At 50.9% G+C, this 57,671-nt stretch carries 50 protein-coding genes (1 of these 50 running past the window's edge); 30 read left to right on the top strand and 20 right to left on the bottom strand.

Features of this window, described 5'->3' with window-relative positions:
- On the bottom strand, window positions 1-566 hold the 5' portion of the coding sequence (gene bufB, locus AC4IE8_RS08035; protein WP_490790755.1) for an MNIO family bufferin maturase. It extends 250 nt beyond the left edge of the window; the window shows 566 of its 816 coding nt (coding positions 1-566); its start codon is at window positions 564-566; its stop codon lies beyond the left edge, outside the window.
- Between the two features lie 40 nt (window positions 567-606).
- A complete protein-coding gene (locus AC4IE8_RS08030) occupies window positions 607-894 on the bottom strand; it encodes a BufA1 family periplasmic bufferin-type metallophore (protein ID WP_068988191.1) in 288 nt (95 codons plus the stop codon).
- Between the two features lie 713 nt (window positions 895-1,607).
- Here AC4IE8_RS08030 and AC4IE8_RS08025 point away from each other — a divergent pair.
- Window positions 1,608-2,000 (top strand): DUF4345 domain-containing protein, encoded by a 393-nt coding sequence (locus tag AC4IE8_RS08025; RefSeq protein WP_068988194.1) that lies wholly within the window; start codon window positions 1,608-1,610, stop codon window positions 1,998-2,000.
- Between the two features lie 384 nt (window positions 2,001-2,384).
- Here AC4IE8_RS08025 and AC4IE8_RS08020 read toward each other — a convergent pair whose 3' ends face one another.
- The 7 genes from AC4IE8_RS08020 to AC4IE8_RS07990 are packed head-to-tail and all read right to left on the bottom strand — an operon-like array spanning window position 2,385 to window position 9,891.
- Window positions 2,385-4,052 carry a BatD family protein gene (locus tag AC4IE8_RS08020; RefSeq protein WP_068988195.1) on the bottom strand — a complete coding sequence of 556 codons (1,668 nt, stop codon included), beginning with the start codon at window positions 4,050-4,052 and terminating at the stop codon, window positions 2,385-2,387.
- A gap of 50 nt (window positions 4,053-4,102) precedes the next feature.
- Window positions 4,103-5,476 carry a tetratricopeptide repeat protein gene (locus AC4IE8_RS08015; RefSeq protein ID WP_490790754.1) on the bottom strand — a complete coding sequence of 458 codons (1,374 nt, stop codon included), beginning with the start codon at window positions 5,474-5,476 and terminating at the stop codon, window positions 4,103-4,105.
- Window positions 5,473-6,498, bottom strand: coding sequence for a vWA domain-containing protein (locus AC4IE8_RS08010; RefSeq protein WP_068988199.1), 1,026 nt, complete (start codon window positions 6,496-6,498; stop codon window positions 5,473-5,475). The genes AC4IE8_RS08015 and AC4IE8_RS08010 overlap by 4 nt, the downstream gene beginning before the upstream one ends.
- Window positions 6,491-7,531: a VWA domain-containing protein gene (locus AC4IE8_RS08005; RefSeq protein WP_068988201.1), complete on the bottom strand. Its 1,041-nt coding sequence runs from the start codon at window positions 7,529-7,531 to the stop codon at window positions 6,491-6,493. Before AC4IE8_RS08005 ends, AC4IE8_RS08010 begins: the two co-directional genes overlap by 8 nt.
- A complete protein-coding gene (locus AC4IE8_RS08000; protein ID WP_068988204.1) occupies window positions 7,524-8,003 on the bottom strand; it encodes a DUF4381 domain-containing protein in 480 nt (159 codons plus the stop codon). Before AC4IE8_RS08000 ends, AC4IE8_RS08005 begins: the two co-directional genes overlap by 8 nt.
- Window positions 8,003-8,914: a DUF58 domain-containing protein gene (locus AC4IE8_RS07995; RefSeq protein ID WP_068988205.1), complete on the bottom strand. Its 912-nt coding sequence runs from the start codon at window positions 8,912-8,914 to the stop codon at window positions 8,003-8,005. The genes AC4IE8_RS08000 and AC4IE8_RS07995 overlap by 1 nt, the downstream gene beginning before the upstream one ends.
- A gap of 20 nt (window positions 8,915-8,934) precedes the next feature.
- Window positions 8,935-9,891 carry an AAA family ATPase gene (locus tag AC4IE8_RS07990; RefSeq protein WP_068988208.1) on the bottom strand — a complete coding sequence of 319 codons (957 nt, stop codon included), beginning with the start codon at window positions 9,889-9,891 and terminating at the stop codon, window positions 8,935-8,937.
- Window positions 9,892-10,596: 705 nt separating this feature from the next.
- Here AC4IE8_RS07990 and typA point away from each other — a divergent pair.
- The 13 genes from typA to tatC all read left to right on the top strand — a co-directional run bounded on the left by typA (window position 10,597) and on the right by tatC (window position 21,832).
- Entirely contained in the window at window positions 10,597-12,408 is a 1,812-nt protein-coding gene (typA, locus tag AC4IE8_RS07985; RefSeq protein ID WP_490790753.1) for a translational GTPase TypA, read from the top strand.
- Window positions 12,409-13,753: 1,345 nt separating this feature from the next.
- Window positions 13,754-14,701 (top strand): prolyl aminopeptidase, encoded by a 948-nt coding sequence (gene pip, locus AC4IE8_RS07980; RefSeq protein ID WP_490790752.1) that lies wholly within the window; start codon window positions 13,754-13,756, stop codon window positions 14,699-14,701.
- Complete coding sequence (gene dtd, locus AC4IE8_RS07975; protein ID WP_068988212.1) at window positions 14,698-15,135, top strand: D-aminoacyl-tRNA deacylase; 438 nt, start codon at window positions 14,698-14,700, stop codon at window positions 15,133-15,135. Before pip ends, dtd begins: the two co-directional genes overlap by 4 nt.
- Window positions 15,136-15,270: 135 nt before the next feature.
- Entirely contained in the window at window positions 15,271-16,227 is a 957-nt protein-coding gene (locus AC4IE8_RS07970; protein WP_068988214.1) for an MBL fold metallo-hydrolase, read from the top strand.
- 137 nt (window positions 16,228-16,364) lie between these two features.
- Window positions 16,365-16,955: an imidazoleglycerol-phosphate dehydratase HisB gene (gene hisB, locus AC4IE8_RS07965; protein ID WP_490790751.1), complete on the top strand. Its 591-nt coding sequence runs from the start codon at window positions 16,365-16,367 to the stop codon at window positions 16,953-16,955.
- A 22-nt stretch (window positions 16,956-16,977) separates the two neighbouring features.
- A complete protein-coding gene (hisH, locus tag AC4IE8_RS07960; RefSeq protein WP_490790750.1) occupies window positions 16,978-17,619 on the top strand; it encodes an imidazole glycerol phosphate synthase subunit HisH in 642 nt (213 codons plus the stop codon).
- Between the two features lie 65 nt (window positions 17,620-17,684).
- Complete coding sequence (gene hisA / locus AC4IE8_RS07955; RefSeq protein WP_068988221.1) at window positions 17,685-18,425, top strand: 1-(5-phosphoribosyl)-5-[(5-phosphoribosylamino)methylideneamino]imidazole-4-carboxamide isomerase; 741 nt, start codon at window positions 17,685-17,687, stop codon at window positions 18,423-18,425.
- Window positions 18,426-18,440: 15 nt separating this feature from the next.
- The gene (hisF, locus tag AC4IE8_RS07950; RefSeq protein WP_068988224.1) at window positions 18,441-19,211 is read left to right on the top strand and encodes an imidazole glycerol phosphate synthase subunit HisF; all 771 of its coding nucleotides are present in this window, start codon (window positions 18,441-18,443) and stop codon (window positions 19,209-19,211) included.
- Complete coding sequence (hisI, locus tag AC4IE8_RS07945) at window positions 19,208-19,588, top strand: phosphoribosyl-AMP cyclohydrolase (RefSeq protein WP_068988226.1); 381 nt, start codon at window positions 19,208-19,210, stop codon at window positions 19,586-19,588. Before hisF ends, hisI begins: the two co-directional genes overlap by 4 nt.
- Before the next feature lie 8 nt (window positions 19,589-19,596).
- Window positions 19,597-19,923: a phosphoribosyl-ATP diphosphatase gene (locus AC4IE8_RS07940; protein ID WP_068988228.1), complete on the top strand. Its 327-nt coding sequence runs from the start codon at window positions 19,597-19,599 to the stop codon at window positions 19,921-19,923.
- A gap of 153 nt (window positions 19,924-20,076) precedes the next feature.
- A complete protein-coding gene (tatA, locus tag AC4IE8_RS07935; RefSeq protein WP_068988630.1) occupies window positions 20,077-20,319 on the top strand; it encodes a Sec-independent protein translocase subunit TatA in 243 nt (80 codons plus the stop codon).
- A 37-nt stretch (window positions 20,320-20,356) separates the two neighbouring features.
- On the top strand, window positions 20,357-20,710 hold the full coding sequence (tatB, locus tag AC4IE8_RS07930; RefSeq protein WP_068988231.1) for a Sec-independent protein translocase protein TatB: 354 nt from the start codon (window positions 20,357-20,359) through the stop codon (window positions 20,708-20,710).
- Window positions 20,711-21,832 (top strand): twin-arginine translocase subunit TatC, encoded by a 1,122-nt coding sequence (tatC, locus tag AC4IE8_RS07925; protein ID WP_068988232.1) that lies wholly within the window; start codon window positions 20,711-20,713, stop codon window positions 21,830-21,832.
- A 1-nt stretch (window position 21,833) separates the two neighbouring features.
- Here the strand turns inward: tatC and AC4IE8_RS07920 are convergent, their stop codons facing one another.
- On the bottom strand, window positions 21,834-22,190 hold the full coding sequence (locus AC4IE8_RS07920; protein WP_490790749.1) for a pentapeptide repeat-containing protein: 357 nt from the start codon (window positions 22,188-22,190) through the stop codon (window positions 21,834-21,836).
- Between the two features lie 147 nt (window positions 22,191-22,337).
- On the opposite strand from AC4IE8_RS07920, the gene AC4IE8_RS07915 reads away from it, so the two are divergent.
- Window positions 22,338-23,249 carry a LysR family transcriptional regulator gene (locus AC4IE8_RS07915; protein WP_068988235.1) on the top strand — a complete coding sequence of 304 codons (912 nt, stop codon included), beginning with the start codon at window positions 22,338-22,340 and terminating at the stop codon, window positions 23,247-23,249.
- A 143-nt stretch (window positions 23,250-23,392) separates the two neighbouring features.
- Window positions 23,393-24,340 carry a sigma-54 interaction domain-containing protein gene (locus AC4IE8_RS07910; protein WP_068988237.1) on the top strand — a complete coding sequence of 316 codons (948 nt, stop codon included), beginning with the start codon at window positions 23,393-23,395 and terminating at the stop codon, window positions 24,338-24,340.
- A 13-nt stretch (window positions 24,341-24,353) separates the two neighbouring features.
- Here the strand turns inward: AC4IE8_RS07910 and AC4IE8_RS07905 are convergent, their stop codons facing one another.
- Window positions 24,354-24,977 carry a TIGR04211 family SH3 domain-containing protein gene (locus tag AC4IE8_RS07905; protein WP_083225929.1) on the bottom strand — a complete coding sequence of 208 codons (624 nt, stop codon included), beginning with the start codon at window positions 24,975-24,977 and terminating at the stop codon, window positions 24,354-24,356.
- Between the two features lie 222 nt (window positions 24,978-25,199).
- Between AC4IE8_RS07905 and AC4IE8_RS07900 the strand changes: the two genes are divergently transcribed.
- Entirely contained in the window at window positions 25,200-25,598 is a 399-nt protein-coding gene (locus tag AC4IE8_RS07900; RefSeq protein WP_068988241.1) for a hypothetical protein, read from the top strand.
- A 125-nt stretch (window positions 25,599-25,723) separates the two neighbouring features.
- On the opposite strand, the gene AC4IE8_RS07895 is transcribed toward AC4IE8_RS07900, so the two are convergent.
- The 4 genes from AC4IE8_RS07895 to AC4IE8_RS07880 all read right to left on the bottom strand — a co-directional run bounded on the left by AC4IE8_RS07895 (window position 25,724) and on the right by AC4IE8_RS07880 (window position 32,533).
- The gene (locus AC4IE8_RS07895; protein ID WP_490790748.1) at window positions 25,724-28,051 is read right to left on the bottom strand and encodes an ATP-binding protein; all 2,328 of its coding nucleotides are present in this window, start codon (window positions 28,049-28,051) and stop codon (window positions 25,724-25,726) included.
- A complete protein-coding gene (locus AC4IE8_RS07890) occupies window positions 28,051-28,602 on the bottom strand; it encodes a YfiR family protein (protein ID WP_490790747.1) in 552 nt (183 codons plus the stop codon). The genes AC4IE8_RS07895 and AC4IE8_RS07890 overlap by 1 nt, the downstream gene beginning before the upstream one ends.
- Window positions 28,603-28,934: 332 nt before the next feature.
- Window positions 28,935-30,989 carry a TonB-dependent receptor plug domain-containing protein gene (locus tag AC4IE8_RS07885; protein ID WP_490790746.1) on the bottom strand — a complete coding sequence of 685 codons (2,055 nt, stop codon included), beginning with the start codon at window positions 30,987-30,989 and terminating at the stop codon, window positions 28,935-28,937.
- Window positions 30,990-31,363: 374 nt separating this feature from the next.
- On the bottom strand, window positions 31,364-32,533 hold the full coding sequence (locus AC4IE8_RS07880) for a YbfB/YjiJ family MFS transporter (protein WP_068988249.1): 1,170 nt from the start codon (window positions 32,531-32,533) through the stop codon (window positions 31,364-31,366).
- 97 nt (window positions 32,534-32,630) lie between these two features.
- Between AC4IE8_RS07880 and AC4IE8_RS07875 the strand changes: the two genes are divergently transcribed.
- The 10 genes from AC4IE8_RS07875 to AC4IE8_RS07830 all read left to right on the top strand — a co-directional run bounded on the left by AC4IE8_RS07875 (window position 32,631) and on the right by AC4IE8_RS07830 (window position 46,632).
- Entirely contained in the window at window positions 32,631-33,509 is an 879-nt protein-coding gene (locus AC4IE8_RS07875; protein ID WP_490790745.1) for a LysR family transcriptional regulator, read from the top strand.
- Window positions 33,510-33,650: 141 nt separating this feature from the next.
- Entirely contained in the window at window positions 33,651-34,799 is a 1,149-nt protein-coding gene (locus AC4IE8_RS07870; protein ID WP_490790744.1) for a DUF3754 domain-containing protein, read from the top strand.
- Between the two features lie 236 nt (window positions 34,800-35,035).
- A complete protein-coding gene (locus AC4IE8_RS07865) occupies window positions 35,036-35,623 on the top strand; it encodes a rhodanese-like domain-containing protein (RefSeq protein WP_490790743.1) in 588 nt (195 codons plus the stop codon).
- Between the two features lie 195 nt (window positions 35,624-35,818).
- Entirely contained in the window at window positions 35,819-36,445 is a 627-nt protein-coding gene (locus AC4IE8_RS07860; RefSeq protein WP_490790742.1) for a TetR/AcrR family transcriptional regulator, read from the top strand.
- Window positions 36,446-36,507: 62 nt separating this feature from the next.
- Window positions 36,508-37,563 (top strand): efflux RND transporter periplasmic adaptor subunit, encoded by a 1,056-nt coding sequence (locus AC4IE8_RS07855; RefSeq protein ID WP_490790741.1) that lies wholly within the window; start codon window positions 36,508-36,510, stop codon window positions 37,561-37,563.
- Window positions 37,563-40,682 carry an efflux RND transporter permease subunit gene (locus AC4IE8_RS07850; RefSeq protein WP_490790740.1) on the top strand — a complete coding sequence of 1,040 codons (3,120 nt, stop codon included), beginning with the start codon at window positions 37,563-37,565 and terminating at the stop codon, window positions 40,680-40,682. The genes AC4IE8_RS07855 and AC4IE8_RS07850 overlap by 1 nt, the downstream gene beginning before the upstream one ends.
- A gap of 400 nt (window positions 40,683-41,082) precedes the next feature.
- Window positions 41,083-42,939, top strand: a complete 1,857-nt coding sequence (locus AC4IE8_RS07845) for a glycoside hydrolase family 18 protein (RefSeq protein WP_490790739.1) — start codon at window positions 41,083-41,085, stop codon at window positions 42,937-42,939.
- Window positions 42,940-43,926, top strand: a complete 987-nt coding sequence (locus AC4IE8_RS07840; RefSeq protein ID WP_490790738.1) for an HlyD family secretion protein — start codon at window positions 42,940-42,942, stop codon at window positions 43,924-43,926.
- Window positions 43,923-45,338 carry a TackOD1 domain-containing metal-binding protein gene (locus tag AC4IE8_RS07835; protein ID WP_490790737.1) on the top strand — a complete coding sequence of 472 codons (1,416 nt, stop codon included), beginning with the start codon at window positions 43,923-43,925 and terminating at the stop codon, window positions 45,336-45,338. The genes AC4IE8_RS07840 and AC4IE8_RS07835 overlap by 4 nt, the downstream gene beginning before the upstream one ends.
- Window positions 45,328-46,632, top strand: coding sequence for a glycosyltransferase family 2 protein (locus AC4IE8_RS07830; RefSeq protein ID WP_490790736.1), 1,305 nt, complete (start codon window positions 45,328-45,330; stop codon window positions 46,630-46,632). Before AC4IE8_RS07835 ends, AC4IE8_RS07830 begins: the two co-directional genes overlap by 11 nt.
- A 46-nt stretch (window positions 46,633-46,678) precedes the next feature.
- Here the strand turns inward: AC4IE8_RS07830 and AC4IE8_RS07825 are convergent, their stop codons facing one another.
- Together AC4IE8_RS07825 and AC4IE8_RS07820 are read right to left on the bottom strand one after the other, a co-directional pair.
- Window positions 46,679-47,614, bottom strand: a complete 936-nt coding sequence (locus AC4IE8_RS07825) for an aldo/keto reductase (RefSeq protein ID WP_490790735.1) — start codon at window positions 47,612-47,614, stop codon at window positions 46,679-46,681.
- A gap of 1 nt (window position 47,615) precedes the next feature.
- Window positions 47,616-48,938, bottom strand: coding sequence for an NTP/NDP exchange transporter (locus tag AC4IE8_RS07820; RefSeq protein WP_490790734.1), 1,323 nt, complete (start codon window positions 48,936-48,938; stop codon window positions 47,616-47,618).
- Window positions 48,939-49,980: 1,042 nt separating this feature from the next.
- On the opposite strand from AC4IE8_RS07820, the gene AC4IE8_RS07815 reads away from it, so the two are divergent.
- A complete protein-coding gene (locus AC4IE8_RS07815) occupies window positions 49,981-52,629 on the top strand; it encodes a PKD domain-containing protein (RefSeq protein WP_490790733.1) in 2,649 nt (882 codons plus the stop codon).
- Between the two features lie 453 nt (window positions 52,630-53,082).
- On the opposite strand, the gene AC4IE8_RS07810 is transcribed toward AC4IE8_RS07815, so the two are convergent.
- The 3 genes from AC4IE8_RS07810 to AC4IE8_RS07800 all read right to left on the bottom strand — a co-directional run bounded on the left by AC4IE8_RS07810 (window position 53,083) and on the right by AC4IE8_RS07800 (window position 56,445).
- The gene (locus AC4IE8_RS07810; RefSeq protein WP_490790732.1) at window positions 53,083-53,559 is read right to left on the bottom strand and encodes a DsrE family protein; all 477 of its coding nucleotides are present in this window, start codon (window positions 53,557-53,559) and stop codon (window positions 53,083-53,085) included.
- Between the two features lie 394 nt (window positions 53,560-53,953).
- The gene (locus AC4IE8_RS07805) at window positions 53,954-55,270 is read right to left on the bottom strand and encodes a hypothetical protein (RefSeq protein ID WP_490790731.1); all 1,317 of its coding nucleotides are present in this window, start codon (window positions 55,268-55,270) and stop codon (window positions 53,954-53,956) included.
- A gap of 338 nt (window positions 55,271-55,608) precedes the next feature.
- Window positions 55,609-56,445 carry a dienelactone hydrolase family protein gene (locus AC4IE8_RS07800; RefSeq protein WP_490790730.1) on the bottom strand — a complete coding sequence of 279 codons (837 nt, stop codon included), beginning with the start codon at window positions 56,443-56,445 and terminating at the stop codon, window positions 55,609-55,611.
- Between the two features lie 372 nt (window positions 56,446-56,817).
- Here AC4IE8_RS07800 and AC4IE8_RS07795 point away from each other — a divergent pair, with 372 nt between their 5' ends.
- Together AC4IE8_RS07795 and AC4IE8_RS07790 are read left to right on the top strand one after the other, a co-directional pair.
- The gene (locus tag AC4IE8_RS07795; RefSeq protein WP_068988639.1) at window positions 56,818-57,186 is read left to right on the top strand and encodes a YajD family HNH nuclease; all 369 of its coding nucleotides are present in this window, start codon (window positions 56,818-56,820) and stop codon (window positions 57,184-57,186) included.
- A gap of 3 nt (window positions 57,187-57,189) precedes the next feature.
- Window positions 57,190-57,444, top strand: a complete 255-nt coding sequence (locus AC4IE8_RS07790; RefSeq protein ID WP_068988277.1) for a DUF2164 domain-containing protein — start codon at window positions 57,190-57,192, stop codon at window positions 57,442-57,444.
- Window positions 57,445-57,671 lie beyond the last annotated feature (227 nt).

The following is a 57,671-nucleotide window of genomic DNA, read 5'->3' as shown; positions in this document are numbered from 1 at the left end:
TGGGCGATCGCCGTGGCCGCATCAAGGCCGAGGTTGACTTGGTTGACGTACAGGTTATTGACGTCGAGCAGCAGCTCGCAGTCGGCTTCGTCGCACACAGCGGCGACAAATTCAGTCTCACTCAGCGGTGCATCCGCACACAGATAGGCGGATACGTTTTCGACTACGAGGCGGCGGCCGAGAAAATCCTGGACCTGGTGGATGCGCGCGGCGATATGTTGAACCGACTCTTCGCTGTACGGCAACGGCAAAAGGTCGTGGTAGTGGTGGCCGTGACAACGGGTGAAACAAAGATGATCGGAGACCCACGCCGGCGCTGTGCGTTCGGCGATCGCACGGATGCCGCCGAGGTAGCCGAGATCGAGCGGCTCGCTGCCACCGAGGTTCATGCCGACGCAATGCAGCGTCAGCGCATACCGATCGGCGATACGTTCGAGCTGTCGTGGCGCGAGACCACCGCGGGCGAGGAAGTTGTCGGCCAGCAGCTCGACCCACGGCACGCCATGCTCGGCCGCCATCAACTGTTCGAAATGCGGGTCACGCAGGCCAATGCCGACACCCGACACCGACCCGCGCCCCCGAAGGGGAGGCACGGTATCCAACGCCTTACTTCGCCGGTATAACTTTGGCGACCACCCCACCGGTGATCTTCTCGCACGTGCCCTGGGGCACATACACCCACTCCTGGTCGGAGTTGTCGAGCGTCGACTGGGTGGCGCAGACGTGTTTGCCGTCGAGCGCGCCGCAGTCGTTCTTGCCGGCCTTGGCGATGCCGGCGCACTTCTCCCACGCCTTAGGTGTGTCTGGCAGAGCCACAGCGTTCTGGGCGGCGAGCATCGTGCCCGCTGCCAGCATGCTGGCAATCACGGTTCGGATTCGATCATTGGTATTCATTTGGCTTATTTTCTCCTGATTGAACTATGGCTGAGCGCCGGGGGCATGTATGTCCTGCACTCATCTCTGTATGACGAATCACGTGCCGGTTTGATTGCACCGCTGATCGTATTCCCGGAGAAACTGCGGGTTCTTTACGCTCCGATACATTGGGTAAGACAGGGATAGCGGCGTTTTGTATCCATGCCATGGTGCGGGGATTTAGCGTGCTGTACAGAATGCCGTCTGGCAACCCCATATCCTTGACAATGCTACCGTTGGGCCGCAACTACTCAATCGCAGACGGGTGAGCAAACGAAACAGATTTGCAGGTGTTCATGTTGCAGATCATCCCACGCTGGGAAATTGATAAGCGTTTAGCCCAGGTGGCGAATGTGGCTGGGTTCAGCTTTCATGCCAGGGTTGCGGAGCAAGCCTGGGAGCGGTAGAAGCTGGAAAGGCTGTGCCGATATCAGTAAGCAGCAGTAAACTGGGACGTTCATCATTTCATATTAATTCAAAATGATTGTTATTCAGGGAGTTATTAAGCGCCTACTTACTGCTTTCATTGAAAATAGGCCCATGGTTGTTCTGGAGTTATTTATCTGGGCATCACGCCGAACGTACTCAGCCGCATATCAATCACCAGAGTGACAAGTCTGTAAGTAGTAGAAAACGCAACCAGGGGTTTAACCTGGTCTTTTTAAGATGCTTCCATGAGGTGGGGATTAACCATGCAGAAAAGTCACAAACGATTACTGGTGGCACTATTAATGTTCTTTGGTTTGAGTCTCCTGGTTCCCGGTGTCTTAGCCATGTTTCACCCGGAACATGCCGGCCTGAATACGCAACTTGCTGATCAGGCAAATCAGTTTCGGGCATTACACGGCATGATGGCAGGCTTGGGAGTGATGGCCTGTTTAGCCTGTTATCGCATTGAAAGAGAACGCACGCTTGTGATGGGGATTGGGCTTACTCTGGCGTTGGTGGTGGCTGCGCGCGTCTACTCCTTGCTCAGTGACGGTTTGCCTGACTGGCTGACACTCTTCTATCTTGTGATTGAATCGATTTTGGCTCTGATATTTCTCAGATATCCACCTCCTGTCGATAACACTAGGGCCTGCTAACAGGCCTTGGAGTATTGAAAATAATAACACCACTATTTTTTAAACCCTTTAGTCAGTACCCGCAAATGATCCAGGAGGTTGCTGACAGATCGATATAACAATCTTTGTTGTTGGCCTGGTGCTTGTTAGAGTGGGTGTCTTGTCAGGCAGTGAATAGACCAAAGTTCTTTCGACTCAAAGTTGCGCATACGTGAGGACAATAAGTGCTTGTTTTAGACACAAGTGCGATTGGAATCGAATCGACGGTCTCTCGCATTCTTAATGGTTGTTTTACGCTGATATTCAGCCTCTTAGAGAGCTAATTTACTGCGTTAATAGTTGTTTCCGCATTTGCCTGTGTGCAGGAACAAGTGACTGATCTTCTTGAACTAGGTTTTTCAAACCTCAAATGACAGACTGCTCGGAAACAACCTCCGGATTGAGGTTGGGTAGAATGTTATTCTGGCCTTTCTGATTTTGCTGATCTTTTCTATCCATTCTCCAGATCTTCAGGCTGGGACGGATTTCGTGTTTGAAGGCCTCTTTCCACTGATCGAAATCGAGATCATTGTGGCCATAGATCGCCTCTTCAAGTTGGTGGATCAACTGTTTTATTTTGCCCGGTTCAGCTTTCGGGTGGAAATCGAGAATGTGATCTGCAATCACGCTATAGGGTGCATTGGTCGGCAAGCTGAGATGTTTGTTGGCTAGAAAGCGCAGGGTGTATCCCCAGACCTCCGGATCGCTCTCCTCGTCAACAAAGCGCACGCAAAAATAGAAACGCACTGACAGGGGCAGGGCACCGACAAGTCGACGGCGCCAGTTATGCCAGCGTGCTACCGGATTCAGAATCGCTGTGGTGTTTCTCAATTTATCCTTGAGGGGTGAGAAGGCGGGCGCCATACGCAGCATCGGGTTTTTAAAGAAAACGATCAGTGGTTCCAATGGAGAGCTCTGCTCGCCGCCTGCTTTTCGATGCGAGAGCCAGAGTGCCATCCAGTAACCAAAGATGATGCCGAACACCACTGCCAGTGGTATCCAGAAGGCGGCTGAGGTTCCAGAGGGGAATAGGGAGGTCTCTGCTTCGAAAAATCCGCTCTCTTTACGGGTGCCACTGACCGCGATGGGCTGGAGTGGTACCGAGGCCCGCTGCGCCATATCGGTTCGGGTATTCCACCATTTGATACTCAACTGCGGAAGTTTCAGGTCTCCGCCAAACTGGGGCACCAGGGTAAAGGTCTCTACCCGACGCCCAACGATACGGTTGGACTTCTTGTCGAGATAGGTGTGGGTCTGATTTCGGTCCCGATAGACTCTGAATGCTTCGCTGTTTAGCTGACTCTCCAGGCTGGGGAGTTTATTGCCTGAAATTCCGAGCGCGGAGATCTCCGTTGTGAATGGCAGGGGCTTGCCGGCAGCCGCTTTGAAGTTTTCGGGCAGTTTTACTTTCAGGTTCAACTGTTCAACCGGTAACCAGGGTTTGCTGGTTGGATTGGCCTCTCTGACATTGAATGTGATGGCGCTGCTCATGCTGGCTTTAAAAGCGTTGTTACCACGCTGGTAACCGACCGACTGCTCTTCGCCGGTGACATTGATCGCCGGGATTTCAAACTGACCGGGTTTCAGCGGCGTGACCTGGTAGTAGAAATCGTTGACGATCTGCCGCTTGCCTTTGATGGTGCGGGAGTAGGTGACTGGGCCCTCCTGCAGATTGAGCAGGAAATTGCCGATTTGTGGTAAGTGAGGTGTAACGGTTGACAGGTTGTTTTGACTGACAACGCTCAGCTTGAGAATGACATTTTGTTGTACGTAGGGGTTTTCGCTAGAGATTTTTGTCTCTATGAAGGGTTTGGTTGTCTGGGTGCCGTAGTAGTTGGAGGATGGATAACCTGGTCTCTGCTGGGAGGGCCACGCAGTGCCGTATGGGGTGTTCGATCTTTGTCCCCCGGTGACTGGCGCCGGTTGTCTCTGATTGGTGGCCGGATAGTTCCATTGACCAGGCGCCGGGTTGTACCAATAGTTTTGACCCGGATACTGATTGGCCGTTGCACTGGTCGACAGGACCATGAGCATGATGGCGCTTAAAGCGAGCTTGACGATGTCGATAGTGCCTCCCCCTTGTTCTACCAGGGTCTGGTTTCTCTGTCCCTGCCTCCACGGCTGCGCAGATAGTTGTACTCTTCCAGTTTGAATTGTTGTTGCATCAACTGGGTTGGATCCCCTTCAACCTGATCCAGCCACTGTTCCATGAGTGGATTGAGTTTGCTTTGGGGGCCGCTTTTCTCTTCACCTCCCTCGGCTTCATCCTGCCCCTCTTCTGATTGGGGGGTGTCTTGCTGGTCTACCTGATCGACGGCCTCGGAATTTTGTGGGTCGTCAGGATTCAACTCGGGATCTTTCTGTTGCTGGCCGAGACTCTCCTGTGATCGGCTTCTGTTTTGATCGTTCTCCGGTCTATTCAGGTTAGCAGACCTTTCACTGTTTTGTTCTTCTTCATCGCCTTCCAGGCTCTCCTCCTTGTCCTTGGCTCCGCTCTCTTGGGAATCGGTTTCCTGCTCCTCACCTTGATCGGACTCTTGTTCCTGGGAATCATCCGGTTCACCGGTCTCCTGCTGCTCGTCCGATGACTCACTTTGCTGTTCCTGTTGCTCTTCCTCGCCCGACTGGGAATCACTCTGCTCATCCTGGTCGCCACTCTGTTTTTGTTCCTGCTCTTGTTCTCCTGAGGATGACTGCTCTTCTTCCTGCTCTTGTTCTCCTGAGGATGACTGCTCTTCTTCCTGCTCTTGTTCTCCTGAGGATGATTGCTCTTCTTCCTGCTCTTGTTCTCCTGAGGATGATTGCTCTTCTTCCTGCTCTTCCGATTCACCTGAAGACTGCTGTTCCTGCTCCTGCTGTTCCTCCTGTTCCTGCTCTTGTTGCTCCTGCTCTTGTTGCTCCTGCTCTTGTTGCTCCTGCTCTTGTTGCTCCTGCTCTTGTTGCTCCTGCTCTTGTTGCTCCTGCTCCTGTTGCTCCTGCTCTTGTTGCTCCTGCTCCTGTTGCTCCTGCTCCTGTTGCTCCTGCTCCTCCTGCTCCTCCTGCTCCTGTTGCTCTTCCCCTTCCTCTTCTTCCTGCGCTTGATCCAGCTTATCTTTGGCGAGCGCTAGATTATGTCTGGCATCTTCATGCTCCGGATCTTCCTGGAGAACGGATTCATAAGCTTGAACGGCCTGCTCAAACTCCTCCATCTGGTAGTGGCTGTTCCCCAGGTTGTATTGGGCATTGAGCTTTGCATCTTCCCGTTCAACCTGTTTGAAGTTTTCGATCGCGCTTTCGTAGTCACCGGTCCGGTAGTTGGCCACGCCCCGGCGATAGGGGTCCTGAAAGCCCTCCGCCGCATCTTCGTAGAGGCCTTGTTGATAGCTTTCTGCGGCCTGCTGCTCCTGGTTCAGGAACCAGTCCGCGTCCACCAGTGTGGCATAGCAGAGCAGGAGTAAAACCGAGTAGCGCCTGATCATGTTGATGGTTTCCCCGACGCAACACGAAAGTAGGGGAGCAGCAGGAGCAGCAGAGGCAACAGCAACCAGTAGAAGCGTTCATTCCATATTCTCGTCTTCTCCTGGGTCTGGGTTGGCGTGCCTGAGCCAATGCTGGAAAGGTCGAGTATCCGACGGCTGTCCTGGTCACGAAAATCGGCCTCCAGGTATTGTCCGCCGCCGGCTTCTGCAAGACGCTGCAGCAGGGGCTGGTTGAGCTTCGATTCGATCACTTTCCCTTTGTTGTCCCGCATCAGGTCACTCTGTCCAATGCGGGCCGGGACAGGGCCACCACCGCCGGTGCCGATACCCAGGGTATGCAGGGTGATCCCTTGACCCTTCATGGCTTCCACTTGTTTTATGAGCCCAGGTTCGACGAAATCCCCGTCACTGATGAGTAGAATTGTGCGGCTGTTCTGCAGGGAGTCACTGCTGAATAGCTGTTCGGCCCGCTCCATGGCCGCAACCAGGCGGCTGCCCTGCAGGTTGGCCAGCTCTGAGGTCACGGCAGGCAGGGCAGCCAGAATACTCTGGCTGTCTTCCGTGATCGGCGAAATCACATGGGGGACGGTGGCAAAGGCGATCATTCCAATGCGTAACTGATCATTCAGCATCACCAGATCCTGTACTTCCTGGCGCGCTCTGGCAAGTCGTGAAGGTGGGGTGTCAGCGACGTTCATCGAGCGGGAGATATCCATCAATACAACCAGATCATTGGTCGGTGAAAACGCCTGGATGTCTTTGAAATCCCAACGGGGGCCTGCCAGCGCCACAATCAGAAACAGCCACAGCAGCGCCCAACGGATGAAGCGGCTCCAGCGTTCATTCACGCTCAGTTCCCGGATACCGACCAGATGGGGGAGCAGGTGCTCATCGGCATAGCGGTGAAACGGGCCTCGACGGGGACGAACCACACTGAAAATCAGCCAGGCCAGAACCGGGATGACGCCAAGCAGGGCGAACAGCCATTCAGGTCTGGCAAAATGGAATACACCCTCAGACATAGCCGCCTCCCTTGAGCTGCCGTTGTCTGCCCTCCGGGTAGATTCCCAGGATCAGCAACAGCAGCAGGGCTGCCGTCAGCGGCCAGTGGTAGAGAGGCTGGGGGACATAGATGGTGCGGGATTCCGCCTCGGTCTTCTCCAGCTCATCGATCTTCTGATAGATCTTCTCAAGGGCTTCCGTGTCGGTGGCCCGGAAGTAGGCGCCACCCCCGGCTTCGGCAATATCCCGCATCGCCTGCTCATTAAAATTCAGGTCTGTGCGGGTGACGATGCGGCCATTCTCTTTGATGGGAATACGTTTTTTGTTACTGCCCACACCAATACTGTAGATTCGGATCTGTTCCTCGCCGGCCAGTTCAGCCGCACGCAGAGGGGGGATGGTGCCGGCTGTGTTTTCCCCATCCGCAATCAGGACCAGCACTCGCGAGCCGGCCGGGCGCTCCCGCAGTTTTTTCACCCCCAGTCCCAGGGCGTCGCCAATGGCCGTGCCATCGCCGGCAATGCGTGGCACCACATTCTGAAGCAGACTGTTTACCGCTTTCCGGTCATAGGTGAGGGGGGAGAGGACATAGGCGCGGCTGCCGAAAATCACCAGACCGACTCGGTCGCCCTGGCGTCCTTCAATAAATTTGGAGACCACGCCTTTAACCACCTGCATTCGGCTGACCTGTTTCTTGTCGAGGGTGAAGTCCAGGGCATTCATTGAGTGGGAGGCATCCACCAACAACATCAGGTCGTAGCCTGCTGTGCGGTTCTCGGTATAGGGCTCAAGCCATTGCGGGCGCATCATGGCCAACACCAGAGATAACCAGATCAGGGAGAGGAGGCCGAGATAGAGCCGTTTGCTGAGCGGCACCTTCGGGCGTTTGGTCTGAAAGGCGGCTTCCAGATGGGGCAGGCTTGGGTGCAGCAGGGTGGCCTGCAGACCCTCCACCGTTTCAAACTGTTCTGCAGCAGGTCGTCTCCAGAAGAGCCTGACCAGTAGCGGCAATACCAAAAGAAGCGCCATCCAGGGCCAGTGAAACTCAAACATGGCAGGCGTCCTCACTGACCCAGTGGATCGCGGCATCGATCAGCTGCCCCAGAGTCTCTTTGTCGGCTGAGTGGTCGGGTGGGGCATAGGGCAGTTCGAGCAGCAGCCGACCCTTTTCCTGCCAGGGGAATCCACTTGAGTCATTGCGCTGCAGCCACGCCAGCCAGGCTTCGTCGGTGAGCGACGCAGTCATGCTTCGACCGCAGCGTGCGATCGCGATACGTCTGAGCAGTTCGGAGAGATCGCTGGCAACCGGTTTTGCCGGTTCCCGCTTGATGCGATGTTTCAGGCCGATCAGGTGGCGCCGGGCATCCTGTTGCCAGCGGCCCAGAGGGTAGAGTCTGCGTCTTCGGATGATCCACCAGACCAATAGCATCATCAGCGCAATACCGATCAGAAGCAGCCACCAGCCCGGAGCGATGGGCCACCAGGAGACCGTATCTATGCCTCGAATATCGCGTAGTGGATCCATCAATGCCGACCGAAGTGTTGCGCTAACCCACGGGTCAATGTGAGGTGTATCTCTTCATTGGTGGTGATCGGCATCAGGGTGATACCCAGACTGCTGGCCATGGCGCTTAATTCATTGCGATGTTTCTGCCAGGTCTCTGCATAGCGCGATCTGGCTCCCCGGTCTCGAGTGTCGATCTCGATGGCATGCCCATCCGGGCCGACGAAGGTGACACGGCCCAACTCCGGCAGTTCCCGGTCGGCCGGATCATCCACCGGTATCAGTACCACGGTATGGTGCTGGCATATCCGTCCCAGGGTCTGCTGCAGTCCCATGACCTCACGGTTCAGATCGGCGATGACAAAGATCAGCGAACCGGTCGAGGTGCCTTTGTCGGCCCGCTGCAAGGCTTCCGACAGGCAGTCCTGATTAGGCTGATTGGGAGTGCCTTCATGGGTGAGGGCGTGCAACAGTCGCCATAAGGCACGCCGATCCTTGGTTGGTTGAAAATACTGCATGCCCTGCTGCAGGTCACCGAACAGCATGCCGCCGACCCGATCATGCAACCGTGATGCCGCCCAGCCCAACAGGGCCGCTGCTTTGGCGGCCTGTACTGACTTGAAGGTACCGCGGGTGCCAAAGCTCATGTGTGGACCCCGATCGATACACAGCACCACACTGCGTTCCCGCTCCTCGCGGAAGATCTTCATGTGTGGCACGTTGGTACGGGCAGTGACATTCCACTCCATGTTGCGGATATCATCTCCCTCCCGATACTCCCGTACCTCTTCGAAATCGAGACCGGTACCCCGAAATACAGAGGCATAGAGTCCGCTGAAACTGGTGTTCACCAGATGGTGCGAGGCCAGGCCCAGGGTATGGGCCTGGTGGCGCAGTTCGAGCAGGTCATCAATATGCGGATGAAGACTCATAGAGGTTGCCGAGACGGCCGTTATGGGATGGCGACCATATCCAGCAGACGGGATAGGAAATCATCGGTGGTAATGCCTTCCGCTTCAGCCTCAAAGGTCAGCAGGATACGATGCCGGAGAATTGCCGGTGCAACCGCCTGAATATGGTGTGGCGCTACGAACTCCTCATCGTCCAGCCAGGCACGTGCACGGGCGCATCGGGCCATCGCGATACTGGCGCGGGGCGAGGCGCCGAAGCGACACCAGCGGGTCAGATCCTTGTCGTAGGCTTGCGGGTTTCTGCTCGCCTGCACCAGATCGACGATGTAACTGTTCAGCTTTGGATCCAGGTAGAGTTTGTTCACCTCCTGACGGATGGCGAAAAGCTCCTTCTGGCTGAGCGGGTTACTTGGCGGTGTCGGTTTCTGCTGTTGCTGGGCATTGTCCAGCTCAAGGATCTGCAGCTCTTCATTGCGGTCCGGGTACTCCACATTCGCCTGCATCAGGAAACGATCGAGCTGGGCCTCCGGCAGGTGGTAGGTGCCCTCCTGCTCGACCGGGTTCTGGGTCGCCAGCACCATAAAGAACTCCGGCAGCTGGTAGGTTGTCTGTCCAACGGTGATCTGATGTTCACCCATCGCTTCCAGCAGCGCGGATTGAACCTTGGCGGGTGCCCGGTTGACCTCGTCCGCCAGCAGAATGTTGTGGAACAGAGGGCCCTGACGAAACTCGAACTCGCCTTTTTCGTGGCGATAGATATCGGTGCCGATCAGGTCGGCAGGCAACAGGTCTGGGGTGAACTGAATACGGTGGAAGTCGCCTTCGATCGCTTCTGCCAGGGCTTTCACCGCGGTGGTTTTAGCCAGTCCGGGGAGGCCTTCGATAAGCAGATGACCATCGCTCAACAGACAGATCAGCATGCTATCGATAAAGCTGGTCTGACCGATGACTCGCGTAGCCAAGTGCTCGCGTAACGGAGCAAGGACGGATGAGTTCATTAACTTCTACTACTTTAGGCTGTGTTGGTTGTTATTCAGCACTTTGGTATCCGAGGACTCAGTCATCGATCCAGGCTTTATCTCTGCCTGTGCTGTTGTGTGTCTGCCTATCCTGGCTATTATTTTGTTTAAGTGCAAGCTCTAGAAGCAGTCCAAACTATTAGATTATTCTCATCTCTTAATTCACATTTCCATTTACACTGATCCCTGCAAATCCCCATTCAGGTTGAACTCACCCCCATTATGGCGTTGGGGTGGTAATTCAAAAACAATAATTTAACTAGGGGCATTGAAATCCGAGTCAATATCTTGACGGGCTGAAATCGAATCTGTTCACAATCCCCCTAAGCCCCCGGATCCAGACACTGATCGACTTCGGCAGGCAGTTTTATTATACACTGTGTAGAATCTAACTGATTGATTATTAACGTATATAAACAACTGTTCATTTTTTTTACGATTTAATGTCTGGTCCCGAATTTACTGGCCTTGGTAGCTATTTTCAGCGTTTATCAACAATGTTATCCACAGGAGCTGTGGGTAAATCTGAAAGTTTCGTAATCAAAAGAAGTTGACAATAGTTTCTATCTATTGTTTTTAATAGTGTTGGTAACTCTCTGTAATTTGTAAAAAAATTAAATAAAGAGAACCAATCCCATAATCATGGGTATAATCCGCCCTCATTTTTGTTTGCGGACCACCCTGATGATCGAGAATCTTAGAAATATCGCCATAATCGCTCACGTTGACCATGGCAAGACCACCCTTGTGGATGAACTGCTGAAACAGTCCGGCACTCTCGGCGAGCGATTCGGCAAGGTCGAGCGGGTGATGGATTCCAATGATCAGGAGCGGGAGCGGGGTATCACCATCCTCTCCAAAAACACCGCAATTCGCTGGAACGACTATCGTATCAACATCGTCGACACCCCCGGGCATGCGGATTTCGGTGGTGAAGTGGAGCGAGTGCTCTCGATGGTGGATTCGGTACTGCTGCTGGTGGATGCCCAGGAAGGCCCGATGCCGCAGACCCGGTTTGTAACCCAGAAGGCTTTTCAGCACGGCCTGCGGCCGATTGTGGTGGTGAATAAGATCGATAAACCCGGATCCCGTCCGGACTGGGTAATCGATCAGGTGTTTGAGCTCTTCGATCGATTGGGCGCCAGTGATGATCAGCTCGATTTTCCGATTGTCTACACCTCGGCGGTTGGAGGCTATGCGGGACTTGAAAGCAACATAACCGAAGGTGACATGACCGCGCTGTTCAAAGCCATTGTCAGCTACTGTCCTGCGCCTGAGGTGGATCCGGAAGCACCTTTCCAGATGCAGATCTCCAATCTGGATTACAACAGCTACGTCGGCGCTATCGCGGTTGGTCGGGTGACCAGGGGAAGCATCAAACCCAATCAGCAAGTGATGGTGGTGAAGTACGATGGTGAGCAGCATCGGGCCAAGATCGGTGTGGTCTATGGTTATCTGGGGCTTGAGCGATTTGAAGTCAATGAGGCGACCGCTGGAGATATCATCGCGATCAGTGGTATGGAGGCGCCGAACGTTTCAGATACCCTGTGTGATCCTGAACATGTGGAGAGCATGCCCCCGCTGACGGTGGATGAGCCAACCGTCTCTATGACATTCCAGGTCAATACCTCGCCTTTTGCCGGTAAAGAGGGTAAATACCTGACCTCGAGACAGCTTAAGGAGCGGCTTGAGCGGGAGTTGATCCACAATGTGGCGTTGCGTGTCGAGGAGGGGACCGACCCTGAGAAATTCAAAGTCTCCGGACGGGGTGAGCTGCATCTCTCGGTACTGATCGAAAGTATGCGACGGGAGGGATTCGAATTGGCTGTCTCCCGCCCCGAGGTGATTTTCCGTGAGGTCGACGGTGAGATCTGTGAACCCTATGAGCAGTTGACCGTGGATGTGGAGGAGGACAACCAGGGAACGATCATGGAGGCCCTGGGGACCCGCAAAGGTGACCTTAAGGATATGGTGCCGGATGGGAAGGGAAGAGTACGGCTCGACTACATCATACCCTCCCGTGGACTGATCGGTTTTCAGACAGAGTTCATGACCAGCACCTCAGGTACCGGCCTGATCTACCATGTTTTCGATCATTACGGTCCAGCCCAGCATGGGGGTATCGCACCACGTAAAAACGGTGTGCTGATCTCCAACAGCCAGGGCAAATCCCTGGGCTTCGCCCTCTATAACCTGCAGGAACGGGGCAGACTATTCAGCTCGCCGGGTGATGAGGTCTATGAGGGACAGATTGTGGGGATTCATGCCAGGGACAATGATCTGGTGGTCAATCCGCTGAAGGGTAAGCAGCTGACAAATATACGCGCAGCCGGCAAGGATGACGCCATTATTCTGACACCACCACTGCAATACAGCCTGGAGCAGGCGCTGGAATTCATCGAAGATGATGAACTGGTGGAGGTCACGCCCCGGGAGGTTCGTATTCGTAAGAAGTACCTCAAGGAGCATGAACGAAAACGGGCTTCCCGGGAGTAGCAGGGTCGATTGGCGAGATTCACATCAATGTGGATGATCGTCCTGCCATAGATCTGATATCCGGTCTGTACAGAAAGAAAAAGCCCAACCGCAATCCTTGCGGCTGGGCTTACAGTCGTCGGCTTGGTTGGCTAAGCATTTCTTCCCTGTGCAATCCTTTGCTCTAAATCCCTGAAGTAACTTCCTTGATGACGACAATTACAGTCTGACACAAAAATTTACATTTACTGTGGGAATTCGCACCATAAGCATGTGAGATTTTTCGCAATTGAATGTAAGAATTTTCCTACACTGCAACCTATTGATTTATAAGGTTAATAATTGTGGTGAATTTGTGGAAATTGACCAATTTCAGTCATGATAGGAATACTTGGCAGATTTCAGCGCTTCTTATTGGTTTTAGAAAGATGTCCCATGCCTTCCAAGCGTTTTTATTTCAGGTTTGCGGGCCAAGCTCATACTTTGGATGCAACTTCCGAATATGACGATCCATCGTAGTGAAGAGAATTTGTTCGGCCTGAAAAGATAAAAGCCCAACTGCGATCCTTGCAGTTGGGCTTACAGTCGTCGGCTTGGTTGGCTAAGCTTCCCTTCCCTGCAAAATCCTTTACGAAGTTTTCCCTTTAGAGACGTCCTTGATGACGACAACTGAATTTTGACACAATTACTTACAGCAAACATGGGAATATTCACAATTTAAGTGTGAGATTTTTCTCTTATGGCTGTAAGAAAATTCTTACTTTAAAAGAACGGTGTCTGACAACATGTCGCCAGGATCTTTAAAGTAGAAGGGCCCGGCTCAGTTTTTCCGGAGAATGAGGTGGGGGAAATGAAAAAGCCCAACCGCAATCCATGCAGCTGGGCTCGATTGTCATCGGCTTGGTTGGCAAAGCTCCTCGTCCATCTACCATCCGTTGTGGCTTGTCCTGTAAAACGTCCTTGATTGACGACAACTAAATAATCGCACGTAATCTCTCGAATTGAATTGGGAAAAGTTACCTTTGTTGTGTAAGAATCATCCTGTTGTCGTGTAGGAATTTTCCTACAAGGGTTCTATCCACGGGTTTACAAACTACAAGCAGTGGCGATCAAGATGGCCATTTTCACCCATTTGAAAAAGTGAAAGCCCAACTGCAGTCCCTGCGTTGGGCTTTCTGTCATCAGCTTGTTTTGCTAAGCAACCTATCCATGGTTTACTTTGTGCGCTACAAGCCAGTTCTTCCTTGATGATGACGGGATTATCTTGGCATAAAGCTCTGCCCATTGAAGTGGGAAAACATACCGGCAACACGTAAGAATTGTCTTGTCAGCACATAGGGTGATTCTTACACTTAACAGATCGATTATGAATGACCTCTATCCAGCCATAGAACCCTATAAGTCACAGCGGATTGCTGTTGATCACCACCATCTCTACATTGAAGAGGTGGGCAATCCTGCCGGGATCCCAGCGCTTTTTCTGCACGGCGGGCCGGGTGCCGGTTGTGAACCTTACCATCGGCAGTTCTTTGACCCGGAGCTTTACCGGGTCGTACTCTTTGATCAGCGGGGCAGCGGACGCTCAACGCCACATGCCTCATTGCAGGACAATACGACCTGGGATCTGGTTGAAGATATTGAACGAATTCGTGAGGCGCTGAAGATTGATAAATGGTTGCTGTTTGGCGGATCCTGGGGTTCAACCCTTGCATTAGCCTATGCTCAGACCCACCCTGAGCGGGTGTCCGCGCTGATCTTGAGAGGTATTTTTCTCTGTCGTGATCAGGAGATCGAGTGGTTTTATCAGCAGGGTGCAAGTTGGGTCTTTCCCGATTATTGGGAGGATTTTGTCGCCCCGATACCTCAGCATGAGAGAGAAAATCTGCTGCATGCCTATTACCGGCGATTGACCGGTGACGATGAGATCTCCCGTATGGCAACAGCCAAAGCCTGGTCCGTCTGGGAGGGTAGAACCTCCAGCCTGCTGACCAATCCGTCTGTGGTCGGTTTTTTTTCAGACCCCCATACGGCGCTCAGTCTGGCGCGTATCGAAGCGCACTATTTTGTCAATCATGCCTTTCTGCGCCCTGATCAGCTACTGAAGGAGGCGGCACAACTGGCCGGCATCCCCGGGACGATCGTGCAGGGGCGCTATGATCTGATCTGTCCAATGAAGTCTGCCTGGGAGTTGCACCAGGCCTGGCCCGACAGTGAATTGAAAGTTGTTGCGGACGCGGGTCACTCAGCGACAGAATCCGGTATCCGTAGTGCACTGGTGGAAGCCACTCAACACTACGCGAGATTGCTGGGATGATCGGACTGCTGCAGAGGGCCAAACAGGGACGGGTGTTGATCGATGGAGAGTCGGTAGCCGAGATTGGCACGGGATTGGTGGTGCTGGTTGGTGTCGAGAAGGGAGATGACCGGAGCAGGGCGGATCGCTTGCTGCAACGGCTGCTCGGTTACCGGGTGTTTCCTGATCAGCAGGGTCGGATGAATCTGAGCCTGAGTGAGATTGCCGGTGGTTTACTGTTGGTTCCCCAGTTCACACTCGCGGCCGATACCCGCAAAGGGATGCGCCCCGGTTTTTCCACTGCTGCGGAGCCGCAGCTTGGCAAGGAACTGTTCAGTTATCTGTCAGAGCAGGCGGCAGACCATCACCATCAGGTTGCCTGTGGGGTGTTCGGTGCGGACATGCAGGTGGCGCTGATCAATGATGGTCCGGTGACCTTCTGGTTGAACAGCTGATAACCATAACAAATCCGATGTTTTAATAGATGCCGGGCCCGGTCACAATCCAGTCCGTTGTCTGATACCAATGTAGACCTCACCTGAGAGCGAGGCACGACATAACAATATTCTATAACAGAGCATTTGATTACCATGAACCAACTGATTTCGAAAAGCCTCTTTCTGATTATTCTGTTCCATTCCATTTCTGTATTCGCTGAGCGGGGCGCTGCCGTAGAGGACTATGCGGCCGATGAGATCACCAAGGGGGTTTATGTCATACACGGTCCGTTGGGTGTGCCCTCAGTGGAGAATCAGGGCTTTATCAACAATCCTGCCTTTATCGTCGGTGAGCAGGGTATTCTGGTGGTTGATCCGGGATCCAGCGTTCAGATCGGTGAAATGGTGCAGCGTCAGATTGCCAAGGTCAGTGATCTGCCGGTGGTGGCGGTGTTCAATACGCACATTCATGGGGATCACTGGTTCGCCAATCAGGCGTTCAAGGAAGCCAATCCAGACGTACTGATATTCGGCCATGAGACGATGCGTAAACTGGTGGAGAAGGGAGAGGGCAGGAGCTTCATGCAAACTCTGATGAGAATGACAGAGGGTGCCGTCAAGGGAACAGTGGAGGTACCGCCCAATCGGTCCGCCGACCATGGTGAAGAGATCAAACTGGCCGGTGTCAGCATCAGGATTCACTATCAGGCCAAAGCGCACAGTCACTCGGATATCATGCTCGAACTGCCGCAGCAGAAAGTGATCTTCCTCGGCGACAATGTGATGAACAAACGCCTGGGCCAGATGGACAGTGCGACTTTCCGGGGCAACATCGACGCCATCGACATGGCACTGGCAACCTCTGCTGAGTTCTTTGTTCCTGGCCACGGTCTGACCGGTGGCAGAGAGGTTCCGTTGCGCTATCGCGAATACCTCTCGCGGCTCAAATCCGAGGTGGCGAAATATTATGAAGAGGGAATGAGCGATTTTGAGATGAGTGAAGCGGTGAGCCAAAGTCTGGCCGGGTTTCACGACTGGATCGATTTCGATCGCAATGTGGGACGCCATATCAGTCTTGCCTACCTGGAGGTTGAGGCGGAATTATTCTGACGTGCCGAGCCGATCGGCGGCTGAATCAGCTTCAATACTGTCATTTTCTCCGATTTTCTCTAGAATAAGCGGTTTGGTCGGGGGGATGGAAACATCGCCCTGTTGACCATGGCATTCATTGATCGGAGTCTTTAGTTATGCAGCGTACCGCGCAGGTTGAGCGCAATACCCTGGAAACCCAGATCAGCGTAACGCTGGATCTGGATGGTCGTGGGGAATCGGATTTTGATACCGGTGTGCCCTTTCTCGATCACATGCTGGATCAGATAGCGCGCCACGGACTGATCGATCTGAAGGTGGTTGCCAAGGGCGATCTGCACATCGATGCCCACCACACGGTGGAGGATATCGGTATCACTCTGGGGCAGACACTGTCCAAAGCCGTCGGTGATAAAAAGGGCATTCGTCGCTATGGCCACGCCTATGTGCCGCTTGATGAGGCGCTGTCGCGGGTGGTCGTGGACTTTTCCGGACGACCGGGGCTGGTCTATGAAGTGGCGTTCACTCGTGCCCGAATCGGCGAGTTCGATGTGGACCTGTTTCAGGAGTTTTTTCAGGCGCTGGTCAACCACGCGGGTATCACCCTGCACATCGACAACCTGCGTGGCACCAATGCGCACCACCAGGCCGAGACGATCTTCAAGGCGTTAGGTCGGGCATTGCGCTTTGCGCTGGAGCCAGATCCACGCATGGCTGAGCAAATACCCTCGACCAAGGGTTCTCTGTAAGAAACGCTTCACAGGTATCAAGATGTCACAGCGTATCACCGTTATCGACTACGGTATGGGAAATCTACGCTCAGTCGCAAAAGCGGTTGAGCATGTCGCTTCTGCTCAAGATGAGGTATTGGTTACCGATGATCCTGAGTTGATTCTGAATTCCGACCGGGTGGTTTTTCCCGGGCAGGGTGCTGCCAGGGACTGTATGGCGGCAATCTCCGATCACCACCTCAATCGGGCGGTTCTGGAAGCAGCCAACAGTAAGCCATTTCTTGGTATCTGTATGGGGCAGCAGGTGCTGCTTGAAAAGAGTGAGGAGAATGGCGGCACCGAACTGCTGGGACTGTTTGCCGGCCAGGTAAGGCACTTTCCCGGTGGGGTGGCCCCGGATGGCGAGGCGTTGAAGATCCCGCACATGGGTTGGAACAAAGTCAACCGACAGACCGACCACCCTCTCTGGCAGGGTATCGACCAGGATAGCCGTTTCTATTTTGTACACAGCTATTATGTCGATCCTCGGCAGCAGGATTTGATTGCAGCGACCACCGACTACGGTGTCAGTTTTGCCAGTGCCATTGCCCGGGAGAATCTGTTTGCCGTGCAATTTCATCCGGAAAAGAGTGCGGATGACGGCTTGCGCCTGCTGAAGAATTTCGTCAACTGGAATCATTGAGACCTACTCACCCGGCTGGGTTGGAATAGGCTGAATTTTGTAACCAATCAATCAGGATACCGCTTGTGCTGTTAATACCTGCAATAGACCTTAAAGATGGCCAATGTGTGCGCTTACGCCAGGGCCGCATGGAAGACGATACCGTGTTTTCCGACAACCCCTTGCAGATGGCAAGTCAGTGGGTTGAGGCTGGGGGGCGAAGACTCCATCTGGTGGATCTGAACGGCGCCTTTGCCGGCGAGCCGGTCAATGGTGGTGCGATTCGTGAGATTGCCAATGCTTATCCGGATCTGCCAATACAGGTGGGAGGCGGGATACGCGACGAAGCTACCATCGAGGCCTATCTTAAGGCTGGGGTGGAGTTCTGCATCATCGGAACCCAGGCGGTCAAAGAGCCGGATTTCGTCACCAGGGCCTGCCGGGAGTTTCCCGGTCATGTGATTGTCGGCCTGGATGCCAAAGAGGGTATGGTGGCAGTCAACGGTTGGGCGGAAGTGACCGATCAGGAGGTGACCGAACTCTCCCGGCGCTTTCAGGATGATGGGGTCTCTGCCATTGTCTATACCGATATCGGGCGGGATGGCATGATGAGCGGGCCCAATGTGGCAGCGACAAGGGACCTGGCCAACGCGATCACGATTCCGGTCATCGCTTCGGGCGGTATCACCGATATTGGTGACATCGAGGCCCTTTGCCAGGCGCAAACTGACAACATCATGGGTGCGATCACCGGCAGGGCGATCTATGAGGGTACACTGGATCTGGCAGAAGGACAGCGCCTGGCCGATCAACTGACAGGTTCATAACAAAGGTCTACCGGAATGCTAGCGAAACGAATTATTCCATGTCTCGACGTCGATGCAGGTCGTGTGGTGAAAGGGGTAAAGTTTGTTGAAATACGGGATGCCGGTGATCCGGTAGAGGTGGCGCGGCGCTATAACGAGGAGGGGGCGGATGAGATCACTTTCCTCGACATCACCGCCAGTTCCGATGACCGGGAGACCATCGTTCATGTGGTTGAACAGGTGGCCAGTGAAGTCTTCATTCCCCTGACGGTTGGGGGCGGGATTCGCACCGAGGACGATATCCGCAGGATGCTCAACGCAGGCGCGGATAAAGTCGCCATCAACACCGCAGCGGTATTTAACCCGGAATTTGTCAAGCAGGCTACCGATCGATTCGGCTCCCAGTGTATTGTGGTGGCGATCGACGCGAAAAAGGTCAGTGACGAAGGTGAACCCCTGAAATGGGAGATATTTACCCATGGCGGACGCAAGCCCACCGGCCTGGATGCCATCGAATGGGCGCAGCGGATGAGTGATTATGGCGCCGGAGAGATTCTGCTGACCAGTATGGATCGTGACGGTACCAAAATCGGCTTCGATAATGAGCTGACCCGGGCGATCGTTGAGGCTGTGCCGATCCCTGTAATTGCTTCCGGGGGTGTCGGAGAGCTGCAGCATCTGGTGGATGGGGTCAAAAAAGGTGGTGCTGATGCGGTATTGGCCGCGAGTATCTTTCACTTTGCTGAGTACTCCATCGGTGAGGCAAAACAGTTTATGGATCAACAGGGAGTCGAGGTAAGACAATGACTTGGCTCGAACAGATAAAGTGGGATCTGGATGGCCTGGTGCCGGCGATTGCCCAGGAGCGGGGCAGCGGCAAGATTCTAATGATGGCCTGGATGAACTCTGAAGCACTCACTCTGACCAGGCAGACCGGCCATGCAGTCTATTGGTCAAGATCGCGAAAAAAACTCTGGCACAAAGGGGAAGAATCTGGAAATCAACAGGTTGTTCATGCAATACGCCTCGATTGTGACGGCGATGTTGTTTTGCTGGAGGTTGAGCAAAAGGGTGGCATTGCCTGTCATACTGGAAGACACAACTGTTTTTACCGGGAATTGCAGGACGATCAGTGGCGGGAGATACTGCCGGTACTGAAAGATCCCAAGCAGATTTATAAGTGAGTTGAGGCATGAGTGATTTACTGCAACAACTGGCACAGGTACTCGAAGAGCGAAAGCTGGCGGCGCCGGATAGCTCCTACGTGGCCAAGCTCTATGACAAAGGGCTCGACGGGATCCTGAAAAAGATTGGCGAAGAGGCGACCGAGACCGTGATGGCGGCTAAGGACGGGGATGCAGACAAAATTGTCTATGAAACCGCGGATCTGTGGTTTCATACCCTGGTACTGCTGGCGCATCAGGGGCTGGGGCCCGATCTGGTGCTGAAGGAGTTGCAGCGGCGCTTTGGACTTTCCGGGCTGGAAGAGAAGGCCCAGCGGGGCAAATCGGCCTCATGAAAGGAAATGTTAGTTGTCTCAATAGTATGAGAGAGCACTCTTAGGTATCATTCCGGGGCTGTTCCTGAGTACAAAAGGCGCGTAGAGACTGAACAGGTCTAGTAATCGCGCTACATTCAAATGAAACCGGCTAGTCCGGAGGTGGAGAAAATTATGGGTTTTGGTGGTATCAGTATCTGGCAGCTGTTGATTATCCTGGCGATTGTCCTGCTGCTGTTCGGAACCAAACGGCTGAAAAACATCGGCTCTGACCTGGGTGGTGCGATCAAAGGCTTCAAGGGCGCCATGAAAGATGGTGAGAAAGAGTCGGCAAAGGCCAAAGAGCAGATCGAGCAGTCCGAGTCCGGAACGGTTGTGGATGGCGAAGTTACCTCGAAAGAGCGTGAGAAACACTGAGCCCGGATTGCAACCCAAGCATTGACTAGAGAACAGCATGTTTGATGTCGGTTTCTGGGAGTTGTCGATTATTGCACTGGTTGCATTGATCGTCATCGGTCCCGAACGTTTACCAAAAGTGGCCCGTACCGCCGGTCATTGGCTCGGCCGTGGCCGACGTTTCGTCGCCAATGTAAAGGCTGATATCGATCAGGAGATCAAAGCGGAAGAGCTGAAGGAGATCCTCGATAAGCAGGCCAAAATGGCCAATCCCGTGCATGAGATACTGGAAGAGACAAAACAGGATCTAAACCAGTTCAAGCAGCGGACTGAGAACCAGATTGAAGCGGCCCGGGATGAAATGGACTCCACACAGGCTCCGGAAAATAAAAAACCGAATCAAGCAGAATAGATGTCGGCACCCAATTCACCAGAAACCACTAATAAAGAGCAACCGCTGGTCTCGCACCTGATCGAACTCCGCGATCGGGTACTGCGCATGGTTTTGGCTGTGTTGGTGGTTTTCGCAGTACTGTTTCCCTTCGCCAACGACCTCTATAGTGCGATTGCCGGGCCGATGCGTGCCGCCCTGCCGGAAGGCAGCACCATGATCTCCACCAAGCCCATCGATCCGTTTCTGATCCCTTTCAAACTGAGCCTTCAGCTGGCCATATTCATCGCCATACCTTTCATCCTTTCCCAGTTCTGGGCGTTTGTGGCGCCTGGACTCTACCGCCATGAAAAACGGATGGTGGTACCGCTGTTGGTCTCAAGTACGCTGCTGTTCTATTTGGGTATGGCGTTTGCCTATTTTGCGGTGTTTCCCCTGGTCTTCACCTTTCTCGCGGGAACTGCCCCGGAAGGGGTTGAAGTGGCCACCGACATGGGCAGTTATCTCGATTTTGTGATGACCCTGTTTTTTGCCTTCGGTGTGGCTTTCGAAGTCCCTATTGCCACCATCATTCTGGTATGGCTTGGCATCACCACACCGGAAAAACTGCGCCACAAACGCCCCTATGTGATTGTTGGCGCCTTTGTTGTGGGAATGTTCCTCACACCACCCGATGTGATCTCTCAAACCCTGCTGGCACTGCCGATGTGGGTGCTGTTCGAGCTGGGTGTGATCTTCTCCAAAGGATTTATGAAGAAGCCGGATGAGGAATCCGAAACAGCGGCCGTCGAAACCACGCCAGAGGTTGTGGAAGAGGGGCAACTGGAGACAGCCGAAGCACCTGTGGGAAGTGATATCGATCCGGCCCAGGACTATATCGATCCCGATCGATTCGTCCCGATGACCGATGATGAAATGGAAGCGGAACTGGATGCCATCGAAGCTGATGACGAGAGCGCCCCGGCTGAGTCGGCGCAGAGTCAGGACTCGGTAGAGGCTAAGCTCGAGCAGGTGCAGCAGCATCGGGCATCTGGAGAGGTGGAACAGGCCAGGGAGCTGCTCTATGAGATTCTTCAGGATGGCAATTCAGATCAGCGCATGGTGGCCAGAAATATCCTGGCCCAGCTTGATTCCGAGGATTGAATCATCCCCTGACCCTGAGCCGGGTACCGTGAACCAGTGACAGGGTAATCTCTTCAGCCGATATGGATGCCGGGAAGTAGGTTCCTGAGATCTTTGCACTATTGATACTGGCGCCTTCAAGTATCGTCTGTCTCAAGTCTACCCCCCGTAGATCAGCATGACGCAGATAGGCGTCGGCCATGTTCAACCCTCTTGCATCCAGGGCTCTTAAGTCCACACCGCGCAGGTCGGCACCCTCCAGACTGCACTCTTCACCTGCTGACCGCCGTTCATTGAACTCCTCGACCTGTCCATGTTTCAGCAGCTGGTACATGGGATTCTGACTAAGCTCTCGGTGTGCCATGGTGACCTCGTTCATACATCTCGCTTCGGGTTATTTGAATTCTTATAGTGATAATTTAGTTCATAGAGTCGGTGAGCAGGTATTAACAATATATGTATTTATTGTTGATATTAACGCACTCTCCATCTAGTATTGGAAATATTAATGCTTCGAGTGACGAAAATGGCTGGCACCCCACAAATTCATTATAAACAAAACCGACTCAAGCAATTGAGGGCCTTTTGCCATGCGGCACAAACAGGATCCATCAGCGAAGCTGCAGAACGGCTCTATTTGAGTCAGCCCACCGTTTCACTTCAGATACAAGCCCTGGAGAGGGAGCTGGAGACGGTACTGTTTGAGCGGCGGGGGCCGAAGATCAAACTCACACCGGAAGGTGAGACTCTCTACAAACTCTCTCAGCCCCTGGTCGAGGGTATGGACAAACTGCAGGAGACCTTCTCCGCCTCCTGTGGAAAACTGGAGAGTGGTGAATTGAATATTGCCGCCGGGGAGTCCACCATTCTCTATATCCTGCCCGAGCCGATTCGCCGCTTTGCTGAACGATATCCCGGCATTCGGGTGAAGTTGCACAATGTTACCGGACGCGATGGAATGGCCATGCTCAGGGCGGATGAGACCGATCTCGCGATTGGCTCGATGCTCGAGATTCCGGATGATGTAACCTATCAACCGGTCGTCAACTATGCACCGGTACTGATCACTCCCAAGGATCATCCTTTAGCCAAGAAAGAACAGATTCGACTGCACGATATCAGCCCCTATGGGCTGATCCTGCCACCTCACCACCTGAGCACCTGGAGGATGGTCGACCTGGTGTTCAAGCAGCACAACGCCAGTTATAACGTGACCCTTGAAGCCGGGGGTTGGGAAGTGATCAAAAAATATGTGGAGATCGGTCTTGGCATCTCGATTGTCACCGATGTCTGTCTGACCGGGGAGGAGCAAGTGGCAACCATCCCGCTGGGTGACTATTTCCCCGACCGGAGCTACGGCATCGTGCTCAGACGGGGTAAGTTTCTATCGCCCCAGGCCAAGCGATTTCTGGAGATTGTCCGCGAACTCTATAATTAACCGCTATAAAACAACTCTTTTTCCCATTATTGGGGGTAAAAAAGAACTATTTTCAGCTGGTTAGCGATATTTCTACCTGTTTTGGTCATTGTTATTTTCCTCATGCAGAAAAGTGTTTTAGAATAGACCCGCTTGTAGAGGAGATGGATATGATCGGAAAGGCCCCGGAATTTCAAACCCTGCTTCGCGCCATGCGAATTGTGTCTGCAACAGATGCAACGGTATTGCTAACTGGTGAAAGTGGCACTGGCAAGGAGTTGCTTGCTCAGGCACTGCACGAAAACAGTCGTCGCTCCAACATGCCTTTTATTACGGTGAATTGTGCTGCACTGCCCACCCAGCTGGCAGAGAGCGAGCTGTTTGGACATCGTAAAGGCGCCTATACCGGTGCAACCTCTGACAGTATGGGTAAGGTTCAGGCCGCACAGGGTGGCACCCTGTTACTGGATGAGATCGGTGAATTGCCACTCAGCGTTCAGGCAAAGCTGCTGCGCTTTCTTGAGACTGGCGAATGTCAGATGGTTGGCCGGGCCAACAACAAACGGGTCGATGTGCGAATCATTGCAGCAACCAATCGTGACCTCTCCAAATCCCTTGATGAGGGAACATTCCGAAGTGACCTCTACTATCGTCTGAATGTAGTTCCTTTGGAGCTGCCACCTCTGCGTGAGCGTGCCGGGGATATGGAATTGTTGCTCAACGGACTGACCTTTGAACTATCCAAAAGCTACAATCTGCGTGCACCGGTCTATAGCAGGCAGGTGTTGAAGACTTTGAACTCCTATCCTTGGCCTGGAAATGTTCGTGAATTGAAGAATTTTGCTGAACGTATGCTGATTCTCTTCTCTGGCAGAAAAGTCGAAGTTGAAAATCTGCCGATTGAGTTCCGCAGTCAGGTTAAGCGGAGTGCGGTCAAGGAAGGCAGTTTTGTCCTGCCGGAACAGGGGTTGAGCATGGATCGGCTGGAGGCCGACCTGATTGAACAGGCACTCTCCAAAGCACTGGGTAACCGCAGTAAGGCAGCTCGCCTGCTTGGTCTTACCCGGGATACCCTGCTCTACAGGATGAAGAAATACGCGATCGATTGTTAACGGTCCCTGGGTCTCAGTAGATTCTGAAACCACCATGGCGTCTGCGGCTGCGATAGTCGAACAGGGCAATTCCGGCGAATATGCCTAATAGGAAAGTGATCGCAGTTGCAATCAGCCCCCATTTCAGAGGGAGCATCGTTCCAAAATCCCCCTGTTGCGCTCTGAGACTTTCGTTCTCCTGCTGAATACGATCCAGTGCCGCGACGATTCCCTCGGTATTTTCCAACTGATCCTGTAACTCGGTGTTGGTTTGCTGTTCCTGGCTTTTCAGATTATTGAGCAACTTTTCCGTCTCACTCAGCTGTTGCCCTTTAACCCGCAAACTCTCCTTCAACTCACTGTTTTCAGCTGTCAGCTCGATCACAAGCGTACGGGCAGGTTTGGATTTGATTAAAAAACCGGCTTTGGTCCAACCGACCGTGCCGTCCTTTGTACGTACTTCGGCGAAAAAACCCTCTTCACTGAGTAATTCCAGCTCAGTTCCGCTTTTGAGACGTTTTAATAACTTGCCTTTGGAGTTGATCAGCTCGTGGAGAGATAGATTCAGTTCATCAGTGACATAACGGGTCTCGGAATGGGCAGACATACTGACACAGAGTAGACAGCTACAAAGCAGTGAAACGATATAGAACTTCATTAGAGTTAAGGGCCTTAACCTATCTCGCGGAAATCCCGCATCAAATCAAACAATCAGTCAGAAAAAAGCATATCGAATAGGAGACCGGCATACTAGTCCCAATCTTGCCAGTGAGGCGTGGTTCACTGAAACCACAGCATCCCCGGTCTGTTCAGTTTCCGTTCAGTAAGCCCCGATTATGCTGAACTCGAAACATAGCAAAAAGATCACAGGAGACATCTGATGAACGCAATCCACAAACTGGTTGTAGCCACGACATTGAGTCTGATCGTTACCGGACCAGCCTTGGCTGGCCATGCGGATCAACAGAGAGTTTGCGATCATGAGTGGGCGGATAGAATTGATCAGCGTTTGGATCGTCAGTATCGACGCATACAGCGGGGTGTTGATCAACACAGCCTTACCTACAAGGAGCGTAAGCAATTAAAGAAAAAACACAGAAAAATTAGAAGATTGTCTCGGGAGTATCAAGAAGATGGATATCTCTCCCGAAAAGAGTTCAAACGCCTGACCCGAAAACTCGACAGACTCAGTGATCGAATCTGGGAGTACAAACATAATGATCTGGAGCGTTATGTGATCTATCACGATCGATATGCACATCAGAACGAGCGTCGGTAATTGCTGAACAGGTAGCTATTTCGTTCGCAGCTTGATGTGGATTCGTGTAAACAGGCCCTAAGCCGATCTCCTTCTCCTTCCGGGAGAAGGAGTTTGCTATGAGAGGGGTTTGGATCCGTTATCGCTCAGGCTTTAAAATGATTGGAAAAACTCTCCAGGTGAGCCAATAGCTCAGAGAGCTCATCATCAATCAGTGCTTGCGGTTGATTTTCACGTTTCATGATCGACTTCAGGTACATCGCTTTGGCATGGATTGACGTGGCTCCGCTATTGCTAGCCGATCCAGCTAATTTGTGTACCGCCTGATAGAGAGAGGACTTATCCTTTTTCAGCGAAGCCTGTTGGATGTTACTCGATATTTCCGGCAGCATGGCTAAAAACTCTTTCAGGATCAAACGAGCGGCCTGTTCGTTCCCCGCCACACTTGCCAGGGCGGTATCACGGTCATAGATTTTATTGCCCGCTTGCAGACTATGGTTCCGTTGGCCGGTTGGGTTTTGGTAGTTAATGTTTTTGCACCATTTTGCGATGATGCCGTATAGCTGCTCAGGCAGGTAGGGTTTTGGCAGAAGGTCATTCATTCCCGCGTCGGCCACCTCCTTACGTTTTTCCGGCAATACATGGGCAGTAACTGCAATGATCGGTATGTTTTCCGTGGCCGAGTTAGGTTGCCTCAACTGTATGGCCGCGTCGATACCGCTCATAATGGGCATCTCGAGATCCATCAGAATCAGATCGAAGTTGATTTCAGAGATTCTCTCCATTGCCTCAATGGCACTGTATACGGCAACCACTTCCGCCCCTTCGTTGAGCAGCAGAGTCTTGGCCAGCATCAAATTGACGTTACTATCGTCTACCACCAAAATTCTCAAGTCTTTGAGTAGTGAACCGTGAGGCTCCAATAATGCAGTTTTTACGTCGTCAGCGAGATCGATGACAGACATATCCTTCATCTTCTCTTTCTGAGGAAGCGACAGATAGATGGTGATGGTGAACTCTGATCCCTTCTCGGGAGTGCTCTTCAACGAAATGCTGCCGCCCATCAGCTGGACCAGGCGCTTGGCGATTACCAGGCCCAAGCCGGTACCTCCATAGTGTCGGGTCAATGAACCATCGGCTTGTTGAAACGGCTGAAAGAGTTGCTCCTGCTGTTCCTGGCCAATACCGATGCCGGTGTCACGGATTTTGATGGCGAGGGCGATTCTTTGATTTTTTTGCCGTTGTTTCTCAATATTGATGGTGACCTGACCCTGGTCTGTGAATTTGATGGCGTTACCCACCAGGTTGATCAGAATCTGCCTTAAACGTGTTGAGTCGCCATACAGCACGGGGGGAATGTCGTGAGCCACATAGGTGACCAGTTTTAAACCCTTTTCCAGTGCTTTGGGGGTAAACAGGACCTGCACGCTTTTGATCATCGATTCCAGTACGAAATTGCTGTTTTCAAGCTTTACCTTGCCGGCTTCCATTTTTGAGAAATCGAGAATGTCATCAATGATGTCGAGTAGTGAATTAGCGGAGCTGGTGATAATGCGTAGATAGTCCGCTTGCTGATCATCCAGTTCGGTTTTCTCAAGTAAGTGAGCAAAGCCGATGACACCGCTCATTGGGGTACGAATTTCGTGGCTCATGGTTGCCAGAAAATCACTTTTTGCCTGACTTGCAGCCTCTGCACCTTCTTTTGCCCATTCCAATTCCTGAGTGCGCTCTGCTACCAGTTGTTCCAGATCCTGTTGGTATGCGTTCAAATCCCGGTCATACTGCTCGATTTTATTCAGCATGATGTTGAACTCGTCGACCAGTGTTCCCAGCTCATCATTACTGACCCGCTTCGCACGACGGCTAAAATCTTGATCAGCCGTTATGGCTTCTATGGTGGATAACAGCTGATTGACCGGAGCAGAGACGATTTTTTGAAATCGACTGGAAAGCAATAGCGCAAAAAGCATGGAGATAGTGAAAACCCCAAGTATCAGGAGTGCCTGTTGAATCAACACTGAACGGGCATTACTCATATCACCAACGATAACGAAATAGCCAATCAGCTCTTCATCAAGCACAATCGGCTCTTCGACTTCAATCAATCCAAACAGCAGAAAAGAGCCCTCGGAAGTGTTGGTTTGTAGTTTCTCAGGGGTATTTGATTTTCTCTGATATGCTGTAAAAACCTTTCGATTCAGATTAAGTATTTTTGCACTGACAACATCGCTTTGTGTGGCCAGGGTTGAGAGAATGTCCTCAGCAGCGTGTTCGTCACGAAAAGTGATAGCTGCGCTGCTGTTGGCGCCCAATACCCTTGCCAGTGTGTGTAGCCTCGATACTGTCTCGTCGCGAGTCGAGGTGATTTCCAAAACCATAGATAAAAACAGACTGAGCAATAGCACTGAGGCCGCAGAGGCCAGAATAATGGCTTCAATTTTTTGTTTGATCGAAGCATTGTGCAGTAGATTCATTACTTAGCCTCATCATCGATAATTGTGGCTAGATCAAGTAGTCTTGAACTGAGCCTTAAGCCAGCTGATCGCGTGGTGTTGAGATTGATAATGAAACGTAGTTTATCCCGATCCTGTGTCAGTTCGATCATTCCACCCATTTGGCTGAATTGGTCCATTTCACTGATTGTTAAAACTGGTTGCATCTTGATTGACTGCAAGACCTCTCGAATTCGATTTTGGGTTGATTCTGCTAGATAGAGTAGATGGCAGTTACTCAGGATAGATTCATCGCTGATCTTAACGATCTTGATCGGTTTTCCTCGTAACACCCGGCCGGCCAGTTTAGGCAGGTTTTTGGTTATATTGTCGTCGCCGATCGAGCACAATGTTAAGGTGTCCTGCACTGTTTTTGATTGACTGTCAGGCCAGCGGGTGAATTTTGCAAAATTGTAGATAAATACTGTCTTCAAGAGGGCGGCTTCCTGCTCAGAATCCTGGGCGGCAGAGATTGTCATTGTGGACAATGAAAACACCACTATTGTTATGTAGGTCAACAGCCTTGTTGCCACGATTTCAATCCACTTTGAAGCTTTATTCTGTTATTTCAAATTTTATCTCTACTCTTTATCTATAACCGGTTACCACTGACTCGAACTACGGTCGTTACCTTCATGGGTGTGGAAAAAAGGTAAGCTAAACAGGGTGCGAGTTGCGTGCAGAGCTGACAGTGGTCGTGTCGTGTTACCGAGCTAAAGACCGCGCCTTCAGCGAAACTATTTGGCTTATCTTTTTGCGGAGCATTCGAATTGTTTGCTCTGGCTTTTGTCTTGGATTTTAGTGTCTTTTTCATTGTGTCGTTTAACTCTGTTATTAGGTATTTTGCTAAATGTCGCCTGTAGGATCAGTTGTTGAATTTGTACCTGATCTCTGCGTAAAAATTTCTTTCCGGTAGTGGTAGACCCTCAGGAATGTTCGGACTGGTGTACTCTCTTGCATCTTCATCGAAAAGATTCCGAATTGAAGTAGCAAACTCCCAGTTTTTACCCGGTAAGTACCTGAATGTTGTGTCGACAATCAGATAGTCATCAAGTGAGGTTCGGTTGTCGTTGGCTCTTCTTTCGCGCTCACCGATCCAGTTGAATTGAAGGTTCCAGTTCCAGTGGTCAAGAAAAAACCAATCACCTCGTAGGTAGGCATCCTGCTCCGGTTGATCAAACGCGCGAAATGCACTGTCGTCCTGCTCCCGAATGGTGTAACTACCGGAAAGTCTCAAGCTATCTGTCAGTTGCCATTTGGCTTCCAGCTCAATACCTTGAATGGTGTGCTCCCCGATATTGGTAAAGGTGCCGAGCGACTCTTCAGGTTCTTTTACATCGTCAATCAGATCGGTCTGCTGGTAGCGGAATAGATTCATCGCCAAATTCAGATTTGAATTGAGTCTGTAAGCGAACGCCAGCTCCCAGGTCTCAGAGCGTTCTGGCTTTAGCTCTGGGTTGGGCAGGGCATTGGAGGTACTGGCATAGAGCTCTTGAAATGATGGGGGTCGGAATGCGCGACCGTAGAAGAGTTTGGTTGTCAGCTGATCAGTGCTCTGCCAGACCAGGCCAAGACGTGGATTGAATGTGCTGCCGAAGTCTGAGTAGTGATCATACCTGGCTCCGGCAGTCAGTTCCCAATCATTCGCCAGCTGCCAGATATCCTGAGCGAAAACATAGTAAATCTTACGTCTCTTTTCCGGTGAAAATGCATAAGGGGTATCGCTGAGGTCAACCAGTTCACTGCCCAGTGGAATTTCATTGCCATCGGCGCCGGTTCCGAAGTTCACATACTGTTCTACCCGATAGAGATCCTGCCAGATGTAACCGGTCCCCAGACGAATGGATTGCCCCTGAAATCCACTATAGAGACCACTCGCTTCAGCGGAGATTCTCTGCTCAGCCGAACGCATTTGGTTGATTAGTCCCGCTGTGTTTGCGTCTGACAGGGCTCCCGGGGGGCGTTCCTGAAAGCCGTCACCGGAAGAGTAACTGTAGTCCTGAAAGCGTAATTCTGCGTCGACAATCCAGTCTGGATGGAATTGACTGTTGTTGTAAAAAAGGTCTGTGTTGATCCGTTTTTCATTGGCATTGGTGACTGGGTCGAGTACGCCAAGTCCGGACATGCCGGTCTCAATCTCGCTATGATAGGTATAGTCAAGATTCAGTCGCCAGTTTGAGTATGCTGCAGAAAAGCGGATCTCTTCACTCTTCCAACCATATTGGGCATTATCCGGTGCGAGTGAGGCGTTGGTGTCGGATCGACTGTCTGACACCGATTGGGCATCAGTATTGATCTGGGGATCGTGACCATCGGTATTGTAAAAATCCATAGTCAGCCCGATATCGAGACCATTCAGGCTATCACCATATTGGATCCAGCCGTTATCTGTATCAAAACTGCCACTACGAAGCCCAACTTCGTTGTGGCTGACCTTGCTGGCTGCTTTGGTAATGACATTAATCACACCGGCCGAGGCGTCGGCACCAAACAGAGCAGAGCCAGGGCCGCGTATAACTTCAATACGCTCGATACTGCTGATTGGCATGCCTTTCCAGAAGAAACCAAAGCCCCACAAGAGATCACGCATTGAGACGCCGTTGACCATTAACAGAGTCTGGGTGGCCGTGGCGCCTCTTATCTGTATCAGTGGGCGGAAACCAAACTGATTGGCTCTGATGTGTATACCCGGAACACTCTCCAGAATATCGACAAGATTTGTCGCACCGGTTGCCTTGATATCCTCTTCAGTAATCACGGTTACCGCTGAGGGAGCTTTGGCTACCGTCTGTTTTGTATCGGTAGAGATCGTAACTTCCAGTTCCATCAACTCTTCCAGACTGAGAGAGAGAAAATGGTCAAGTTTTTCATCGTGTACGGCGTGAACCTGTGGTCCAATCAGTAGCAGGAGAGAAAACATGTAAAGACTATTTTTGAACATTATTTAATCGCGTTTCTTTGACCAATAACGCTGGTTCACATGAAAGCAGGACAGGTAGAGGCGATGAATTGAGTGATAAAAGGTCATCAATTTCAGGGTAGTTGTAAATCGCATCTGTTTTTTGTTGATGTTTGATTGCGGGGCATTGCTGCAATTTGTCATCAAGCTGAATCACCTTATTGTGTCGGGGCACCCGATAAAATGAATTCAGACAATTTACTTGTTACAACTATTGTAATTCAAAAAGAACAAAAGAGATAAAGGGCAATGGGATTAATTGTGGGGAGTGGGGGAGGTGCTGTTAGGATTTGAAATACATATCTCAGGCTAAGTTATGAGTTAATATCATAACTTTAATTGGGCTGTTCAATACGTTTCAAATACCACAATATGGTTGTGCCAATGACCATCATTCCGGCAGCCAAATAGAGTCCGAGATGGTAGTTGCCGCTATAAGCTGCAACAGAACCGGTCACGGCGGGTGCAAGGATTTGGGCTATGCCGTAAGCCACAGTCATTCTGCCCATCATTTTTGCGGGTCGGGTTGGGTAGTAACGGCCTGCCATTGTGAGTACAAGGCTGACAATGCCAATGAAGGTGGCACCGAATAATACCGCGCCCAGCATGGCCAGGATCAGATCAGCCTTAACAACCGGTAGCAGAATGCCGATGATTTGTAAGATTGAGGCGATGATCAAGGCATTCAGATAACCGGTTTTACGTGCAATCAGATCCCACAATATACAGGCCGGTGTTGCCGCCAGGCCGAGTAGCAGAAATGTCCAGGCTCCCAGGCCCAGCAGGCCGGGCAGTCGATCCACAATGGCCACAATGAATGTGGCGCTGACAACATATCCCACGCCGGCACAGAAGTAGACAACCATAAAAAGCCTTAGAAACAGTGTGCTTGGCGGGTTGTCAGTCATGGACCGACCACTCTGGGTTACACTCTGGGTTTCAGGGCGAGGCAACCAACGCCAGGCGGGGAAGATCAGGATCAATCCGAGCAGGGTCAGTAATTGCCACTGCTGACTCCAATCCAGATGTGACTTCATGACCTCAACCAGTGCTGCACAGATTGCGATTCCCGCCCCGAGGCCGCTGAAATGGATACCCAGTTCACTTCGATGGTCATGGCGTATCAGCCAATTGAGAATCAACCCCGATCCCAACAAAAGTCCAGCAGCACTGCTCAGACCGGCAAAAAATCTCAAGAGGGACCAGATCCAGAAGTTTTCCGTCATACCCATGCCGATTGTGGTTACTACCGCAACGATTAATCCAATCCGGTATAAACGGTCTTTCAGCATGAGGTCACTGATCAGTGCTGCGATAATCGCACCGGTCAGGTAGCCGATGTAGTTGATCGAGGCCAGCCAGCCCGCTTCCGAGATACCAAGTCCCGCTTGCTGCTGCATGATCGGGAGTAGGGGCGTGTAGGCAAACCGGGCGATACCCAGGGTGAGTATCAGGCTGAGAATGCCGGCCACCAGTATCTTCAATCGCTCTGTTTTTGGGTTCATCGGTCGCCCTTGAGTTTGATGGATAAAACTTACATACTTCCATGTATCAAATAAAGTGAATATTTGAGAAGATTTCGTTCTGAATTGGAGAAAGGTCATGGAGTTGAATTCACTCTTAACATTCAAGGCCGTGGTGGAGGAGGGTGGAATACTCTCGGCTTCGAGAAAGCTGAATACAGTTCAGTCCAATGTGACCAGTAGAATCAAAAGGCTCGAACAGGAGCTGAATTCAGAACTCTTCTATCGCAAGGGGCGTGGTCTGGCGCTGGCGCCTGCCGGTCATGTGTTGTATGAGTATGCGTGCCAGATTCTGCAACTGGAGACGCAGGCGGGCATGGCGGTTCGGCAGGTTGGCGAGCAATCCGGTGAACTCCGCATCGGAGCCATGGAGACCTTCGCTTCCCTGCGTCTGGCGCCCGCGTTGAAAAGATTGAAAGCCTCCCACAAAGGGGTGGAGCTGAGAGTCGTGACTGACACTTCTTCAGCACTGGTTGAGCGGGTATTGAATCATAAACTGGACTGTGCTTTTGTAGCCGGCAGGGTGGACCAGGAGAAGTTGTTGGTCTGTGACATTGGTCGTGAAGAGCTGGTTCTGGTTCGGGCCAGAGGAACTGACTGCCAATCCCAGCTTATCCTGTTTCGTGAAGGCTGCGCCTATCGGGCCAGTGCACTGGCCTGGCACAGGGAGTGTGGTCAGCAGGTCAGTGAGGTTATGGAACTGGGCACCCTGGACGGCATACTCGGATGTGTCTCAGTCGGCCTGGGCTGTACCTTGATGCCTGCCTGGGTAGTCGCACAAAGTCGTTATGCCGATGAGCTGGCGATGGAGCAGATTTCACCGCACCTGGCAATGGTGCCTACCGTTATGATCCGGCATAAACAGGGGGTGCCGATGAAAGCGCTGGAGACACTGGCCCAGGCAGTCATCGAGTCAGCAGAAAACAACAATCGGGCTGCTCAGTTGAAAATGGCCTGATTGGATCTACCTGGAGCCGGTTGCTCGCCAGGTGAACAAATTAGCTCGCATGAATCCGAATAGCCGCAGCCCCAATGAATCTCAATAACATGGGTAACATGCGGTGATCCGTCAATATCATAAAAAACGGTTACTGACCTGATGCAAGAACACAAAAGTATTGCCCAATTCGATCATTTTATACCTGTAAGTACATCCCGATTGATTACCGCCTTGGTCAGGGCTGGCCTGTCCACTGAACAGGTAAGGGTTGTGCATAAGATCAGAAGACTGATTACCCTGCAATTCTCTGATCGATTGATAAAATTGAAGCAGCTCTACCAACCCTTCAATCCTGACCGGGAGCTGTTAGTTGAGGGCGCTGAATCGATTCAATCTGCAGATACAATCCAGCAGATAAAGCAACTGTTGCATGAGGCGAATTATAGTGAACTCACGCGGCAGCAGATCGAATACGCATTGGAGCAGACCTCTCCCTACGGTCTGGATGTAAAGATCGACTTTGATCAATTTGCAGATGTCTCTCTGTTTTATCGTGCTAAAAGCCAACGGTCAGTGATGGTTCGGGACTGGAAGACCTTGTTTATCAAAAAACGGAGTGTCAATCTGATCGCCTATCAGAGAATCTGTCTGCTGCTTCACTATCCAAAAGAACATCACAAGTCGGGAATTCATATCAAGTTGTTCAAAGATATCTTAAGACCTGATCTTGAGATGCTGTTTCCTGACTGTAAAATAAGAATGAAAACCATTGATAAGATCAAGCTAGCGATTACAGGTGGTGGTGGTACGGCTGGTGGCCTGGTGGCTACCATTGGTAAATTAACCGCCGCAGTTTCACCGCTGGCTATCGTTATGGCTGTGGCAGGTTTTGCGGCGTTACTCTGGCGTCAAATCAACAAAGTGTTTGTCCAGCGAACCAGGTATATGGCCTCCCTGGCTCAGAATCTCTACTTCAATAATCTTGATAACAACATGGGGGCAATCACCTATCTGATCGATCAGGCACGGCAGGAAGAGATCAAGGAGACGCTGCTCGCCTATGGTCTGATTAACCTGCAGAAGATAAACAATAGCGCGGAGCTAGATTCGGCTTGCGAAACCTGGTTGATGGAACAGTTTGATTGCACAATCGATTTTGATATCGAGGATGGTCTGAAAAAACTCGTTGATTACAAGCTTATCGAACAGCAGAACGATCCATTGAGTTGCCAGTCAGCGGAAATTCTGTGTGAACTATTGGATCGCCAATGGCAGGAGTATATGCAATTGCCAGAGAATCGGATCTAGTCGCCGGTTTTCTAGGGCGTGATAACAGGCCCTAGAATCCATACCTTTCAAGGGTTGGTAACAACTGTCCGGATAAGATATAAAAAAACATCGATTGCTGCTGACTGCCGATGAGTTCGAATCAGCACGATACACCTTAGTTGGCTTTTAAGATGGAATACAGGATGAACTCTAAACGCATTGTTTTACTTCTCTTGGGAACGCTGCTTTTTACAGTCACCGCTCAGGGGTTGGAGGTGAACATAACAGCGCAGATTGACGAATTTGAGGTCGAACATCAGGGTAAGATGATCACCATTCGTCGTAATCAGGACACCGAGGCCATGTTGGAGTTCGATTTTGCTCGGACCTCTCGACCATGTCCACCATTCTGTGCCCAACCAATGAAGGTTGCGGATGGGATTGAAACGATTGGTGAAGTAGAACTGATCGCCTTTTTACAGAATCAGCTTGTTGAACAACAAGGTTTGCTGATCGATGCCAGGACCGAAGATTGGCATGAACGGGGTACCATACCCGGCTCAATCAATATTCCTTTTACTCACCTCAATCCAACGCAGGGTGCTGATGAAATTACCCTTGAGGAATCGCTGCAACGTTTAGGCGCTCGATTTGTCAACGGGAGATGGGACTTCCGTCAGGCAAAGCAGCTGGTTATTTGGTGTAACGGTCCCTGGTGTGGTCAATCTCCTACCGCAATCCGGGGCTTGATTGGGGTCGGATACCCCAAACAGAAATTACTCTACTATCGGGGAGGGATGCAGCTATGGCGGATATTCGGTTTGCCGGTGGTCTCTCCAGATGGTGTCTTGCTTGATGAATGATCATACAGCTTGACTAAACCTTCCGGCTCGAAAGGCCAGTCTCGGAGTCCGGTTTTTCTGCACAGCACTGGCGGCTGGTCCCATTTCCAAAGGCTCGATGGCGCTTCAGTGAGGTGTCAGTTGAGTTGAACCTTGAAAAATATGACTATTAGTCATAAAATGACTGACAGTCATATTTATTCGATAGCAGCGATCATGAAATCACTAAGAAAACAGAGAGAGTTTGAGCGTCGGGAAGAAGATATCCTGGATGCTGCGTTGACTCTGTTTTCAGGCCCGGGCTGGGAGTCTGTATCGATCGACCAGATTGCCAAACTGGCGGAAATCGGCAAGGGCACGGTCTACAACCACTTTGCCAGCAAAGATGAGCTGCTGTTTCGTCTGATGTTGAGGTTTTACGAAGGCCTACTATTTCAACTGAAGCAAGAAACTTTTGACTCCAATCAGATACTAACGAGTTTTGAGCGTATTTTCAGGCTTGCCTTCAAGTACCATCTTGAGCACCGGGAATATCGCTATGTGGTTGAATATTGTAAAAGAATCGATTTCAGGGAGCGGGCTGAAGAGGCCTGGCGCTCCTCCTTTCTGGATCTTGACAGGGCATTCGGTGAGTGGGGAGATCCGATGTTGTTGTCGGCCATGGAGCAGGGCCTAATCGCAAATCGTCCTACCGGACACATCCATATGGGTATGCATGCCTGTTTCAATGGTGCGATTGAAATGTTGTGGGCCGGCCGTGACTGGTGCCTGCATGGCGATGAAACTGAAATATTAGAAGCCGTGACTGCTTTTATGATGGCTGGCGTAATCGGCCATCGCTAAAAAAATTTACTGCAAAATGACCGGTGGTCATAAACTGACTGAGAGTCAGTAACGAGGATGCAATGAAGAATTCTACCTATTTATCAGTCGGACTTCTGACGCTGGTTGTGATTTGGATGTTAAGTGGTGCCATGGCGAAAGTGACTGATCCTATTGTCACCGAAGCGCTCAGTTCCAAGCCGTTGATGCAGGTTCAGGTACTTGATATCAAAGCTGAGATGATCGATCGGGAGATCGTGGTGCAGGGTGAACTGATGCCGAATCGCACCATTGAAGTGCGTGCTCAGACCGCATCAAAGGTGGCTGAATTACCGGTTGAAAAAGGCCAAAGGGTTGACGCTCGACAGCCGATCGTTGAACTGGATGCTGAAGATCGCCATGCTCAGCTGAAGCGGGCTGAGGCGGCGGTGGATCACTTTAAACTCGAAGTGGCAGGGGCGCGTAAGCTTGAGCAGCGTGGACTTCAGTCGGAGAATCAATTGAAATCGGCTCTTGCCTCACTGGCGGCCGCGGAGGCTGATCTGAAACGAGCCAGGCTGGAGTTGGACTATATCCAGATCAAGGCGCCATTCAGCGGTATTCTCGAACAGCGATTTGTGGAATTGGGCAGTCATCTGGAAAAGGGTGACAAAGTTGCATTGATCCTTGATGAATCGCTACTCAAAGCGGTTGGACTGGTCTCTCAACAGGCAGCCGGAAAACTGGCTGCGGGGCAGCTGATCAAAGTGCGGTTGCTGGACGGACAAGAGGCCGAAGGCAATATCACCTATATCTCCCAGCTCGGTGATTCAGAGACCCACAGCTTCCGGGTTGAAGCGGAGATTGATAACAAGGCTGGTCGACTCAATGCCGGTGTCAGTGCGGAGTTGAGAATCGTCATCGGCAAGGAACTGGCTCATTTCATTTCACCGGCCGTGCTTGCGTTGAATGACAGTGGCACAGTTGGTATCAAGAGTGTTGATCAGGCCGGTTTGATCGCTTTTCATCCGATCGAATTCGTGCGTACCGAAGCGGATGGTATCTGGGTCTCCGGGTTGCCTGAATCTGTTCAGGTGATTTCTCAGGGACAGGGCTTCGTCAACGCGGGTGAAACCGTGATACCGGTTCCGGCATCATAATGAATACTCTGATCGATCTTGCCTTCTCCCGCAGTCGCGCGGTTCTACTCTCACTGCTGTTTATCCTTGTTGCTGGCGCCATGGCCTATAACGGGATACCAAAAGAGTCGGAACCCGATATTGCGGTACCCATCATCTACGTCTCAATGAGCCATGACGGTATTTCACCTGAAGATGCTGAAAGGTTGCTGGTCAGGCCGATGGAGAAAGAGCTGCAGTCCATCGCCGGTCTCAAAGAGATGAAGAGTACGGCAGGTGAAGGGCATGCTTCTGTGCAACTGGAGTTCAGCGCAGGTTTTGACAGTAAGCAGGCGTTGACCGATGTGCGTGAAAAGGTCGATATCGCAAAAGTGAAGCTGCCGGATGCGACAGACGAGCCAGAAGTGGTAGAGGTGAATGTCGCTCTGTTTCCTGTCTTGACTGTCTCCCTCTCCGGTCCCATTCCGGAACGCAGTCTGGTGACTATCGCCAGGGATCTGCAGGATCGTATCGAGGCCCTGCCGGGGGTATTGGAAGCGGTGATTGGTGGCGATCGTGAAGCTGTGCTTGAGGTGATTGTCGATCCGGCGATCATGGAGACCTACGGGGTCGAATATGATGAATTGATTTCCATGGTGACAAGTAACAACCGACTGGTTGCCGCCGGGGCAATGGATACAGGTGCTGGTCGGTTGGTGCTCAAGGTGCCTGGTGTTATTGAAGAGCTGGATGATGTACTGCGTATGCCGGTTAAGGTGGATGGCGACCGGGTGATTACCTTTGGTGAAGTGGCGAGTATCCGACGCAGTTTCAAGGATCCAGAGAGTTTCGCCAGAGTGGATGGCCAGCCTGCCTTGACCCTAGAGGTCAAAAAGCGGGTTGGTGCCAATATCATCGATACCATCACTGAAGTCAGAAGCGTTGTCGAGGCTGAGCGCAAACATTGGCCAACCGGATTGAATGTCTCCTACATGCAGGATAAGTCGGATCAGATCAGAGAGATGCTCAGCGACCTGCAGAACAACATTCTTTCCGCCATCATTCTGGTGATGATTGTGATCATCGCGGCATTAGGGCCAAGATCGGCCGTTCTGGTCGGATTGGCAATACCCGGTTCATTCCTTGCAGCTATGCTGGTGCTCGACTCAATGGGCTTCACACTCAATATCGTGGTGCTTTTCAGTTTGATTCTGGTGGTGGGTATGTTGGTAGACGGTGCCATCGTCGTGATTGAAATGGCTGACCGCAAAATGCAGCAGGGGAATACTCCCATGAATGCCTATGCGGCAGCGGCAAAACGCATGTCCTGGCCGATTACCGCATCCACCTTGACCACTCTGGCGGTATTCGCCCCATTGCTGTTCTGGCCGGGATTGGTAGGGGAGTTCATGAAGTATCTGCCGATCACGGTGATTATTGCCTTAACTGCATCGTTGGCCATGGCATTGGTGTTTGTACCTGTACTGGGTGGCACGATCAGCCGGCGTGAGCAAACGACCGAAACAGTTGTGGAAGGAAGTTTCACTCAACGCTATGCAAAACTGTTGGCAAAGCTCCTGCATCATCCGGGAAAGACTCTGGGAGTGGCATTGCTGGCGATGTTTATCGCCTACCTCTCCTATATGCAGTTTGGTAAGGGTATGGAGTTCTTTCCGGATGTGGAACCGGAATTTGCTCAGATTCAGGTACATGCCCGTGGTGATCTCTCTGTTCATGAAAAGGATGCCATTGTGCGTCAGGTCGAACAGCGGGTATTGGATTTTCCCGAGCTTGATTCGGTCTATGCGCGCTCTTTCAATTCGGCCCAGGGGCAGAATATGGCAGAAGATGTTGTTGGTGTAATACAGCTTGAATTTATCGACTGGGATCAACGACGACCGGCGGCTGAAATTCTTGAAGAGATGCGTCAGCGCACACAAGATATTCCAGGTATTCAGATTGAATTTCGCAAAGCGGAGAATGGTCCATCCGGAGGTAAACCGATTCAGATCGAGCTCGGCAGTCGAGAGTTTAAACGGGTTGCCAAAGTGGTCTCCCAGTTGCGGGGACTGATGGCTGAACAGGGTGGCTACATTGACATTGAGGATGATCGACCGCTGCCCGGAATCGATTGGCGTCTTGAAGTCGATCGTGAACTTGCCGCCCGCTATGGCGCGAGTGTATCAATGCTGGGTAGTGCGGTACAGATGATCACCACCGGGATCAAGGTAACCGAGTACAGACCGGACGATACCGATGATGAAGTGGATATCAGAATACGCTTTCCCTACAGCGAGCGTAACCTGGGGCAACTGGATCAACTCAAGGTTTCCACCGTAAAAGGCATGGTGCCGATCAGTAATTTCGTCACCCTGCAACCTGCCGCTAAAAGCGGTAACCTGCGCCGGGTCGATGCACAACGGGTGATTACCATCCAGGCGGATGTGGAGGAAGGATTACTGCCGGACAACCAGCTGAAAGGGCTGCAGCAGCTGATTGCGGATGCTGATCTGGATGCCATGGTGAAGATCAGTTTCAAAGGTGAGGATGAAGATCAGCGGGAAGCCATGACCTTTCTCATGGGGGCCTTCATCAGCGCCATCTTTCTGATGGCGTTGGTGTTGGTGATTCAGTTCAATTCCATCTATCAGGCCTTTCTGGTGCTTTCCGCCATTGTGTTTTCAACCGCAGGGGTTCTGCTCGGATTATTGATTACCGCTCAACCTTTCGGGGTGGTGATGGTCGGCTTGGGCATCATCGCTTTGGCCGGTATCGTGGTGAACAACAATATTGTTCTGATCGATACCTATAACAGATTGCGCCGTGAGGGGTTGGACAGTTTCAATGCGGCACTGACAACCGGGCGTAGACGCTTGCGCCCGGTGTTTCTGACTGCATTCACCACGGTATTGGGACTGATGCCGATGGTGCTGGCAATGAATATCGACCTGATTCACCGCAGTATCAGCTTCGGTGCGCCATCCACCCAGTGGTGGACGCAACTCGCCAGTGCCATTGCAGGAGGTCTCTCATTTGCAACGCTGCTGACACTGATTTTGACACCTTGTCTGTTGGTGTTGGGAGAGAGTGTTTCGGTCAGAGTCTCAGCAGGTATTGGAAAGCTGTCCGGTCGCCAGTTGGTGGAGCCCAAATCTCCATAGCTGTCTCATTTATTAAGGAAGCCTTAGGGTCTGCTGGCATTGAATTCAGTTTATGGATCTTGATTGTCGTCAATGCCAAACTTTATCTTGCACAAAGATAAATTGGCAGTTAGTTTTCAAAAGTTTACTTGACTCCAGATGCCAACAATCCATACTCTTGAAAACAACTGTATACCTAACTGTTTAAGTGAAACACTCTAGTCGTTTAAATCTTCTGTTTCTGTTGCTTCTTGGCCTGATATCCCCTCTGTTCTCAACTGCTGCTGAGCGGAACTCCACCGTTTCAGAGGCTGTTAGCCTAACACCGAGTTCAGCTCCACCGGGAGATCAACAAGGCGAACACTACTGGCAATGGCTCTCTGAGCAGGCCGATCAGCTCGATCATTTGATTTCCCATCAAATGTCTGATCGTTCAACCAGAAATCTCTTAAAAACGGATTGTGAAAGATCCCAATCGGTCAACTACCGACAACAGGCCCTGTTGAAAGAGGCTGATCTTTCACGCAAGGACCTGGGCCTCTATTTCGATGCCGGTGTACGGGATGAGTGGGATTCGGACTTCGAATCCGAAGACAGACAACGCGCCTACCTGGGCCTGACCTGGCGAGTGCTTGAGGATGGTTATCGGGAAAAAAAGCATCGTGCCAATCTGGCAGAGACTAGAGCCGAGACTGAGGTTCTGCAAGCCAAACTCGATCTTCGCAAGGCCCTGGAGAACTGTCGCTACGACTCAACCAGAGACAGCTTTGCCCCTGTCTGGCTGCCGCTGCTGACGCTCAAGGAAAACTTTCTGGCAAAACTCTTCGCGATGCAGAAAGAGAGTTATCTGATGGGTGGGCTCTATCTGGACGACCTGCTTGACAGCCAAAGAGAGCTGAAATCGATTCTGGAGCACTATCGAATGCTGCAGAATGGGCTGGATCGCCAGCTGGACGAAGTCGGACCCGGTATGCCGCCGTTGCTGGATATGGATATGGGTGAGATCAGACGGCGAATAACGGATGATCCGGAAAAGCAACGATTGGTCGAGTTGCAACATTCGATACTGGATGAACAAAGCGTTGCCAATGACGATAAACGATTGCGTTTCTACCTGCGTTACAACATTGATGAGGATCGTGATGAAAATGGAGCGACGGTCGGGGCTGCGTTTTCCATGCCGCTTGCCGGTGGTCGCTACTCCGAATCGGTGGTTGATCTCCACAAAAAGGAACTCGAACAGGAGCTGAAGGATGAGCAAAGGCGTCGGCTGAGACGGGCTGAGCTGGCCTATGGTGAGCTTTTGGAGCAGCGGGAACGGGTAGTGAAGCAGAACTATCGCTACCTGGCTGCCTACGAACAGTTACGCCGGTCCATTGGGCGGCACCACTGGCTACCTCAGGAGGGTGGTTTCAAGTCCGCTGTAACCCAGATGACAACCTTGATTGAAGGTGCGGTGGAGTTGATGCGTGCTGTGGAAGAGATGTATCGGCGGGTACATCGGGTGTTTGCCCGATCCGGGGTTGCCTACAGTACCGAACTGGTACAGGCGACACCATTGAAGAACAGTTTTTACCGGGCCAGACGGGGCGAGCGCTCCATCTACATCTGGTCTGACAGCTTCATTAAGATGCCGAATGGCGTAATTCAGGAGTTTTTACGCGCCAAAGGTGTTTCAGAGGTTGTGTTGAGTGGGAATGCGAGGATACCCGAGCTGAAACTGATCGACTTTATGAACAATGCCCGGCAGCAGGGAATTGATATCCAGACCTTGGTAGGGGACAACGGTTGGCTGAAGCAATCCAGACAAAAAAGTCTACTGGACAGGCTCGAACAGTTAACTGAACGCAGCGGTTATCTCCATATCGATGTGGAGCCCCATACATTGCCTGATTTCAAACAGAGCAGGCGCAACTATCTGGATCGATATCAGCAGCTGATCAGCGCCATTCAGCAACGTCTTGGTGAACAGGTCAAACTTGCTGTATCTGTGCCATTGCATTGGGATAGTGAGGATTATCAATATCTTGATCGTAATGTTGATCGAGTCTATCTCATGGCCTACGAAATCAACCGGGTTGAACATTTAAAACGTCGGCTCGCTAAAGTACTGCCCCATATGTCGGTGGCAAAAGTTGTGGTGGCATTACGGCCTGAGGACTTCATGCATGAAGTTGAATTGGAATCCGTCATAGAAGAGCTCGCTTCAGCATTTGGAGTTGAGCAGTTCGCGCTACACGATCTCGACAGTTATCTGCAACTCAGTGATGGTCAATAGATGAGAATTAGAAACAAGAAAAGTTTTGTGGTTGTGGGGCCGGAGGGGCAGGCGCCCAAGTCGTTCTGGTCACGCCTGACGCATGGGCTCTACCTACTGTTTCTGACGCTACTGGCGGTCTATCTGATCTATTTCACTTTTACCCGTTTTACCCAGTTCAAAGTTGATGGACAAGTGGCAGTTGAACGGGTTCGAGTCGCTGCGCTGCAGGGAGGACGAATCGCCACACTCACTGTAAAAGCGGGGGACAGGGTAGTTTCCGGGGAGCAGATCGTGGTGCTTGAAACCAACCAGCAGTGTGCAGCCAAATCCGATAAAGCGATCAGAAAACTCAGACAATCGATTGCTCTCGATAAGCAGAGATTGAAGGGCTTGAAGCTTCGCAGGGATAAGAGTGCAGCCAGAAAGCAGCAGTTAATCGATGAACGGCGTCTTGGCCGGGTATTGGAGCTGGAACGGCGTAAACAGACTGAGTCACAGACTCTGCAGAGAATTCTGGATGAGCTGGAAGTAGAGATCGAGATCCTTGCGCAGGAGATCGAGTTACAGCAACAAGAGCTGGAGCTGCAACTGAAAAGCCATAGTGAGGTTGAAGATTGTGGGTTTGAACGAATAGCCGCTCCGGTGGATGGACATGTGATTGCTGTCAATCATCATCTGTATGAGATCGTCAACCGAAAAGAGACGATTCTGATCTTGATGCCTGAAACTCCGGAGATATGGGTCGATGCCTTTACCAGGGCGGATGATCAGTTGCCGGTATTGACCGGGCAAACCGTGAATGTCAGGTTGCCTGACGGGAGCCTGAGCCCAGCCGAGGTTTCCAGCCTGAAGTCTGCCGCTGTTCCCTTTCCCGATAGAAAGTTTGATGACTACACGCCAAAAGAGAGTGCTTTGCACCTACGGGTTAAGCCTATCAACGGCGAAGAGGCAAAACGGTGGCTGGAATTCGACCGAATGGCAGTGACTGTTGAGGGGGAAAGATGAGCGAAGGACTATTGATTACAGGGGATCAGAACCCTCTTCATCTACCTGCCAAGAAGTCGACAGATGATACTCTATGGCGCAGTTTGGAAGTGGGAGCGGATGCCGACTATTTTCTGTTGGAGGTTGGCAGTGAATCAGAAGCCTATAGGATAATTGGCTTGGTAAGGCAGAAATTGCTCCCGGCAATCTATCTAAAGCCATTGATTTTGATTAATAGTGGTGGGGATTTATCGAAATCGCTGCAGGACCAGGTCGATTTTGTGATCTCTTCTCAGCAATTGGAGCAGCAGCTGCCTGCCAAGTTATTGGATGAGGTTGAGTCTATTAATCGACGAATTGATGCCCTTCAGGAGCAGCGATTAAAAGCGGATACCAATATGGCGCTGCGGGTCGTCCGCTATCTCTACAGTAGAGACAGGGAAGTGGAACCGGTAGCCTCGATTCAGAATCGTGGCGGTTATACTTTTACCGGTATCGAAAGCTTGTTCGACGGTTATGATCAAAGCATCTGGAAAACCCTTGATTTTCTTAACTCACAACATCTGGTTCAGACGCGCTTTGTAACCCGCACACACCAGTGTGCCAGCTGTGGCTGTGCGTTCCTCAATTTCAAAGAGACCTGCCCCCAATGTGAGTCGGAAGAGCTCGATGCGGATGATCTGATACATCACTTCCGTTGTGGCTATACGGCGGAACTATCAGACTTCAGGCAAGAGGAGCGGCTGGTTTGTCCCAAGTGTGATCAGACCTTGAGACATATCGGAGTTGATTATGACAAGCCCTCGATGATGTACCACTGCCGAAGTTGTGATCATCGATTCCAGGAGCCTGAAATTGCAACGACCTGCTTTGACTGTCATCGAACTGCTCCACCCGAAATTCAGATTCATCGCAATATCGAAGCCTATAAACTCAGTATGCTCGGTCTCAATGCAGCACTCTATGGGCTGGATTCGCTTTTTGCATCGATTCTAGAACGCAGACTTCAGTTGTTGCCACTGGATGTGTTCGAACGCTTCATCGCAGTCGAAAAGGCGAGGATCGGACGGTATAAGGTTTCCCACTCAAGTCTGCTGTTAATCGATATCAAAGGTTTGGAGCAGATCTATCTTACGCTGGGAGAGAGAACCAGTGAGGTTTATGAAGAGCTGGCCAATCTGTTTTATGCCATGTTGCGCAGTTCCGATCTGATCAGTAGTCGCAATGAGTCCCTGTTTCTGATGCTGCTGACAGAGACTTCGCCTGACGATGCAAAGATTGTCGAGGGACGGCTGAGTAGTGGTGTGGGGGAGTTGCTCAAAGCCAGCCTGGGAGCCAGTCCGGATATTATCTCACAAATCGTCAATGTGGATACCGCTCTGGATTTGACCGCTTATCTGGAATCATTTTTAAGCGAACATCATGCTGAATGATACCTGGGACTTCATTACAGGACTGAGTGCGGCACAGCTGGTCAGTTACTTCTGGCCCTTCTTTCTTTTCGATTTGACCCGATACGTGGTATTTGATGTTCTTATCCTGACCCTTTATCTGCCAAGACGTAAACGAAATAAACAACGTCGTGCTGAAGCCAGGAGACTGCTTTTTCACGAGAAGCCACTGGTTTCGGTTATCGTTCCAGGAAAGAATGAAGGTAAACACATTCCAAGTCTTGCAGAATCGTTGACCCGCCAAACCTATAAAAAGCTTGAAATCGTGATTGTCGATGATGGTTCCGACGATGATACAGAGATTATATGTCGGAAGCTGCATAAGGATGGCAAGATCGATCAATATGTGCGAAATGAAGTGCGGGGCGGAAAAGCATCTGCGGCAAACACGGCGCTCTATTACTCAACTGGTAAGTATGTCATCCATCTCGATGCGGACTCAGAGCTTCGTTACGATTCGATTGAAACCATCCTGTTACCGTTTTACATGGATGCCAACATAGCTGCTGTGGGCGGTGATATCCGGGTTGCCAATCTCAATCAAACCATGGCAACCCGAACTCAGGCAATCGAGTATTTCAAAGGTATTTCCACCGGACGGACCGTATCCTCGATGCTTGGTATTCTGCGTATCATTGCTGGTGCCTATGGTGCGTTTCGTCGGGATACGCTGGATCGACTCGGAGGTTGGGATGTGGGGCCGGGTCTGGATGGGGATATCACCATGAAGATCCGTAAGCTTGGTCTGAAAGTGGTGCACGAACCGCATGCTGTCTGTTACACCAATGTGCCTACGAGTTTTCGAAAGCTGGCCCGGCAACGATTTCGTTGGGACAGATCGATGGTCCGTTTTCGTGCCCGTAAGCATGTCGATGTGTTGATGCCGACATCGAACTTCAGGTTAAGTAATTTCATCGCAACGGTGGAAAACCTCTTTTACAATCTGTTCCTGAATTTTAAGTGGTGGTTTTATGTGGCGCAGGTGATCTTCTTTTACGGCGCTTTATTACAACATATCATCGTAGTGAACTACCTGCTTTATACCCTGGCTAACCTTGCCGAGTTTGTGGTGGCGATGGTGTTACTGCAAAAAACCCTGCGCAAGCAGGATCTGCTGCTGATTCTCTACCTGCCATTGATGCCGCTCTATACTGGCCTCTATCTGCGTATCGTAAGAACCTATGCCTACATCATGGAGTTCATACACAAAGCCTCCTATGCAGACCGGTGGAATCCATGGAAGGTCTCCCGAGTTGTCAAAAAAGACCGCTTATAGTTTGCATCGAGCAACGCTTGTTTGTTTCTGGCAATAACCGGTTGTTTTATATTTCCTGAAAATATTGCGTCATCTTTTGCCGCGTCTTCGCATCGGGAAGGGCTCCATGGCAGGCTCCCATGTTGTCTACCATATGATGGGTCTTACTGGTGGCCGGGATTGCACAGGTGATCGCTGGGTGAGAGACGATATATTTGAGGAAAAACTGCCCCCAACTGTGGCAGTCGAACGCCTTGGCCCACTCGGGCAGACTTTTTCCTCTGGTCTTCCTGAAGAGCGCACCCCGGGCATAGGGGCGATTGGCAAGCACAGCGATATTGCGCTCCTGAGCCAGTGGCAACAGGCGTTGCTCCACTTCCCGGTCGACGATGTTGTAGCTCAGTTGAACGAAGTCGAACTTGTGATGCTTCAATGCCTGGTAGAGTTCATCGTGGTCCCGACCATGGGAGGTGGTAATACCGATGTAGCGAATTTTCCCGGCCGCTTTCATTGCTTTCAGTGTCTCCAGGTGGACCTGCCAATCCACCAGGTTGTGAATCTGCATCAGGTCGAATTGCGCTACCCCCCAAAGCTTGCGGGAGTTTTCCATCTGTCGGATGCCTGAATCCTTGCCACTGGTCCATACTTTTGTTGCAGTGAACAGCTCAGGATTTTTTGTGTCTGTCTTGAGTAACTGACCGAGTACCGCTTCGGAGTTGCCGTACATGGGTGAGGAGTCGATCAAACTCCCCCCATTGGTGAAAAATAAGTTCAGCACTTTGGCAAGGTTTTCCAGTTGGCTTGGATCGCCCACTGAATCGAATGTCCGGGAAGTACCCATACCGATTACCGGCAGCAACTCGCCACTGGCAGGGATTGGTTTCTTTATGATCGTGGTTGGCTCGGCAAATAACCGGCTGGAGGGAAACAGCAGACAACCACCAATACTGGCGAGGCTTTTCAATAGAGTGCGTCTGTTTAACTGGATATCGGTTTTTTTCATCTCACTCGTCTCCATTCTGAGAATTGGGTTGAGTCGCAATCCGGTTCTGCTGTTGACCGAGCCTGTATGCCACCCAGGCCCAGATCAGGGAGATCGGGGCAGCGATCCAGGCTATCGTTGAGAGACTCATGCCAAGTGTGCGGAATCCTGTATAGACCCAGGAGCTGACTGCATCACCTCCGCGGTAGACAACCGTATCGATGAAGTTCTTTGCTTTATATTTTTCATCCCGTTTGAGTACCACATAGAGCATCTCCCTGGATGGACGCATGACGGCGTAATTACCTGCTCGTCTCAATACCTGGACACCAATCAAAACAGGAAGTGCCGGGAAGAGGGCCAGCAGAACGAAGCCAAAACAGAGCAGCAGTGGGATCAATGCCAGCACCAGTGCCAGCCCAAACCCCTTTATCAGTCGGGCGGTGATAAAGGTTTGAAGGAACAGGGTGAGTGCATTCACGGAGAGATCGATGGTTGCAAACAGGGCAGTACGTGCTTCAGAATCAGCGACGGCGAGTTTGATGATCTGTGCCTGTTGAAAATAGAGAAAGGTGGAGAGCAGGGTAAACAGCAGCATCAGAACACAGATCCCCATCAGGTAGGGTGAGCGTAAAACCAGCAGGATGCCATCCCAGATGCTTCCGCCAATCGGTTTCTCAACTCTTTCAACTGATCTGTCGCTCTGCCCCTGCCGGTCTCCGCGTGTCGCCTGCCACCGGATCAACCGGTTAATGCATAGAATCGACAGGCAGAGCAATCCGGCGGAAATCAGCATCATCTGACTGGTACCCAGCTGCTGTACGAGCGTCGCAGTCAAAAGCGGGCCGGTCAATGCTCCCACGGTTCCCCCACTGGCAATCAAACCGAACAGGCGTTTTGCCTGTTCGTTCCGGTATAGATCGGTCATGAAGCTCCAAAAGACAGAGACCACAAACAGGTTGAAAACACTTAGCCAGATGAAAAAAACACGGGCGACATTTGTCAGGGAATCGGCCGATTCGAATATCAGATAGAAAAGTATCAGATTGATAACAAAAAAGAGATAGACATAGGGCAGAAACCGCTTCCGCTGCAATCTTGAGGTGATAAAGCCAAACAGTGGTACCACCAGTAACATGGCGATGAAGGTGCCGGTGAATAACCATTGCAGTTGATCGATACCTGCAACGATGCCCATTTCATCGCGAATCGGTCTTAGCACATAGTAGCTGCTCAGAATTGAAAAGAAATAGAGAAACGACCAGGCGACAGCACGACCCTCACCGGGATGAACCGACGCCAGGCGTCGTAACATGGCCTGCCATACAGGGAACAGAGTTTTCATGCCGTTATTCATCAGAATTCAGCTAAATGATAAGTACCATCAGTTGATGGTAAGTCGTATTGCATGGCCATTTTTATTTCCCGATGCCGGCGAGAGTCAGAACGCATTTGATCGTTTACCTGAATTCGGTCATGTGCCGTGATGCCGTAACAGTGAATCGAACAGGGAATACTTAATGATCTCTATCTGTTGAGTTTCCCAAAAGAGTAAAACTTAAAAAAAACTGCTTATGAATCGATTTTATTAAAGTGCCGATAGAGACAGCACTTGCTTGCTCCGCTGAATGAAGGGGTTTGTCAATGTTCACTTCGAATCTGTTAAATAATAGTCGCTACGGCTCCGAGTACCATATATAGAGATATCAATGGGTGGTCATAGTGCTCCCTTACTCCGGAAACAATGAAATTATGGTGAGTCGTAGGGAAATGATGACTCTCAACCGGGTTGAAATGTGTACAGCTTAGTGGGCTCGGTACAGCTACCTGTACCAGGCAGCTCCTCATATTGAGTCAGCGATGGGTAGGCTTAGTCGTTTGCTTCCTGATAACTCAAGATCTCATTGAGTGGTTGAAAGAATAGAGGTTTCACTGGGAGAAGGGGGGAAATAGGCGCTATTGAGATCGTTTTTAATTGAAATATGAGTGCTAGAAGGCTGATTTTGAGCTGGAAATTTGGTTTTCTGATGCCGATTTATACTCAGGTATTTACACTGTTTCGGCCAGTGTTCTGAAATAATTATGATCTAAATCAATACTTTATAACATAGACGTTTTTGCCAACTGTGCCGTTCCTATCGGTGAATTCCACCATTGGAAATTTGTGATCATTATCCCAAAATCGACTTTCCACTAGATACTAATAAAGTAATGAATGGAGTACCTCACAGTTTTTATTTGTTCGTAGCAGTAGCATTTTTCCATACCAGTATGTCATTGAGATTCTCAATTAAATACTGAATGGTCATGTTTATGACCAATAACAGAAGTGTTCCAGGACAACCGATGTTGCCCGTTTTTATACTGAAATGGTTGGGATGAGAGCTATGAACAGATTGTCTTTCCAGATGTTGTCAATAGTGGTTTTGGTTTTGCTTTCAAACAGTGTGGCTATTGGTGCGGACTTTAAAATCGAGAAGGCGCTATGGAAAGTAGAAAAGTCTCTGTTGATCGTCAAGGCTACCGCCGACAAAGGGCAGAGATTGCGCATCGAAAACGCCTATGACTCAGCTCAGGTGCTCAAAGAGTCGAAGTTGAGAAAGGAGACTCTTACTTCCAGAGTTCGCTCACCGGAGCAGCTTCCCTGTCGGATCCGGGTTGTAAATGTAACCACGGGTAGAGAGTTGGAGCAGGATGTCAAGAGCAGTAACACGGAACAGATTCCGCAAGGCTGCTATCCAACCGGCCCTTCAGAACCACCAGTCAATAAAGCACCAGTCGCAGATGCCGGTATCGATCAGTTGCATCAACTGCAAGCCGGGCAAACCAGCATAAAGGTTACCCTGGATGGCAGCGGTTCAACCGACCCGGATGGTAAAGTTACCGACTTTATCTGGACAGGTTCACCTGATCCTGCCGATGTGGTATCTCCATCAATTACGCTAAGCGAAGGTACGCATAAACTCAGTTTGGTCGTGGTAGATGATCAAGGTGAATCAAGCGTATCCGACCGTGTTCTGATTACTGTGGAAGCAGCTCCCGTCGAACCGCCAGCGGACAATGAAGTACCTGTCGCGGATGCGGGTGCTGACCAGACTCATCAACTGAAGGTCGGTCAGAGCAGCATGACAGTCAACCTTGACGGCAGTGGCTCAATGGATCCGGATGGTTCTGTAGCCAGCTATCGATGGGATGGTTCACCCAACCCTGCAGATAAGGCTTCTCCAAGTGTTTCACTTTCTGAAGGCAGCTATGAATTCACCCTGATGGTTACTGATGATCAAGGTGCAATGAGTGTCTCTGACACTGTATGGATTACTGTCAATGCCGCAACTACAGAGCCACCTCAGACTGCTGCAGAGGCCCATGCCAGCATCGTTATCTATGAAGGCCCATCAACCTGCATCAGCTGTCATGAAGACCAGGCGGTAGCCATGCACGGTTCCGTGCACTATCAACAGTCAGGGGATACCATCAATCTGACCAATGATGTGACTCCATTCAGCAGCAGTGGCCTTCCCCGCGCCGGTGAGCGTGGTGATGGTGCAATCGGTATCAACACCTATTGTGGCTCTCACTTGAACTCGCCCCGTTTTACCTGTGCGGGCTGCCATGTGGGTAACGGTCGATTCCCCAATTCGGAACTGCCTTTGGACAAGACTGAACGCCAGGCTGAATTGAGCAATATCGACTGTCTGATGTGTCATCAGGATAGTTACAAACGCTTCCCGAATGGTGACTTCGAGCCTCTGGAAATTGTTGAAATGGGTGCGGATGGTAAGCCTGATCCAAGCCTGCCACCAATCGTAAGGACCGGCTCCCAGGGTATCCCTGTGGTCGATCCAGTCACTCTCGATTTCGAGTTCGAGCCGGCCGATGCCAACAGTACCCTGGTAGACCTGGGTGGATCACCGATGATGCAGGATCGCGTGTCTGCAGCACAATCTGTACACGCAACCACCAGAAAGTCCTGTCTCAGCTGCCATGCCAAAGCGGGTGGCGGCGATGGTACCAAGCGTGGTGATCTGTCATCCGCTCTGATCGATCCCGCTCCAAGCATCGATATTCATATGAGTTCAAGCGGTGAGAACCTCTCATGTGCCGATTGCCATGATGCGGGCGGACACCGTGTGAAAGGGCGTGGTCTTGATCTCAGACCTAATGATGTCGCTGAGCACTTTACCTGTGAAAGCTGCCATGACAAGCCACATGGTGACTACAGCAACCGTAATGGCGGCAGCCGCGATAAGCATGCCACCCGGGTTGCCTGTCAGACTTGCCATATTCCAACCTATGCCAAGGGCGTGCCTACTGAAACCAATCGTGACTGGGAAGACCCACACTTCTCAGCAGCAGCCTGTAACGGTCGCGGTGGTTGGTTGCCAAGAGAGGATAAGGCCCTCAACCTGACACCGACCTACCATTGGTTCGACGGCACCAGTCAGGTCTATGTGCTGGGTGAAGATCTGGCGGACTACCCGGTAACTGTATTGGAAGACGGCAGTGATGCGATAACACTGGGTCAACCGAATGGCTGGGTCAATACGCAGAACGCCAAGATCTATCCAATGAAGGAGCATACCTCTAAGTCTGCTGTGCATGATGCAAGCAACAGTCTGATTGCCCATTCAACCTTTGAGTTCTTCCGCACCGGCAGCTTCGATACCGCTGTACAGAGCGCACTGGAACAGACAGGGCAGTCAGGTGACAGCTATAGCGTGAAGAAGGTACATACCTTCCAGACCCTCAACCACGGCGTGGAAGACTCCTCTGCAGCACTTGAGTGTGGCGCATGTCATGCGAGTCTGAGTGGTGGGCCTTTACGCATGGATCTGGCCAATGATCTTGGCTATGGCATGAAAGGCAATGAAGCTGAGGTCTGCACCCAGTGCCATGAGAACAAAGGCAGCATGAGTTTCACCAAAGTACATGAAAAGCATGTCAAGGATAAGGGCATCGATTGCTCCACATGCCATGAGTTCAGCAGACCAGAACGTGGCTTGAATGCAAATGTTGCCCAGTTTGTAGAGGACTAAAAAAAGGAGATGGTTTAACAGCAGGGACGCTGAATAGAACTCACAACCTAACCCATCCTGTCAGCAGGGTGGGTTTTTTATTGGACGACTGTTCTTATACAACACGAAAGCTATATCAGCAGTAGCATAAATAACTGGAGGTCAAATACCGTATAAACATGCAGCTGAATAAGTAAAACAGTCCGCGAATAAACGCGAATGGTTTTACTGATGCGGATCGGGCTGAAGCAGTTGAATCAAGCCGCAAATAGACGCCAAGCAGCGCCAACGGCCGATGAATGCTCACAGGCTATGTCACTGAATGGGTTCAATCGAATGCCAAATACTAATACAATTTGCCACTCTTGTTTGCGAAGTTTAAAAACAAAAAACAATCCGCTGTAGGCCCCCAAGGCAGAATCCACCTCCGGATTAGAGTAGGATTATCAGATCATAGGAAACAGCGATTGACGGTCAATCGTAGTCCGGTCCTTGCAGCACAATCAACACAAAGCCAAGATTCTGGTAGTCGCGTATCTGTGCCGGAGCGGATGGTGAAACGTCGATATAGTCCGGAAAATCTTCGGGTATGTAACCATCCCAACTGGCATGGGTGCCGCAAACATGCAGATCGATCTCGTCGGCTCGCAGCTGACGTGCATCCTCATGTATTGGCGCCAACAGACCATCGGATTCGTCCGCCAACAAGGCAAATTGCTCACGACCGTGGGTCACCACCGCAATCGCCAGATCAGGAAATCGCTCCCTTAAACGGGCACTGAGTTTTGCTATTTTGGGCAGTGCCCAACCTAAGGCGTCATCATCATCCTCAAGGATCTCAAAGACCACACCGGCGGGTTCCTCCTTGGCCTGCAGGAGACGCTCGATTTCTGCATCGGCCAACAGAGGAGCAGTGAAGCAGAGCATCAGTAGAAAGGAGAAGAAATGCATCTGAAAAATCCTATCCGGTCAGTATCTGAGTAGGTAGACATTGGTTGCAGGTTCAAGTTTCAAAACACTGATCGCAATGGCTGGTTTAAACAACGAGGGAGAGATTAAAATCTATCATAGAGTGATTCAGGATTGATATGGATGATATCTGCTTGTAGCAATACAATGAGAGAGTCGTGAAGTAATATCGAACTCCCAGTTCGCCTCCAGCCCACATCCATCTGGGACAAGACAGCCCAGATTCAGAACTTATGGGGTGCGGTGAGTATGGCTGCATTAAGGGCGGCTGCAATCGCATATGCATACTACAAAGTATCGATGCCTGAATAATTGGCGCCTACACTTTTAATGTTTCACCGTGTGATTGTAAAACAACTCCCGAACCAGTGATGATTTATTGGTTTTTCAGGTAATCGATTAAAGCAGCACGTTTTTCAGCATCCGGGATTTTCTGTAGTGGCATTTTGGACCCGGGAACAACATGGTTCGGTCCTTTGGCAAACAGCTCATCCATCGTCTGTTCAGTCCACACCACATCAGATTGAACCAATCCCTGAGAATAGGGGTACTCAGCAAGGGTACCCGCCTTACGGCCCATGATTTTATACAGGGATGGGCCGGCACGATTGGACACTTCTGGATTGAGGCTGTGACAGACGCTGCATTTACGCACAAACTGCAACTCGCCAAGGGGTACGCCTGATGTCACCTGGAAACGCCTCTGATAATGGTGTTTGCCCCAGTCTGTGCTATCGGTATCCGAGATCTTCCAGTATTTAACCTCGTCATCGAGAGAGCCGAAATAGATACCCTTGCCATCAGCGGTAAAAGCCAATGCCCACACCGGGCCAGGGATACCGGTTGTTTCACCGATCACTGACCACTGCTGAGAGTCCCATACCCGGATCACGCCATCAATGCCGCCGCTGGCTATCAGACCATGTCGGTCAGAAACCGCAAGTCCCATTACCGGCTTTTCATGTGGGATCAGGATCTTGGAAATCGTGGCGGATGTCACATTGAGCAGTTGTACATCGCCATTGCTGGTGCCAAACAGAATTTGACCTGCAAACCAACGCATAATATTGATCGGCCAGTCGTGATCATGAAGGACTTTTATAAAGTCCCCCGTTTGTGTATCCCAACTTCTGATTTTGCCGTCATAGCCCCCTGCGTAGACGGTTTTTCCATCGGTTGAAAGTAGCACGGAGTGCATGGTTTGTTGATGCACTTTGATTTCATGCAGAGCCTTTCTGGATTGAAGATCCCATAGACGGACAGTGCCATCCCAACTTGCCGATGCCAGCAAGTTGCTATCTGCTGTGACATCAACCGAAACAACTTTGGCCTGATGGCCGACAAACCTGTGTAACAGTTTCTGTTCTTTCACATCCCATAGATAGACCGTGCCATCATCACCACTGGAAACTGCCTCTGTTCCTGAAGGCAGAAACCGGACTTCAGCGACAGCGCCCCGATGCTCGAGGAAACGTTTTGTACTCTTGGGTTGTGGGGAATCAAGGTCCCATAACATCACCGTGTAATCGAGGCTGCCCGAGATGGCTTGTTTGCCATCCGGACTGATCGAAACGCAATTAACCGGTCCTCCATGACCATTGAGCTGCCTGTTGGAGTCAGGGGTTTCAGCACCTGTTGATGAAAAATGGCTAAACAACAGGAAAGCAAAAAAAGAAAATTTTAAGGCTTTCATTTGTTTTTCCTTTTATATCAGCACTGCTGTTGGCTGTTTGGCCACTGGTTAATAAAAGGTGTGGAAATAGAAGGATATACCTAATTCAGACTTAGGCTAGTGTATATGCGGGCCCGTCTGATGCTGAACTGATTCCATTGAGAATGAACTTTGTTTGTTACCTCTGTGATTTCAAATGAAATAAACCAATGCAGCTGAAATCACCATTGATAAAGTATGGTTAAGCGAAGGTGGCGTTAAATTATTGAGATTATAACCGAATCACCCAGCTAAAAGGATGCTGGTTTCTTATCTGTCATCAGACGCTAATTCAAGTCTCGACAGACAGTGCTCTCAAGTCACTCTCTCTTCCATGATTGCAAATGTTTCTGCATAAACAAGGCGGCACGAACGGTTGCATCTTTGGTCGCCAGGTCATCTGCAAAGGTACGAATATGTATCGGTCGAAAATCGAATCCACGACCAACCCCCGGATAGGTTAACAGGCGTACGTCCTTGCCCGATTGTTTCATCGATTTAACGGCAGTCTCAATCGAGCGCCGGCGCTGATACTGTTCATACTCGCCCATCACAATCATGGTTGGAATCTCAAGGCGATCGGCTTCAATCGCATAGCGGTACACCTGCATGGGCTCTTCGGCGTTGGGGTTCTGCCAATGAGGGTAGAAGGCGACATAACAAGCAATATCCTTCTGTTGCCGCTTATATTTTACTGCTACCTGTAACGTGTAGTAACCGCCACGTGTGTGGGAGTATAGACAGACTCTGGACGTCGAAACATCGGTTTGGGCAAGCAGATAATCCACTCCAGCGTTGGTATCGCCCTCAGTGGCATCGAGATGCTCGATTGGTAGTTTGTCTATGAAGCGGGCGGTATAGACATCGGGTGCCAAAACCACAAAGCCACGCGCGGCCATACGTCGGGGTAATCGTTGTACCAGGTTATCCAAACCACGACGACCGTGCTGAAACAACACCCCAGGATACTTACCCTGCTTCCTGGGCCTGTAGAGAATCGCCGGAATTTCCGTATTGTCATCCGGATTCAGATAGGTTACTTTTTTTTCAATGACTTCAAAGTTTGAAGGGGTCTCCAGTATGCCGTGCTCATGCCAGTTTTCATCGAACCAGAATTTTTCAGTTAGTGGTCTGGTATTGATAGGAGCCTCAAGCATTCGGCCAACCACAGTGTCAGATGGGGTGATGGGGGTTGAATTATTTTCTGTTGCTTCTGCCTGATGGGTTGTTGGGAAAATTACGAGTAAAAAAGTCGTAATCGAAAATACACATGCTTTAGCATACATAGGTATATCCTACCGAGTTTCTTTCGCTACTATTACAGGTAGTATGGTCGGTAATTGATAAATAGAGAAACCAGAGAAGCCCTTGGAACATTCCGTCATTCCGGCGAAGGCTGGAATCCTAAATCTGTGGAGATAACGAAAGCCTTTAGGTCAGTAGTTCTTGAATAAGCGCTGAGCTTTAAACAATTTACCTTTTTACAATGAGTTACATTGGATGAACGAAAATAATATGGGATGACCATCATGACATCGGAAAATTCTTCAGACAAACTGGACCAGATTGTTGCCGAAGCACGTCGAAACCGGGAGCAGCGGGAAAAAGGCTATCGTGAACAGGCGTTGAAGATGTACCCTTGGGTGTGTGGGCGATGCGCAAGGGAGTTCACTCGTGAAAACCTGCGAGAGCTTACCGTACATCACAGGGATCACAATCACGACAATAATCCGGCTGATGGTAGCAACTGGGAATTGTTGTGTATCTACTGCCATGATAACGAACATTCCCGCTACAAAGATTCCAGTTACGGCGATGCATCCGAGAGTAAACAGACGAATAGTGCCACGCACAACCCATTCGCCGATTTGGCAAGCATGCTTAAGGAGAAGAAGTAACACATGTCTGCAATAGAGTTTTCAAACGATGAGAAAGCGTTCATCGTGCATAAGATCAAAAACTATTTCAGTGAAAAACTCGATCAGGAGATTGGTCAGTTCGATGCAGAGTTTCTACTGGACTTCTTCTCAGAAGAGATCGGTTCATATTACTACAACCGCGGCTTACAAGATGCCCGGGCAGTGCTTGAGAGTCGGTTGGAGAACATCGATGAGGCTCTGTATGAGATTGAAAAGCCAACTGAGTTTGCACGTTAGTGGCTATTTGAACAATCAGTTGCAACTACTCAAAGTGGTTGTAAATAAGGTACATTATCTCATTGCTGCCTCACTAACTTTCAGTCTAACTCACACAAATCTGAAAGCCCCTCTCCCTTTACGGGTGTATAGACCGGAGACATAGGTAACACATGTTCGGAGACATGGGTAACACCTGAAATAAACTGTATGACAAATTCTCAATGGGAGATGAGTCATGCCGTGGG

The organism is Candidatus Thiodiazotropha sp. AKAK2, assembly GCF_058244685.1.
This window is presented reverse-complemented; position numbering and strand designations above follow the sequence as displayed.

Coding starts and splice junctions, on each gene's coding strand:
- AC4IE8_RS08030 (WP_068988191.1), bottom strand. CDS start 894: ATGAATACCAATGATCGAATCCGAACCGTGATTGCCAGCATGCTGGCA.
- AC4IE8_RS07830 (WP_490790736.1), top strand. CDS start 45,328: ATGCTGAATGATACCTGGGACTTCATTACAGGACTGAGTGCGGCACAG.
- AC4IE8_RS07815 (WP_490790733.1), top strand. CDS start 49,981: ATGAACAGATTGTCTTTCCAGATGTTGTCAATAGTGGTTTTGGTTTTG.
- tatA (WP_068988630.1), top strand. CDS start 20,077: ATGGGTTTTGGTGGTATCAGTATCTGGCAGCTGTTGATTATCCTGGCG.
- AC4IE8_RS07880 (WP_068988249.1), bottom strand. CDS start 32,533: ATGAACCCAAAAACAGAGCGATTGAAGATACTGGTGGCCGGCATTCTC.
- AC4IE8_RS07990 (WP_068988208.1), bottom strand. CDS start 9,891: ATGAACTCATCCGTCCTTGCTCCGTTACGCGAGCACTTGGCTACGCGA.
- AC4IE8_RS07940 (WP_068988228.1), top strand. CDS start 19,597: ATGAGTGATTTACTGCAACAACTGGCACAGGTACTCGAAGAGCGAAAG.
- AC4IE8_RS07805 (WP_490790731.1), bottom strand. CDS start 55,270: ATGAAAGCCTTAAAATTTTCTTTTTTTGCTTTCCTGTTGTTTAGCCAT.
- AC4IE8_RS07795 (WP_068988639.1), top strand. CDS start 56,818: ATGACATCGGAAAATTCTTCAGACAAACTGGACCAGATTGTTGCCGAA.
- pip (WP_490790752.1), top strand. CDS start 13,754: ATGAATGACCTCTATCCAGCCATAGAACCCTATAAGTCACAGCGGATT.
- AC4IE8_RS07845 (WP_490790739.1), top strand. CDS start 41,083: ATGTCTGATCGTTCAACCAGAAATCTCTTAAAAACGGATTGTGAAAGA.
- hisH (WP_490790750.1), top strand. CDS start 16,978: ATGTCACAGCGTATCACCGTTATCGACTACGGTATGGGAAATCTACGC.
- AC4IE8_RS07790 (WP_068988277.1), top strand. CDS start 57,190: ATGTCTGCAATAGAGTTTTCAAACGATGAGAAAGCGTTCATCGTGCAT.
- AC4IE8_RS08020 (WP_068988195.1), bottom strand. CDS start 4,052: ATGCTCATGGTCCTGTCGACCAGTGCAACGGCCAATCAGTATCCGGGT.
- AC4IE8_RS07840 (WP_490790738.1), top strand. CDS start 42,940: ATGAGAATTAGAAACAAGAAAAGTTTTGTGGTTGTGGGGCCGGAGGGG.
- tatB (WP_068988231.1), top strand. CDS start 20,357: ATGTTTGATGTCGGTTTCTGGGAGTTGTCGATTATTGCACTGGTTGCA.
- AC4IE8_RS07875 (WP_490790745.1), top strand. CDS start 32,631: ATGGAGTTGAATTCACTCTTAACATTCAAGGCCGTGGTGGAGGAGGGT.
- AC4IE8_RS07910 (WP_068988237.1), top strand. CDS start 23,393: ATGGATATGATCGGAAAGGCCCCGGAATTTCAAACCCTGCTTCGCGCC.
- typA (WP_490790753.1), top strand. CDS start 10,597: ATGATCGAGAATCTTAGAAATATCGCCATAATCGCTCACGTTGACCAT.
- AC4IE8_RS07970 (WP_068988214.1), top strand. CDS start 15,271: ATGAACCAACTGATTTCGAAAAGCCTCTTTCTGATTATTCTGTTCCAT.
- AC4IE8_RS07905 (WP_083225929.1), bottom strand. CDS start 24,977: ATGAAGTTCTATATCGTTTCACTGCTTTGTAGCTGTCTACTCTGTGTC.
- AC4IE8_RS07825 (WP_490790735.1), bottom strand. CDS start 47,614: ATGAAAAAAACCGATATCCAGTTAAACAGACGCACTCTATTGAAAAGC.
- AC4IE8_RS07800 (WP_490790730.1), bottom strand. CDS start 56,445: ATGCTTGAGGCTCCTATCAATACCAGACCACTAACTGAAAAATTCTGG.
- AC4IE8_RS07900 (WP_068988241.1), top strand. CDS start 25,200: ATGAACGCAATCCACAAACTGGTTGTAGCCACGACATTGAGTCTGATC.
- tatC (WP_068988232.1), top strand. CDS start 20,711: ATGTCGGCACCCAATTCACCAGAAACCACTAATAAAGAGCAACCGCTG.
- dtd (WP_068988212.1), top strand. CDS start 14,698: ATGATCGGACTGCTGCAGAGGGCCAAACAGGGACGGGTGTTGATCGAT.
- AC4IE8_RS07915 (WP_068988235.1), top strand. CDS start 22,338: ATGGCTGGCACCCCACAAATTCATTATAAACAAAACCGACTCAAGCAA.
- AC4IE8_RS07855 (WP_490790741.1), top strand. CDS start 36,508: ATGAAGAATTCTACCTATTTATCAGTCGGACTTCTGACGCTGGTTGTG.
- AC4IE8_RS08005 (WP_068988201.1), bottom strand. CDS start 7,531: ATGTTTGAGTTTCACTGGCCCTGGATGGCGCTTCTTTTGGTATTGCCG.
- AC4IE8_RS07835 (WP_490790737.1), top strand. CDS start 43,923: ATGAGCGAAGGACTATTGATTACAGGGGATCAGAACCCTCTTCATCTA.
- AC4IE8_RS07810 (WP_490790732.1), bottom strand. CDS start 53,559: ATGCATTTCTTCTCCTTTCTACTGATGCTCTGCTTCACTGCTCCTCTG.
- AC4IE8_RS08025 (WP_068988194.1), top strand. CDS start 1,608: ATGCAGAAAAGTCACAAACGATTACTGGTGGCACTATTAATGTTCTTT.
- AC4IE8_RS07860 (WP_490790742.1), top strand. CDS start 35,819: ATGAAATCACTAAGAAAACAGAGAGAGTTTGAGCGTCGGGAAGAAGAT.
- AC4IE8_RS08015 (WP_490790754.1), bottom strand. CDS start 5,476: ATGATCAGGCGCTACTCGGTTTTACTCCTGCTCTGCTATGCCACACTG.
- AC4IE8_RS07995 (WP_068988205.1), bottom strand. CDS start 8,914: ATGAGTCTTCATCCGCATATTGATGACCTGCTCGAACTGCGCCACCAG.
- AC4IE8_RS08000 (WP_068988204.1), bottom strand. CDS start 8,003: ATGGATCCACTACGCGATATTCGAGGCATAGATACGGTCTCCTGGTGG.
- AC4IE8_RS07920 (WP_490790749.1), bottom strand. CDS start 22,190: ATGAACGAGGTCACCATGGCACACCGAGAGCTTAGTCAGAATCCCATG.
- AC4IE8_RS07895 (WP_490790748.1), bottom strand. CDS start 28,051: ATGAATCTACTGCACAATGCTTCGATCAAACAAAAAATTGAAGCCATT.
- AC4IE8_RS07870 (WP_490790744.1), top strand. CDS start 33,651: ATGCAAGAACACAAAAGTATTGCCCAATTCGATCATTTTATACCTGTA.
- hisF (WP_068988224.1), top strand. CDS start 18,441: ATGCTAGCGAAACGAATTATTCCATGTCTCGACGTCGATGCAGGTCGT.
- AC4IE8_RS07850 (WP_490790740.1), top strand. CDS start 37,563: ATGAATACTCTGATCGATCTTGCCTTCTCCCGCAGTCGCGCGGTTCTA.
- AC4IE8_RS08010 (WP_068988199.1), bottom strand. CDS start 6,498: ATGTCTGAGGGTGTATTCCATTTTGCCAGACCTGAATGGCTGTTCGCC.
- AC4IE8_RS07885 (WP_490790746.1), bottom strand. CDS start 30,989: ATGTTTTCTCTCCTGCTACTGATTGGACCACAGGTTCACGCCGTACAC.
- hisI (WP_068988226.1), top strand. CDS start 19,208: ATGACTTGGCTCGAACAGATAAAGTGGGATCTGGATGGCCTGGTGCCG.
- hisB (WP_490790751.1), top strand. CDS start 16,365: ATGCAGCGTACCGCGCAGGTTGAGCGCAATACCCTGGAAACCCAGATC.
- AC4IE8_RS07820 (WP_490790734.1), bottom strand. CDS start 48,938: ATGAAAACTCTGTTCCCTGTATGGCAGGCCATGTTACGACGCCTGGCG.